The following is a 57480-nucleotide window of genomic DNA, read 5'->3' as shown; positions in this document are numbered from 1 at the left end:
CGCCAAGGGGAGGAGCATCAGAACGCCTTCCGTTTCAAGCAGCTGGAACGAATGCTGCGAAGCGAGCAGGCCGTCTCGGAGCAGGAGGCGGAGGAGTTGCTCCGTCTCCATCCGGAGCTGCGGATCGCGACGGACTGGGAATCGCTCGAGCTGTGGATCGTGTCCGCCGACGTTCCGTTGCCGGCCATTCCGGAAGCAGGGCAAGCGCTCGTGGAAGCCGGCAGGCTGCTGAAGGAAGCTCTTGCCTGCGTCATTCTGGACGCGGAGGAAGGCTGGCTGCTCATCTTCCGCTCCGGGCAGACCGGGGCGATACGGACGATGCGGCTCGCAATGGAGCGGGCGGAGCAAGTGCTCGGCTTCCGTTTATTCGCCGCGGCAGGCTTGCCGGCGAGGGACATTCTCCGTCTAAGGGAATCGCTCCGTACCGCGGAGCAGGCGGCCGCCTACCGCTATCTGCTCGGGGAATCCGGGATGATTCGCTACGAGGACGTGAAGGAACGCCGGGGCATGCGGACGGTCTGCTCGCTCGAGGAGGAAGAAGCGCTGACGGCCGTGCTCCGTTCCGGGGACAAGGCGAAGCTGGACCGCTGGATCGCGGACATGCTCGGTGCCATTCGCCGGGATCCGGATGCAACGCCTCCTACGATGACCGCTTACTTGCATTCGTGCATGGTGGCCAGCCTTCGGTGGCTGGAACGAGCGGCCGCGTCCGTGGGACGGACGACGCAAGGGCTGCCGAAGCCGGAGAGCTTCGAGATGAACGAGCTTGCGCTTCGCCCCGGCGAGGTGCTCGGCCGCATGCTCTCTGCCGTCATGAGCGAATACGAGCTGCTGTCCGGAGGGCGCAATGCCGCGATCGAGACGGCGGTCGCCTATATCCGCGAGCATCTGGACCAGACCTTGAGCCTCGCGCAGCTTGCGGCGCAAGCGCATATGAATCCGAACTATTTCAGCGAATTATTTAAGAAGGAAACTGGGAAAAACTATATCGAGTTCGTGACCGAGGCTCGTATGGAATGGGCGGTCCGGTTGCTTCGGGAGACGCCTGCCAAGGTCAGCGAAATCGCCAAACGGGTCGGGTACGAGGATATCAAGCATTTCAACAAATTGTTCAAAAGGCATACGGGAGAGACGCCTTCGTCCTTCCGCGACAAATAAAGCAAAGGTGAATTATCGCCCCCTATGACCTGTATTCTCCCCCCTACGCCGCTCCCGTGCCCGTCGCCTATACTGAGACTACAAAACCGAGGGGGGATTTATCCATGAAGAAGAGACTTACGCTAGTCATCACGCTTATTGCTCTCATTTCCCTGCTTACCGCCGCTTGTTCAAGCGGTAACCAAACCAATGAATCTCATGAAGGCGGTTCCAACGAGAAAGTGAAGCTGACGATCTGGCATAACTTCGCGGGCGACGACCTGCGGGCCAAAGCCGTCAGAGGCCTCATCGACGAATATAAAAAAGCGAACCCGAACGTCGAGCTCGACGCGCAGGCCATTCCGGTCGACGGCTACCGTCAGCGCCTGAGCACGGTGGCGGCGGGCAACGAAATGCCGGACGTCTTCTTCGTCTACGCGGGCAGCCAGTCGCAGGAGTTCTACGACGCGGGTCTGCTGCAGCCGATTACGCCGCTCGCGGAAGAGTATCCGGAGTGGAAAGGAAACTTCATGGACGGCGCGTTCGACCGTTTCGAGTTCGAGGAAGGGCAAATCTACTCGGCTCCGATCGGCTTGTCCGCCACGTCGTTCCTTTATTACAACAAAGACCTGTTCGAGAAGCACGGCGTGAAGGTGCCGACGACTTGGACGGAGCTGATGGCAGCGGTCAAAACGTTCAACGATAACGGCATTACGCCGATCGCGCTTGGGAACAAAGCGCCATGGGTGGCGCAATCCACGATTCTCGGTTCCTTGGCCGACCGCGTGACGGGCACGGACTGGTTCCTGAAAGCGGTGAAGGGAGAGGCTTCCTTCACGGATCCGGTATTCGTCGACGCGCTGGGCAAATTCAAGGAGCTCGTCGATAACAAAGCATTCCAAGAAGGCGCGAACAGCATCGACAATACACAAGCCGAGCAATATTTCATCCAGGGCAACGCGGCTATGATGGTCAGCGGCGCATGGACGCTGACGAACCTGGCGGCTTCCGCGACTCCGGAGCAGGTCGCTCCGATCGAGGTAACGACCATGCCAGCCATCGAAGGCGGCGCGGGCGAAGCGGGCACGATCTCCGGCGGCGCGGGCGGCGGCTTCGCGCTCAGCAAGAAGACGGAGGGCGCGGCGAAGGATGCCGCTCTCGACCTGATCTACTCGATCAGCGGACCGGACGGCCAGAAAGCCATCGCGGAGAGCAACTCCATGGTCATGTACAAGATGGACTTGGCAAGCTCGAACGTCAGCCCTCTTTATCTGAAAGCCTTCAACGTCGCAATGGAAGCAGGCATCACGCCGGTTTATGACGCGTACCTGTCCGCCGAGGCGGGAGAGTCGATCAACAACGGACTGCAGGAGATCATGATGGGCGGCAAGCCGGAGGACGTCGCGAAGAAGCTGCAGGACGCTCAGGCGCGGTCGACCCAGAAGTAGTTCGTTAGCGAGGCAAGGGGCGTGACCGGCGAGCCGGTCCGCGCCCCGGCCATAAGAATGAAGAGGAGGCCGCCGCCATGCCAACATACCTGCGTTCCCGAAGCTTCGTCGCTCTGGCGCTGCTTCCCGCGATGCTTATTTTTATCGTATTCGCCATCGTTCCGATCATCTGGTCCGCCTATTACGGGTTTTTCGACTGGAGCGGGCTTGGCTCTTTGAAGTTCATCGGACTTGATAACTACGAAATGATGCTGCAAGACCCTATCTTCTGGCGCGCGCTGAAGAACAACCTGATTCTTGTCGCTTCGGCCATTATCGGCCAGGTGCCGATCGCGCTGCTGCTTGCTTTGCTGCTGCTCAAAAATTCCATGTTCAACCGCGTCATTAGATCCGCCGTCTTCATGCCCATGGTGCTCTCGACCGTCGTCGTCGGCCTCATCTGGGGGTACATCTATCAGCCGCAGATCGGCCTCTTGAATACGGTGCTCGAGATGCTGGGCTTGGATTCTTGGATCCGCGCATGGCTGTCCGACCCGAAGGTCAACATGTACGCGGTATCGATTCCGATTAACTGGGCGAACATCGGCCCGTATTTGGTTATCTTCATCGCAGCGCTGCAGAACATCTCCTCGGAGGTGAACGACGCGGCGAAGATCGACGGAGCCGTCGGCTTCCGCAAGCTCTTCTACGTCACGCTTCCGAACATTTGGGACACGGTCATCGTGACGATTATTTTGTGCATCTCCGGCAGCTTGAAAGCGTTCGACCACGTCATCGTCATGACGGGCGGCGGACCGGCGCAGTCGACCGAGCTGCTCGCCACGTATATGTATAACAACAGCTTCACCGTATATCGCTACGGCTACGGCTCCGCCGTATCCACCATGATCATTCTGATCAGCGCCTTGCTTATCGGCCTGAACTACATCATTACCAAGAGACGCGGCTAACCCGCGCGGGCATAAGCCTAAGCAAGGACGAAAAAGGAGTGAAATGGATGTTACCGACGACGAACACTCGTGCAGCCGCGGCCGATCCGAGACCGCAACCCTGGAAGAAGCCGCTTGGTTTACTTCTGAAGCTGGCACTGTTCTTATATGCAGCTTTTACCTTATATCCGTTGTATTGGCTCATCATCAGCGCGTTCAAATCCAATCAGGACTTCTTCAACCGGCCGTTCGGGCTGCCCGCGGGCTGGCAGTTCTCGAACATATCGAGAGCGTGGGAGCTCGGCGATATGGGCAGGGCGATGATGAATTCGACGATCGTGACGATCGCGTCGGTCGTGCTGACCGTCGTGCTCGGCACCCTGGCCGCCTATGCGCTGTCCCGGTTCGCGTTCCGGGCGAGCGGGCTGGTGAAGGGCCTGTTCCTGCTCGGTATGCTGATCCCGATTCACAGCACGCTCGTTCCGCTGTTCATCTTCATGAACAAAATCGGCATGCTCGATACGTACTGGTCGCTCATCCTGCCGTATACGGCGTTCGAGCTGTCCATCGCGATTTTCCTCAACATTGCTTACATGCAGTCCATTCCTCGCGAGGTCGAGGAAGCGGCCATGATCGACGGCAACGGCTGGTGGGGCGTCTTCGGACGCATCATCTTCCCCTTGTGCCTGCCGGTCATCGCGACGGTGACGATTCTCGCGTTCCTGCGGTTCTGGAACGACTTCTCGTTCGCCCTCGTCTTCATCAACTCGCAGGCGCTCAAGACGCTGCCGCTCAGCTTGTCGCTGTTCTCCGACGGCTTCGGCACGGATTACGCCCTGACGATGGGCGCGATGTTTATCGCGGTCATTCCGACGATCGTCATCTACCTCATCTTCCAGGAGCAGATCATGAAGGGCATGGTCGCGGGCTCGGTCAAAGGCTAATCGCCTTGGCCGGGCTTTTTTTTGTTTAAGCCGATAAAACCGGCTTAGAACTGCGATAGTGGCTATCATGGGGTGAATAAGCCGATAAAACCGGCTTACAGCCGGATGTGCAGTCACTTTAGAGTGAATAAGCCGATAAAACCGGCTTACAGCCGGATGTGCAGTCACTTTAGAGTGAATAAGCCGATAAAACCGGCTTACAGCCGGAAGTGCAGTCACTTTAGAGTGAATAAGCCGATAAAACCGGCTTACAGCCGGAAGTGCAGCCACTTTGGAGTGAATAAGCCGATAAAATCGGCTTACACCTTGGACCACGGTCTTGCGAGCCATGCCCATTATTTTGCTGCTGAGCTGTTTAAAAAGACGGGCGAATGTGTATCTTATCAAAAGGCAAAAGGCAATTAGATGCTGCGACAAGGACGGTTAGGTAGAAAGCTGAGGGATCCGCGTACAGGAAAGATGGAAGGCCGAGAGCAACGCCCGTCCGCTTGCAAACATTCTGTCAACAGCCTTGATGACGAAACATGATTTTCATTCAATTGAACTGTAAGCGCTTCCGCCTTATCATTAAGCAAGAACGACACGGCAGAGAGAAACATACAACCGGGTCGGCAACCTACAAAGGAGGTTCACAAGATGAGTCAAGTGAATCATCAGCATAACGATACCCAAGGCGGCGCGAAGGTTGCGATACAGAAATTCGGACGCTTCCTAAGCGGCATGGTCATGCCGAACATCGGCGCGTTCATCGCATGGGGTTTAATTACGGCCTTGTTCATCCCGACAGGGTGGTGGCCGAACGAAAGCTTTGCTACGCTGGTCGGTCCAATGATTACTTACCTTCTTCCGCTGTTGATCGGCTTTACGGGAGGCAACATGATTCATGGCACGCGCGGCGGCGTCGTCGGCGCGATCGCGACCGCGGGCGTTATCGTCGGCGCGGACATTCCGATGTTCTTGGGCGCCATGGTCATGGGTCCGCTCGCGGCCTGGATCATTAAGAAGTTCGACGAAGCCATTGACGGCAAAATCAAATCCGGCTTCGAGATGCTGGTCAATAACTTCTCGGCGGGCATTATCGGCGGCGCGCTTGCGCTGCTGGCGTTCAAGGGCATAGGACCGGTTATCGAGGTGTTCAGCAAAGTGCTTGCGAACGGCGTCGACTTCCTGGTTAACCATAACCTGATTCCGCTGGCGAACATTCTGATCGAGCCGGCCAAGGTCTTGTTCCTGAACAATGCGATCAACCACGGCGTACTTGGTCCAATCGCAATGGACCAAGCGGTGAAGACCGGCCAGTCGCTGATCTTCATGCTGGAGTCGAACCCGGGTCCAGGTCTAGGCATCCTGCTCGCTTACATGCTGTTCGGTCGCGGTTCGGCAAGACAATCCGCGCCGGGCGCGGTGGTCATCCACTTCCTGGGCGGGATTCACGAAATCTACTTCCCTTACATTCTGATGCGCCCTATCCTTCTGCTTGCGGTCATCGCGGGCGGCGTAGCAGGCACGTTCACGTTCTCGGTTCTGGGCGCGGGGCTAGTCGCTACCCCTTCGCCGGGCAGCATTATCGCTTACTTCGCCATGACGCCTAAGGGCGGTTACCTCTCGATGCTGGCGGGCGTTATCGTGGCCACGATCGTATCCTTCGTCGTCGCCGCCATCTTCCTGAAGAGCGGCAAGCAGACGGCCGAAGAAGACCTTGACGCGGCTCAGGCGAAAATGAAGCAGATGAAAGCCGAGTCCAAAGGCCAAGCGGCGGGCGCTGCTCCAACAACCGAGACAGCAGGCGTCAAGAAAACGAACGAAGACGTTCGCAAAATCGTCTTCTCCTGCGACGCGGGCATGGGCTCGAGCGCGATGGGCGCTTCGATTCTGCGTAAGAAGATGAAGAACGCGAACGTCGACGTCTCCGTCACGAACACGGCGATCAACGACATTCCGGGCGATGCGGACATCGTCATCACCCATAAAACGTTAACGGACAGGGCAAAATTAAAAGCACCTGGCGCCGAGCATATTTCCATCGACGATTTCCTGAAAAGCGCGGAGTACGATTTGCTGGTACAGCGCTTGGGTAAATCGTAAGAGGAAGCGGACAACGCTGACGATAACCGTCGGCGTTTGCTCCATTTCCCGGGGAGGAGGAAGACGGGCTTGATTGTCTCGAACAGGCAGAGGCGCATCCTGGAGATGCTCCTGCATCGCAGGGAAGCGACGGCAAGCGAGATCGCCGAAGAAGTGCAGATCAGCGCGAGGACGGTTCACCGCGATTTGCGGGAGATCAAAGCTTTGCTCTCGGATTACGGCCTTTCCCTGATGACCAAGTCGGGCAAAGGCATCACGATCGAAGGCGCGGACGAAGCCACCCGGCAGTTCCAGAAGATGCTGGCCCACTTCGAGACCGTCGCCTACGCCTCCGAAGAACGCAAGACGCTCATTCAGTGCAGGCTGCTGGAAGAGAATGAGCCGCTCAAGCTGTTCACGCTGGCTTACGAGCTTCACGCGGCCGTTCCGACCGTTACGCGCGATCTTGACGAGATTGGACCCCATCTTGGCAAATACGGGTTGGAATTAATCCGCCGAAGAGGCTACGGAGTCGAAATCGAGGGACATGAAGCCGGCAAAAGAGCGCTGATCGAATGGCTGGCGGAGCAGTTTTTGGACGAATCCGATTTGTTCGGCCCGGCTTCCGAAGCCGAGCACGCATGGCCGGTGACGAGGAAGCTGCTGCAGATGGTTGGGAAGGAGCATTTTCTGACCATCGAACGAATGGTTTGGGGACTGGAGGAGAAGTCGCCGAGCCGCTTGTCGGAGAGCGCTTATACCCGCCTGCTGCTTAGGCTGTCCATAGCCGTCGCCCGCATGAAGGGCGGCCACTGGTTGGGCAGCGCGGATGGAGAAGGCGAGAGAGAAAGCGTACTCCATCCTTATCTGGAGCCGTTCCTTAGCACATTTCCTTGGGAATGGCCAAACTCCGAGAGGGCTTCGGTCATAGGTCTGCTGAGCAGCGCGAGCGCGGAGGCGGAGAAGCAGCAGGAGCTGTTGCTGCATCAGCACGGAGCCGCCGCGGCGGACGCGGCTTGGAGGCTCATTAGGTCCGTAGGCATGAGAATGAACGTTCCGCTTGGCGAAGATCAATCGCTCCTCGAAGGCCTAGCTCATCATTTGGCCCCCGCGATGGAGAGAATGCGGAAGAAAGAGACGATCCGCAATCCGCTGCTGCCGCAGATCAAAAAAGATTTTGCCGAGCTATTCGACATTTTGCAAGATGCCGCGCGCGAGCAGCTCACCGGGATCGAGGTGCCGGAGGAGGAGCTTGGGTATATGGTGATGCATTTCGGCGCCTCTCTGGAACGTCTGCATGTTTCGAGGCCGGTCCGGGCTATGATCGTATGCACCAGCGGGATTGGCTCCTCCAGGCTGCTGGCCGTGCGCATCGAGAAGCAGTTCCCGCAGATCGAATTCATCGGCAACTATTCGTGGTACGAAGCGTCGCGCGTTCCGAAGGAACGCTACGAGCTTATCATATCCACCGTCGACCTCCCGATCGAGCCGGAGCGTTATGTGAAGATTAGCCCGCTGCTCACGATGGAGGAGACGGAGAAGCTGAGGGTTTTCCTCGAGCGGCTTCCCGTTAACCGAAGGACGGAGGAGGAAGGCAAGTCGAAGGACGCGAGCGGCTGGGAGCGGATGAAGCGGATCAGCGATTACACGACGGCCGTCGTCGACGTGCTGGCCCCGTTTGCCGTCCATCGGTTGAGAGGGCTCGCTGGGCAACCGGCGGGGCTCGGAGCGGTAATCGACCGCATCCTATTAACATTGAGCCTTTCTGAAGATGCGCACGCATCCGTCCAACATCGCTTAATCGAGAGAGAGAAGGCCGGGAGCCAAGCGATCGCGGGCACGAAGCTGGCCTTATTCCATACGAGAAGCGAACACATAGAGAAACCGGTTCTAAGGCTGTATAACCTGGATGAGCCGCTGTGGCTTGGCGAAGACGGGAGCGCCGAAGTTCGGCAGGTGCTTCTCATGCTGGCCCCGCAGCAGCTAAGCCGGCCCATGCTCGAAGTGCTGAGCGAGATCAGCGCCTTGCTGCTGCAGCAGGAATTTGTCGAGCTTTTGGAGCAAGGGGACAGCGAAGTCATCAAACCGTATATTTCACAGGAGCTGGAATCGTTTATACAATCCAAGTGGAGAGGAAGAGAAGAACCATGACTATACTAACCAAAGAGAAAGTGAAGCTGAACGTAACCGTAAAAGATAAATTCGAAGCGGTCCGCATGGCGGGCGAACTGCTTGTACAAGCGGGGCATGTGCCTCAAGCTTACGTGGACAAAATGGTGCAGCGGGAGCAGTTGTCCTCGACCTACCTCGGAGCGGGTTTGGCCATGCCTCACGGAACGAACGATTCGAAGCCGCTTATCCAATCGACGGGCATGTCGGTGCTTGTCGTGCCTGAAGGCGTAGACTTCGGCGGCGAAAAAGCGTATCTCGTCATCGGCCTGGCGGCCGTGGGCGACGAGCACATGGAGGTGCTTTCGAGCGTGGCGGTGCTCGTATCCGAAGACGAGGACATGGAACGTATTCTGGCATCCAAGAACGAGGAGGAGCTCATCGCCATCTTCGAAGAGGGGATGAGCTTATGATCGCCGTCCATTTCGGAGCCGGCAATATCGGGCTCGGCTTTATCGGACTGCTGCTATCGCAGTCCGGCTATTCGATGAAATTCGTCGACGTCAACGCGGACAGGGTTGCTCTGATCAACGAACGAGGCGAATACAGGGTGCGTCTCGCGAACGAGGAAGGCGAAACGCTCGTCGTGAAGGGCGCGTCCGCCATAAACGGTCGCGACATCGCGCAAGTGGCGCAGGCTATCGCCGAAGCGGACATCGTCACGACGGCCGTCGGCGTCGGCGCGCTGCCGTACCTGGCGGAGGCTATCGCGGAAGGCATCAAGCTGCGCATGACGGCGGGCGCTCCGCCAATCCCGTTTATCGCTTGCGAGAACGCGATCGGAGGCAGCACGATTCTGAAAGGACACGTCATGGAGAAGCTGGCGCCGGAGCTTCGGGACCAAGCGGCCCGCGCGGCGGCTTTCCCGGACGCCGCTGTCGACCGCATCGTGCCGATTCAGCAGAACGACGACGAGCTGCTCGTGACGGTCGAGCCTTTCTACGAGTGGATCGTCGATCGGACGGCGCTCCCGGCAGGGTTCCCCGAGCTGCAAGGCGTGCTCTTCGTCGACAAGCTCGAGCCGTATATCGAGCGGAAGCTGTTTACCGTTAATACCGGCCACGCCAGCACGGCGTACGCGGGTTATCGCCTTGGCTATGAGACGATCCAGGAAGCCATGAAGGATGAGGCTGTCGTATCCCATGTGCGGACGGTGCTGGGGGAGACGGGCGCGGTGCTTGTCCGCCAGCATGGTCTCGACCAAGCGGAGCATGACCGTTACATTGTGAAAATATTGGACCGGTTCCGCAATCCTTATCTGACTGACGAGGTCGTAAGGGTAGGCCGTTCCCCGATCCGCAAGCTGTCGCCGAACGACAGGCTCGTTCGTCCGGCGCTTCTCGCGCAAGGCATGGGCATCGAGACGCCCGGGCTGGTAAGGGCGATCGCCGAAGCGTTGGCGTTCGACAGCCAAGAAGACCAAGAGGCGATGGAGCTTCAGAACGCCCTTCGCGAGCAAGGACTGTTGGCCGTCATTACAAAGTATACCGGCATCGAAGCGGATCATCCGCTGTACGCTTCCATCGTCTTGGCCTATGAACGGATTCACCAAGGACAGGAGGCTTAAGCTATGAATCCAACAACCGAATTTCAAGGCATAGCGGCATCGCCGGGCATCGCCATTGCGCGAGCCGTGCTGCTGGAACAGGAACAATATCTACCGGAGAAGGCGCTGATCGCCGATCCGTCCCGGGAGCAGGAGCGTTTCCGAGCGGCCGTGGCGGAAGCGCGGGTCCAGATCGACCGCATTCGCATCTCGACCGAGGAGAAGCTGGGCGCGGAGAAAGCCGAAATATTCGAGGGGCATCTGATGCTGCTTGAAGATCCCGAGCTGATCGACGCTGTTATCGAATCGATTGGCTCGGATTCCGTGAACGCGGAGTTCGCGCTTTACGAAATATCGCAAGGCTTCATCGACATGCTCAGCGAGCTGGACGACGAGACGCTGCGGGAGCGAGCGGCGGATATTCGCGATATCCGCGGCCGCATCCTGAACATCCTGCGCGGCGTGGCCGGAGGCGACTTAACGCAGCTTCAGGACGAGTGCATTATCATTGCGCGCGATCTGACGCCTTCGGATACGGCGCAGCTTAACTTGAATGCCGTCCGCGGCTTCGTGACCGAGATAGGCAGCCGCACCTCGCACAGCGCGATTATGGCCCGTTCGCTGGACGTGCCCGCGATCGTCGGCGCCGGCGAAGGTATTTCGTCGATCAAGGCGGGAGATCTTGTCGTCATGGACGCATCCGAAGGGAAGATTTGGGTGAACCCAAGCGACGAGGAGCTGGAGAAGTTCCGCGCGGCCAAAGCCGCTTACGACAAGCGCAAGGCGGAGCTTGCCGCCTGGGTAGGCAAACCGTCCGTCTCGAAGGACGGCCATCGCGTGGAGCTGGCGGCCAATATCGGCAAGCTGGAGGACGTGCAGAAAGCGCTCGACAACGGCGCGGAGGGCATTGGCTTGTTCCGCACGGAGTTTTTGTACATGGGGCGAGAGAATCTTCCTACCGAGGAAGAGCAGTTCCAGAGTTACAAGTACGTGCTGGAGAAGATGGAGGGCAAGCCGGTCGTCATCCGGACGCTGGATATCGGGGGCGACAAGGAGCTGCCATACATGGACTTGCCGAAGGAGAGCAATCCGTTCCTCGGTCAACGCGCGCTACGTCTTTGTTTGGAGCGTGACGAACTGTTCCGTACGCAGCTGCGGGCGCTTCTTCGTGCAAGCCGCTTCGGCAATCTGAAGATCATGTTCCCGATGATCGCGGTGCGTGAAGAGCTGCTAGAGGCGAAGCGGATTCTCGAAGAGGAGAAGCAAAGCCTGATGCAAGCTGGAATCGAAGTGTCGGATTCGATCGAGGTCGGAATGATGATCGAAGTGCCGTCCGCGGCGATAGCCGCCGATTTGTTCGCGCCGGACGTCGATTTCTTCAGCATCGGGACGAATGACCTGATTCAATATACGATGGCGGCCGACCGGATGAATGAGACGGTCTCGTATCTGTACCAGCCTGCGCATCCTTCCATTCTGCGCCTAATCGGCATGGTGATCGACGCGGCGCGGAGGGAAGGCAAGTGGGTCGGCCTCTGCGGCGAGATGGCGGGCGATCTGGCATCGGTGCCGCTGCTGCTGGGCCTCGGACTTCACGAGTTCAGCATGAGCGCGGGCTCCATTCTGCAGACGAGAGAGCTGATCGGCAGCTTGAGCCATTCCGAATGGCAGGAGCATGCCAAGCACGCGCTTACGCTGCGCGGGCAGGATGAAGTGCAGGCGTACGTACAAACGCAACGACAAGGAGGGCAATAATCGATGTTATCCAATACTTTTACCGTACTCAACCCGACGGGACTGCATGTGCGCCCGATTAAGACGATCGTCCAGGCGGCGAGCGAATTCCCTTGCAAAATCACGGTGCTCGCGAACGGCAAGAAGGCGAACGGCAAAAGCTCGCTCAGCATGCTGACGCTGGGCATCAAGATGAACGACGAAGTGACGCTGGAAACCGACGGCGAGCGCGAGGAAGAAGCGATGCAGGCGATCGGCGCTCTGCTCGTGCAAATTCACGAATAATCGCGGCCGCGAAAAAAGACTCGCATGCCCCTGTCGGATAGCCGGCAGGCATGCGAGTCTTTTTGTTGGGGTGCAGAGAGGCCTGTCGAGTTTGCCGGAGGCATCGGGCTCCCCGGGCCTGGTCCCGCCTCCCGACTACCGGCCCGGACCCGGGTCCGCAGACTTGCTACCAGCAACAATAACGGCATTTTTACCGCTAATCCTTGCACCGAATTCGTGATTCGGGAAAATAGCGGCGAAAAGGGAGTTATTGTTCCTCGATCCCGCCACTGCAGCTAGACTCAGCCGAAAATAACGGTATAATCGCCGCTATTTCCATTCAAGCCATACGTCGGGTGAAAATAACGGTAATAGGTCTGTTATTTTCAACGATCGCTCATTTCGAGCTGCCCGTGCTGCTCGTTCAACCGTGAATTTCACGAATCGCGCCATCCCCGCCCACACGTTCTCGCGCGAAGAGCTCTCCGCTGTCCCGATCAGCCTTCCGCGTCCGCCGCGACGCGGAAGCCCGCGTTGCCCGTCGAGCTGTCCGGCGTATTGGAGCTTCTGGCGGCGACACGGTACCGGTTGCAGTACGAACGGTGGCACAGATAGGAGCCGCCGCGCATCGACCGACTGCCGGTCTCTTCGGTAAAGATCGGGTTCTCCCGCACGGTCGCGCGATGATAGGACGGGCTGAACCAATCCGCGCACCATTCCCATACGTTGCCCGACATGTTGTACAGCCCGTAGCCGTTCGGCTCGAAGGCATCTACGGGGGCTGTACCGATATAGCCGTCGGAGGCGTTATTTTTGACCGGGAATTTGCCCTGCCAAATATTACATTGATGCTTCCCGTCCGGCTTCAGCAGATCGCCCCACGGATACGTCTTGCCCGCGAGTCCGCCTCTGGCGGCGAATTCCCATTCCGCTTCCGTCGGGAGGCGAACGCCCGCCCAGTCGCAGAAGGCCTGGGCATCATGCCATGACACGTGCACGACGGGATGATCCATCCGTCCATCCAAGGTGCTGTCCGGCCCTTCGGGGGCGGCCCAATAGGCCCCTCGCACGGCCAGCCACCAAGGCGCGCCTTGCGGAACGGAGGAGACGGCAGCTTTGACTTCCTCCGAAGCGAGAAGATGGAATACGTAGGACCAGCCGAACGTCTCGGCTTCGGTCTTGTAGCCGGTGGCTTGCACGAATGCCTGAAACTGCGCGTTGGTGACGCAATAGGGAGCGATGCGGAATGGCTTCACGGTTACTTGCCGAACGGGGCCCTCCCCGTCCGCAGGGAAGCCCTCCGACGTATTCGTTCCCATCGCGAAAGTGCCGCCGCCTAGCGTGACGAGGCTCAGATCGATTTCGGCAACGGCGGCCGGTATGTCGACTGACCTGAAGGGGAGCGGAGCTTCGCTCGCAAGGCCGATTTGCGTTTGTGATGCGGAGCAGCAAGCTTTTTTCGGTTCCATAACTACATTCCTTTCGCTAGATAGGGGTGTTTTTTTGCGTGAGTTTCGATTGGCCCATCTTGTGCTCGCAGTCGCTGCCCGTTAAGCGAGAAACGCGGCCCCGCAGATTGCGGAGAATAGCAGGATAAAAAGGGGATGCATCCGATAACGCACCAGCATAATCCAGCAAACGCCGACGATGAAGATCCCGACGAGCAGCTGGCCGCTCATCCGGGTATTCTCCAAAGAGCCAAGGCCCAGCCTGTACACCGCGAACAGGATCAGCGCGGTTACGATAGGCTGGAGGCCGTAAAATACGCGGTCGATGAAAGCTTTCTTGCGGAGCCGGAAGATCACGATGAGCAGCAAGGCGGTTACGAGCACGGAAGGCAGCACGAGCCCGACGAGAGCGGCGATCGCGCCTCCTATTCCATTGGTCTGATAGCCAATGATCGAGCTGAGATTAACAGCGACAGGACCAGGCGACATGCCCGCGACGCCGACCGCGTCGAGGAACGCGTCATGAGACATCCATTGCCGCTTCGCCGCTTCTTGCTCAATTAACGGGATAAGCGCATATCCGCCTCCGAAGGATAGGAAGCCCAGCTTCAGGAAAAATAAGAACATGGACCACAAAAGCAAACGCTCCTTTCCGATGGCCAGACAGCATTAAATGAAATACATGTAAGAGGGATCTTCCCGCACGGCGGACGCATTCGTTGTCTCCTCTGGCACATTTTTTTTGAAAATAGTGAAAATCAACCCCGCGGCAATACCCGCCGCGATGCCATACACGGGCGAAAGCCCGATGAACAAGCCGATTAGCGCGGCCAGCAGCAGGAATAGCGTCGTTTTGTCCTTAATCGCTTTCTTACCGATCCGCAGGGCAGAGAACAGAATAAGCGTAATGACGCCCCATGTAATGCCGGCGAGCACGGCTTCCGTCTTCGGCGCGTCTGCGATCTTCGAGTAGAAGGCGAACAGCGCGATGACGATGAAGAAAGACGGCAATATCGAACCGCAGCAGGCGGCGACGGCGCCCTGCCAGCCGTTCAGGCGATATCCTACCAATAGAGCGGCGTTCACGCCGACGCCTCCCGGCGCGGCGGAGGCAAGGGATAACGTATCTACCAATGTCTCGGATTTCATCCATTGCCGCTTGTCGACGATCTCCCTCTCGAGAGCCGGGAAGATTGCGTAGCCCCCGCCGAACGAGATGGGCGACAGCTTGAGGAACGTCCAGAACAGCAGAAGAAGGGTGGGCGCGGTGTCTTGTTTCATAAGCCGGAATCCCCTTTCTTTTCTCTTATTCTTCTATCATATAGCAACTCGATTTCTTTTGTCCGAAACAGTTTTTGATGGTTTGCATCATATTCGCTTATACCCTTTTATCCAAGTTGACTTAGGTGATTAAGGTGATTAATATGCTTTAACGCGTCGTCCGGTTGTTGCGGTATTGTGAAAAAATAGTCTTGAAACTGCCTTGCAAAGTGTGTACCATTACAAAATATTAAGTTACAGTTCAAAAGGCTTGCTTTTCAGCACCGAGAAGGTTGAAAGAAGCTAGGAATTGAGGAGCGGAGCGTAGTGGAGCTACGTGAGCACCGGAAATTCCGGCTGAATTCAAGATTCGATGTCGATTGTGCTTCATGAAAATGCTTCGTGATCAAAAGTAAGTTTTTTGAACTTCCTTTAAAAGAATAGACTCATATAATTTTGGGGAGATGGCCCATAAGTTTCTACCGGACGACCGATGATTCGTCCGACTATGAGTGAGCGTGAGCGCGGCTAGCCGGCATGTCCGGACGAGCGTGCTCGCCGTGCATGTGCGACGGAATCTAATTCCAGAAGGACAGGCTTCACTTGAGAGAAATTTGGGCTCAGGGGAAGGCTGTCTTTTTTAATTTTACGGACAAGACAACGAGAGGATGACAACTTCAGATGAAGCAGCTGGAAGAACGAATTAGAGAAGAAGGAGCGATCCTGTCGGATAAGGTGCTGAAGGTCGATTCGTTCCTGAACCATCAGGTCGACACGGAGCTGGCGCTTGCTACGGGTAAGGAGTTCGCACGAGTCTTCGCGGGCGAGCGTATTACGAAGGTGCTGACGATCGAAGCGAGCGGCATTCAGTTCGCGATGGCTGCGGGAATCGCGCTTGGCGTGCCGTTCGTGTACGCGAAGAAGAAAAAGGCGATTACGCAGTCGGACAAGGTATACACGGCGCCGGTCCATTCGTTCACGCGGGGGGAGACGTACCAGGTGAGCGTCGATCAGCGTTTTCTCGGTCCCGAGGACCGCATTCTGATCGTGGATGACTTCCTGGCGACGGGGGCGGCGCTTGTGGGCCTCGTCGATATCGTGCGGGAATCCGGAGCGGAGCTTGTCGGCGTCGGCGCCGTGATCGAGAAGAGCTTCCAGGAAGGGCGGGGCTTGCTCGAAGCGAAGGGCGTGCGCATTCATTCGCTGGCGCGCATCGTATCGATGAAGCCGGGCGAGGTTCATTTTGCAAGTGAAGAGATATACAGCACCCAGAATTAACACAACAGACAGAGGAGAGAGACAACCAGCATGAGCGAGCTTAGCAAACGCAGAGTCGTAACTTTAGGTTTCCAGCATGTCCTCGCGATGTACGCGGGGGCCGTCGTCGTGCCGCTGATCGTGGGCGGGGCGCTTCAATTAAACGCAACTCAAATGGCTTATCTGATCGCCGCCGATCTGTTCACGTGCGGGATCGCGACGATCCTGCAGGTATGGGGCGGCCGTGATTTCGGCAGCAAGCTGCCCGTCGTCCTTGGTTGTACGTTCACGGCGGTCGGCCCGATTATCGCGATCGGATTGTCGTCGAATTTGGCCACCGTCTACGGAGCTATTATTATAAGCGGGTTGTTCGTCGTGCTGGCGGCGCCCCTCTATGGCAAAATATTGCGTTTCTTCCCCACCATCGTCACCGGTACGGTCGTCACCATTATCGGTTTGTCGCTGATTCCCGTCGCGATGAACAACGTCGCGGGCGGTCAAGGCGCCCCTGACTTCGGAGCGCCGCGAAACCTGCTGCTCGCGCTGATCACGCTCGTCGTCATTCTGGTCGTGAACCGCTTCGCGCGCGGCTTCCTTCGCGCCATCTCGGTCCTGGTCGGCCTGCTGGCCGGTACGGTCGTCGGTTATTTTATGGGCATCGTCAATTTCTCCGCCGTAGGAGATGCCGACCTCTTCAGCATCGCGCAGCCGTTCTACTTCGGCACGCCGCAGATCAGCATAACGGCGATCGTGACGATGATCCTCGTCAACATCGTCAGCATGGTCGAGTCGACCGGCGTCTACTTCGCGGTAGGCAAGGCGACGGACCAGAAGGTCGAGCAGAAGCAGATCGTGAACGGCCTTCGTTCGGAGGGCGTGGCGATTACGCTCGGCGGCATTTTTAACGCGTTCCCTTATACGGCGTTCTCGCAGAATGTCGGCCTCATCACGCTGACCAAGGTGAAATCCCGCGACGTCATCTTCGCGGCCGGCGGCATCATGGTGATTCTCGGGTTGCTGCCGAAGCTGGCGGCGATTACGACCGTCATCCCGAACGCGGTGCTTGGCGGCGCGATGATCGTCATGTTCGGTTCCGTAGCGGTGTCGGGTATCAACATCCTCTCCGAGGTGGACCTGCGCAAGGAGCGCAATCTGCTCATCGTCGCGTGCAGCGTCGCCGTCGGGCTCGGCTCGGCAACGGTGCCGCAAATGTTCGACCAGCTGCCCGACTTCGCGAAGATGCTGCTGCAGAGCGGCATCGTCACGGGCTCGCTGACCGCGATCCTGCTGAACATTCTGCTGCGGGACAAGACGCAGGAGACTGCGGCAGCAACGACGGCGCACGCGGAAGCGGCCGCCGGCTCGGAGACGGGCGAACGTCACGCTGCGGCGCATTTGTAATTAAATCGATTAGGATCCGCCTAGCGGCAGCTTTGCACACGGCTTTTAGAGCCGATGTCCATAGCTGCCGCTTATTTTATAGTTGCAGAAGTCTGGGAAGAACAAGCTGTAGTTTCGCTGATGCGCGAACTTAAAGGGTTTCAGTTCGGAGGGAATAAGCGTGCCAGAAGCGTCTATTGTTGCTCGGAGCAGCAGTCCCGAGGAATAAGCGTGCCAGAAACGTCTATTGTTGCTCGGGGCAACAGTTCGGAGCATAACGGTTTTTTTTATGCGGGTGAGAAATTCCCTCTCAACACTGACACACAGCTGTCAGATTTGATGTTCTACACTTAGCGCATGAAGAACATAACTCGTCATTGAGAGGAAGATGGAAATGAGCGAAAACAAAGCAAAATCGACCTGGGTGGTGGCAGGCCTACTGCTGGCGATCCTGATGGCGTCGATGGACAATACGATCGTGGCGACCGCCATGGGGACGATCGTCGGCGAGCTGGGCGGGCTCGATCAGTTCGTTTGGGTGACGTCGGCTTACATGGTTGCGGAGATGGCGGGCATGCCGATCTTCGGCAAGCTGTCGGATATGTACGGGCGCAAGCGGTTTTTCTTATTCGGGATTATCGTGTTCATGATCGGCTCCGCATTATGCGGAACGGCGAGCTCGATTGTCGAGCTCAGCCTGTACCGGGCAATTCAAGGCATCGGCGCGGGCGCGCTCGTGCCGATTACGTTCACGGTGTTGCTTGATGCGGTTTCGCCGGAGAATCGGGGCAAGCTGATGGGGCTCTTCGGCGCGGTATTCGGCATGTCTAGCGTATTCGGTCCGCTGCTCGGAGCGTTCATTACGGATTATGTGAGCTGGCAATGGATCTTCTATATTAATCTGCCGATCGGCATCGTATCTCTTCTGCTCGTGGCCAGAGGCTACAAGGAGTCGGCGAGCCGCGCGAAGCAGCGGATCGACTGGTTAGGCGCGGCCACTCTCGTGGGAGCGATCGTCTGTCTCATGTTCGCGCTGGAGCTTGGAGGCAAGCTGTACGCTTGGGATTCCTGGCAGATCGTGAGCCTTCTGGCTAGCTTCGCGGTGTTGTTCTTCTTGTTCTTGTTCGCCGAGAAGCGGGCGGAGGAGCCGATCGTCTCCTTCGGCATGTTCAAAGACCGTCTGTTCGCTTCGAGCACGCTGATCGCGGTGCTGAGCGGGGCGGCCTTCATCGCGGCGTCGGTGTACCTCCCTATTTTCATCCAGGGCGTGCTGGGCGGCTCCGCGACGAATTCCGGGCTGATGCTGCTTCCGATGATGGTAGGGACGGTCGTGACGGCGACGCTCGGCGGCTTCGTGATGGCGAAGCTGTCGTACCGGACGATTCTTGTTTCGACGTTGGTGCTGCTAGTAGCGGGATTAGGGCTCCTGACGACCATTACCGCGGATTCGTCCCGGTTGATCGTGACGCTCTACATGATCATCGTCGGTCTTGGCATCGGGGCTTCATTCTCGGTGCTGACGAACGCGGCGATTCACGGCATTGCCCCTTCGCAGCGCGGCGCGGCGACCTCGACGCTGAACTTCCTGCGTTCGTTCGGCATGATGCTGGGCATTACGGTATTCGGCATTCTGCAGAGCCATGCGATGACGCGCAAGCTGACGGAGACGTTCCAGAGCGGAGCGGGCGAGATGCCACAGGGCGTGGATCTGAAGGATCCGTACGTGCTGATGGAGCCGGCGCTCAGGTCGGAGCTGCCTGAAGGCGTGCTGAAGCCGATGCTGACGGGCGTAGCTTCGTCCATCACCGAGGTGTTCATGTGGGGACTCATCCCTGCCCTCCTCGCGGTCTTGGCGGCCTGCGTCATGGGGCGGGAGAAGCATGATCCGAAGGCGGAGATGGAGGCATACGGGCATTAATTAGTAGTCGTATAGGGGTTTGACGGCAGACTGCAGACGAAGCGCATATAGCGCGGCTGCAGTCTTTTTTTGCGAAATTTTTTCAAAAAAGTCTTCATAAAATTCCCATGGTTTGCATTATCATGATGTATAAGAGACGAGAATATGATACGATAAAGTCAATCTACTAGAAGAGGTGATTTTTGCGTGATCGGACGCAGCGGTAATCCTACCTTGAGAGACAACACTTTTGAACGGACAGGCCATTTCTCCGGCGGCGAGAGAATGACGATCGAAGGCACGGTGAACAAGGCGTTCATCATGCTGGCGATTCTGCTCGGCGGCGCATTCGTTTCATGGGGCATGTATATGAAAGCCGACGCGAACGTGACGGGCTTCATGATCGGCGGCGCGATCGCGGGTCTGATCCTGGCCCTGATCATCAGCTTCAAGCCGACGACTTCTCCTTTCCTCGTACCTATCTACGCGGCATGCGAAGGATTATTCCTGGGAGCTTTGTCCGCGAGATATGAATCGCTTTACCAAGGCATCACGCTTCAAGCGGCGCTTCTGACGATGTGCGTGTTCATCGCGCTTCTGGTCGCTTACCGTTTCCGCCTGATTCAAGCGACGAAGAACTTCCGTCTCGGCGTATTCGCGGCTACGGCCGGCATCATGCTGATGTACTTGGCAAGCTTCGTTCTGAGCTTCTTCGGAATCGGGATTCCTTACCTGCATGACAACAGCTTGATCGGCATCGGCATTTCGCTTGTAATCGTCGTCATCGCGGCGCTCAACCTCGTGCTCGATTTCGATTTCATCGAATCCGGCGCGGAGCACGGCGCTCCGAAGTACATGGAGTGGTACGGCGCTTTCGGCTTGATGGTAACGCTCGTATGGCTGTATATCGAGATGCTTCGCCTGCTCTCCAAGCTGGCAAGCCGCGATTAATAAATAAACAAGAAAGAGCACGGGATTCGCTCCCGCGCTCTTTTTTTTGTTCTCGTGTAAGCTGGACTACTCCAACTCCAGCAGCCGCTTCACGGCTTGATCCGTTTCCTTCAGGCGGTCGGTCATCTCGCCGTTCTTCACCAGCAGCGTCTCGACCGTCGCGGACAGCTCCTCGAGCGTTGCCATCGACTGCTCGCTGACGGCGGCGAAGCTTTGCGTCTCCTTTTCGATCTCGTTCGAGGAGCTGCGAATCGTCTGCATCATCTGGTCGATGCTCGTCACCGTGCCGGAGAGCTGCTCGACGGAGGAGCTGATGCTGGAGAAGGCGTCTCGCGTCTCTCTCGTCAGCTCGGTGCTCTCGTTCATGCGGGAAGCGATGTCGCCCATCAGGCCGGAGGTAGCGCCCGCTTGCTTCTCCATAGCGGAGAGGTTGCCCGAGATTCGTTCAGCCGCGTTGCCGGACAGCTCCGCGAGCTTGCGGATTTCTCCGGCGACGACGGCGAATCCGCGGCCGCTCTCGCCGGCTCTTGCCGCCTCGATGCTGGCGTTCAACGACAGAAGATTGGTCTGCGCCGCGATTTCCTGAATGGAGGTGGTGAATTCCGCAGCCTCCTTGATCGTCTCGTTCAGCTTGCGGATATCAGTGGCCATCATCTCGATGTTGCTTTGGAACACCGTAATGGAATCGTACAGACGGGTCACCTTGTCGCGGCCAAGCGTGGAGCTGTCGTTCGCGCTGGCGGATTCCTGGAGCAGCACCTCGAGCGATTGCATGAGGCGTCCGATCATTTCGTTCGTTTCCTGCACGGCTTCCGTAATCTGCGTCGTGGAGTCGACCTGGTCTCCCGCGCCGATCGCAATTTCGCGGAACGCGAGATTCATCTGCTCGAACGACTGGCCGTTCTCGTCGCCCGCTTTGCTGATCACCGACATATTCTCGGAGATAAGAGTCACTTCATGGATGAGCTTCTGCTGCTGCTCTTGCACCTGGCTATTGGCTGTTACGGTTTCGCCCGCGCTTTTCTCGATATCGGTGAACAGGTACTGCGAGCTGCGCAGCATGAAGAACAGCATGGTGACAATAATGATGTAGTAGATTAGAATCGTCTCGAATCCTTCTCCCGGAATCGTCACTTTCCCCTTCAATCCGAACAGAAGGAGATACATTTGGACCGCGGTAAACACAACGCCTACAATAAAAGGCTTCAGGCGCATGTAAACGACGGAGAGCGCCAGCAAATAATAAATGCCGAATACGTGATTGAAGTCCGGCGTTTGGAGCATGGTAGTCAACGTTGCGGTAAACGTGAGAGTGATGGCGATGTAAGGCTGATAGCCGATCAGCAAGCGGCGATAATGCAGAAATCCCGCCACTGCGACCGTGACGATCTCGAGCGCGACCAGAACGTAATCCTGGATTCTCAGCTGTCCGCCAGACAAACCGAGTACGGTAAAGATCGCGAGAAGGTTAATAACGGCGATCGCTTTGAACACTAGACCGTTCTTACGATGAAGATCTTGCGACATGAATTGGTTAATCGCGTTCATAGGTATCCTCCTAATAGTATATGTATCTTATTTCGACACGATTCGCAGAAAACTCTAGAGGGCTAAAGAGGCGAGGCGAAATATTTTAAAAGGTTTGTGTAGAATTACATAGGTTACCTAACTAGTTGATAGGGCGCTTAAGTAGGAAAGTTGCCAAAAACGGCAGCATCCTGTACAACAAAAGAAAGAAGATGGGGCATACCGCTCCGATCGGAGGCCGTGTGGATGATGAAGACGATCGAAGAGCTCGCCAGGTATTGCAAGGAGCATAGAGGAGCCAAGGAGGACTATCCTTTCGGTCCCGAGCCGCTGGTGATGAAGGTGGATAACAAAATGTTCGCGCTTATCTCGGGAACGGGAGGCGTGACCAGCATTTCGCTGAAATGCGAGCCGCATATGGCGGAGCTGCTTCGGCTGGAGCATGTGGCGGTGAAGCCGGGCTATCACCTGAATAAAAAGCATTGGAACACGGTGACGGTCGACGGATCGGTCCCGGATGCCGAGCTGCAGGCGATGATTGACCATTCCTACGAGCTGGTCGTCGGGACCTTGACCAAGGCGCAACGGGCCAGGCTGGCGGAGCTGGAAGGAGAAGTGAAGGCGGAGGCGGAGCTTCGGGAGACGGGCAAATGACGAATCTGCAAATAGGGACGCTGGTGCTGAATACGGAGCTGCTCGTTTATTTGCTGGCGGGCTTCACAGGCGTATTGGCCGTCAGAAGCGGCAGCGGGAATACGAATGATCGGGAGCGTGACGTGTCCTCGGCATGGAGCGCCGTGCTGATCTGGCTCGCGGCGTGGAAAGGCAGCCTGCTGCTGGTCGATACGAAATCGGTCATATCGAATCCAATGTCCCTTTTGTTTTTCGACGGGGGGATGTTCGGATTCTGGCTGGCCTCGGCAGCGGCATTGGGCTGGAGCGGCTATCGGTTCGTTAGGCTCCATGGCTGGAAAGGGGGCATTCGGCGCGTTGTTCTTCTAGCATCGGGGTGGACGGCGTTCTGTTTGTTAGCCATTCTCGTATGGGACGCAAGCGCTCTCGCCTATTGGCGGGTGCTGGGCTGGCTGCTAGCTTGCGTTGTATGGTGGATGGCTCGCGGAGGCAAGGAGTTTTGGCGGAATTGGTCATGGAAGCGGGGATCTGCTCAGGCGGCGGCCATGCTGCTTATTGCGGGACTTGTAAGCGCGCTGCTGTACGATCAAGCGAGGACGGGGCTGCTCGCAGAGCTTCGTGGAGGGGACGGCGAGCCGACGGCTGCTGCCGCCTCTGAGGGGGCAAGCGCAGGCAAGAAGGCGCCCGTGTTCGAGCTGGAGAGTCTGGCTGGCGACCGAGCGGCGTTGGCGGATTCCGCGGGAAGCGTTACGCTGCTCAATTTCTGGACGACCTGGTGCAAGGTCTGCAAGACGGAGATGCCGCATGTGCAGAAGCTATACGAGTTTTACGAGGGAGAGGGCCGCTCGGTGAAGCTGCTCTCCGTGAACGTAACGAGCCAAGAGAGCGGCGTGGAAACGGTGCGGCGCTACATGGAAAAGTATGGCTACAGCTTTCCACTCGCGCTCGACGAATCGGGCAGCGTTGCCGACCGCTATCGGGTGAACGCCTTCCCGACGACCTTCGTCATTGACGGCGACGGCGTCATCCGCGAGCGTTTCCTCGGCGCGATCAGCTACGCCGACATGAAGAAGCGCGTGGATCGCGTGCTGGCGGCAGGCTCGGCGTAACCGCCGAAGGGCGGCGAGGGGCGGGATAGCGACGCTGCAGGTGGTTATTGATCTGCGGAAGGCGTTGTGGAGCCCGATAGCGACACGCTGGATGGTTATCGGCGTGCGAGAGGCCGCATGGAGCGCGATAGCGATACGTCGAATGGTTACTGGCGTGCGGAGGTTGGGGTGAGGCGCGATAGCGACACGTCAGGTGGTTATTGGTCGGCGAAAGGTGGCGTGGAGCGCGATAGCGATACGTCGAATGGTTACTGGCGTGCGGAGGTTGGGGTGAGGCGCGATAGCGATACGTCGGATGGTTACTGGCGTGCAGAAGGTTGCATGAAACGCAATGGCGACACGCCACATGGTTAGGGGCTGACGGAGCCTTCCAGTCGCCAGCCCCGGCCGCAAAAAAACGGACGTCCTCTAAAGGACGTCCGTTCCTCTTTTACTCCACGCCCAGCGAGGAGCGGGCCATCGCCTCATACTCCGGCAGGCCGGATTTGACCGCGAACGCCGCGATCATCGCGGGATAGAAGGCCTCCCATTCCGCGATGTGCTCCGCCATGCGCGGCCAGACGCGGCCGCCGGCGCGCTCGTACCGCGCGATAAAGTCGCGCAGGCCGTCCTCGCCCCACAGCATCCGCAGGATGATAAAGTCCTTGGCCGGATCGCTTACCGCGCCTTCCGTCCAATCGAGCAGGCCGGTCACTTCGCCGTCCGGCTGCACGAGGATGTGGCCGGGATGCATGTCGCCGTGCGTCATGCAGGCATGCCGCGGCCAATAGCTTTCGTCCGCCAGCCAGCGCTGCCACCGCTCCCAGAGCGGAGCGGATACGCCGAACGCCTCGCGGGCCGCCTCCATCATCTTCAGCGCCTCGCCGCGAAGCTCTCCGGCCGGGGTAACGCGAACGCCGGCAGCGCGCGCTTCTCGGTCGTCGACGCTATGCAGGGACACCAACGCTTGCGCGAGAGTCTCGTAGAAACGCTCCGGCAGCGCGTCCTTCTGCAAGTACCACTCGTAATCCATGATCTCCATGTTGATGGTGGCGAGAGGGGTTCCGCCAAGCAGCGGATATCCGATGATCGACTCGTCGTACAGCTGCCAATCCGGTACCTCGAAGAGAATGCGCGGCTGCAGGAAACGCAGTACATCGCGCTCGTACGAGGTGGCCGCGGCCACATCCGGTCGTCTAGGCGAGCGAAGCACCCATGGCACTCCAGCCGTCGTCTTGGCGAAGACGGCGAGGAAGTCGAGGCCGGATTCGTTGATTTTGATCGATGCGGGATCTATGGCGAGTCCGTGCTGTTTTGCTCGTTCGAGCAAAGGCTGAATAAGTTCGTTTGTTTTGTTTTCCATTTAAGGCACCCCATTTTAATAAAATGACTTGCGGGTGGGGTCAATCCGCTGCTAACGCAACCGAACGGAAGCGATACCTCGAAACAGCATACGTAAGCCTCCCTATCCTAGTTGAATGCGGCTAATCGTGCCGTAATCCCACTATAGCAACCGAACTCTGGCTTTGACAACGGAAAACACGGCTTTAACTGTTTTTTCCTAAACGGCCGATAGTCGCCGTAAAGCCTCCCGCCCCTTGTATTCCCCGGCTGTTTTTGGGACAATAGGAAGCAGATTGCGGGCCGGCCGGATGCGCTGGGCGGCGCTTTGAATATAGGCAGTTCGGAAAGAGGAACAAGCATGAACCATACATCCATTTACGGATTAACATTAGATCAATTAACGGCATGGCTGGCAGAGCGGGGGCATCGCAAGGGCCGGGCGCATCAGGTATGGGAGTACCTGTACCGGAAGCGGGTGACCTCCTTCTCGGAGATGGCCGACGTGCACGAGACGTGCAGGGCGCTGCTCGAGGAGCATTTCGTCTTCGAGACGATGACCGAGCATGTGAAGCAGGAATCGAAGGACGGCACGGTCAAATTTCTGTTCAAGCTGTACGACGGTAACCTGATCGAGACGGTGCTGATGCGGCACAAGTTCGGGCTGTCCGTCTGCGTGACGACGCAAGTCGGCTGCAACATCGGCTGCAGCTTCTGCGCCAGCGGGCTGATCGCGAAGAGTCGCGATTTGTCCGCCGGAGAGATTGTGGAGCAGATCATGCGCGTGCAGCTGCATCTGGACGCGGCGGGCGAGAGCGAGCGGGTCAGCCATATCGTCGTAATGGGCATCGGCGAGCCGTTTGACAATTTCGTTAATATGAGCGATTTCATCCGGGTCGTCAAGGACCACAAGGGTCTGGCGATCGGCGCGCGCCACATCACCGTCTCGACGAGCGGCCTGGCGGGCAAAATCAAGGAGTTCGCCGATAGCGACCTTGGCGTCAATCTTGCGGTGTCGCTGCATGCGCCGAACAACGAGCTGCGCACGCGCATCATGAAGATCAACAAGGCGATCCCGATCGAGAAGCTGATGGACGCCATCGATTATTACCTCGAGACGACGAGAAGACGGATGACGATCGAATACATTTTGCTGAAAGATGTGAACGACGGATTGGAGCAGGCGCTGGAGCTGGCCGAGCTGATGCGCTCGCGGAGCAAGCTGGTCAACGTCAATCTCATTCCGTACAACCCGGTCGACGAGCATAGCCAATACAAGCGCAGCGAGCAGGATTCGATCAGGGGCTTCTACGACGTGCTGAAAAAGCAAGGGATCAGCGTCAGCGTCAGGCTGGAGCACGGCACGGACATCGACGCGGCCTGCGGCCAATTGCGGAGCAAGCAGATGCGCGCGGCGAATGAATAATTTTTAAGCAGTTGCCTGGTCTTATGGGAGAGTTGGTATCCCTAGGCCAGGTTTTTTTGTTTACAAAATTAATAAGTACACATATAATATGTATACATAGTAAATGAGGAGGAGAGCATTCATGTCGCCAAACAAACCTTCGCATACTCTCGGTTATTGGCTGCACCATACCGCGGCGCTTCATCGCAGGGTTTTTACCGCGGACACGAAAAAATACGGCCTGACGACGGAACAGTTCGGGCTTCTCATTCAGCTAAGCGCCAATGGGGGGATCAGCCAGAAGAAGCTGGCCGAGCTCATGCACAAAGATCAGGCGACGACCGGCAAAATCGTCGAAAAGCTGGAAAGCAAAGGGTTCCTGGTTCGGAAGCCGGATCCGGCGGATCGGCGCGCTTTCTCGCTCCATATGACCGGTGAAGGCATGGATGCGATAAGCAGGCTTACCCCCTTGGAGAGCGCGCTCGAGGAACAGGCTTGGGCTGGCATTTCGGAGGAAGAGTTCGACATTTTCCAGCGTGTCATGCACAGGCTGAACGACAATTTAAATCAAATGAATAAGGATGGATCGCATTGAAACCAGTTACAGCATTGTTAAAAACTCTACAAACCCGGATCGGCATCGTATTCGCCATTTTTGTGCCTTTTGCTTTCCTCATTATTTGGATGACGGGCTATAACGGCGCGACCGATCGCATCGACCGGCTTCATGTCGGACTTGTCGGAGGAGAGACGAATGAAAGCCAAACGGCCGTCGATTTCTTCCAGAATAACGCCCCGTTCCAGACGGCGCTGGCCGCTTCGCAGGACGAAGCGCTTGCCGATATGGATGAAGGGCTTCTAGATATGGTGGTCATCGTGCCAACCGATCTCGAATCGGCCGCTGCAAGCGGGGGCGCGAAGCTGATTTATTATGTGAACGATCGCAGCTCCGAGCTCGTGAAAGGCGTTATGGAAAGCATGGCGAATCAACTCACGGCGCAACTGAACGGCGTAGTCGTACCGGACGTTCAGAGTCTTCCGATTCAAGCGGAGGTCATCAAGACGAACGAAATTTCGAATTTTGCCCTGTCCATGCTGCCGATGATTCTCGGATTTATCCCGTATATCGCCATGATGACGATGAACATCCAATTTAACGTCGCCTCCAATATGCTGAAGCGCCAATTCGGCAAGTGGGAGCTGTTCTTCGCGCGTCAGCTGGTGCTTGCAAGCGTCGCTATCGTCGTGCCGCTTCTGCTGTCGGCGGCCGTTAAGCTGTTTCTGGACGTCCATGCCTCGTTCTGGGAGTTGTGGGGCTTTGAAATGCTTGTATTCACGGCGTGCATTTGCGTGACGCAGCTGGCTTTTGCGCTATTCGGCAACGCAGGGCCGCTCTTCAACGTATTCCTCATTCCGTTCCAGCTCATGACGGCCGGCAACATTATCGCCGCGTCGATGCTGACGCCGTTCTACCGTCACTTCGGTTCGTTCCTGCCCGCATCGAACGGAATTCAGGGAGCGATGCATCTCGTCTATGGCGGAGGTTCGGCCGGAGGCTACGCCGCAACCCTTGCCCTGATCGCCGTTGTTGCATGGGGGCTGACCGTGCTGCGATTGGCGGTGCCTAGCCGGGCCGCAGCCGCTCCGAAAGCGCAGACGGCCGCTTAAGCTTCAGCAATACAACCGCAAATGAGGTCGATGATGGCGCTAACTGCCATCATCGGCCTTTTTTCTATTAGTCGCCCAACCTTAACCCTTTCTACAGCTTAACTTAAGGTTTTCTTTAAAACCCCTTATGGTTTGATTGTTATAGTTGGGAAAGTGAAGCGAGGAACTTAGAAGGGTGTGTGGGAGCATGATCGAGCTGGCTGGCGTCAGTCATCAGTTTAGAATAGGCAAACGCGGGAAGGAACGGGTCGTGCCCGTCCTGCATGACATTAACCTGAAGGTGGAGAAGGGCGAGATCGTAGCGGTCGTGGGGAGATCGGGGTCCGGCAAGTCGACGCTGCTGAACCTCATGTCCGGCTATATCCGCCCTTCGTCGGGCGAGATCCGGGTCGGCGGGCAGAACGTCACGAAGCTGGACGAAGGAGAATGGGCGAACTTCCGGCTGGCCAATTACGGCTTCATCTTCCAAAGCTTTCAGCTCATCGGCAGCATGACCGCCTACGAGAACGTGGAGCTGCCTCTGGTGCTCAAGGGGATCGGAAGCGGAGAGCGCCGCGCGAAAGTGATGAAGCTGCTCGAGCAGGTCGGCATCGCCGAATTCGCGAATCATTACCCGAGCGAGCTGTCCGGCGGGCAGCAGCAGCGGGTATCGGTGGCCCGGTCGCTGATCCTGGAGCCGCCGATCGTGCTTGCGGACGAGCCGTCGGGAAGCCTGGACAGCGAGAACGAGAAGACGCTTCTGACGATGATTCGGCAGCTCAATCACGAGCTGGGCATCACGTTCGTCATCATTACGCACGACGAGCAGGTCGCGTCCATCGCGCACCGCGCGATCCGGCTGCAGGACGGAAGAATAGGAGGGCTCGCCTAATGAAATTCCAAGATCAGATCCGGTTCGTCCGGCAAAATATGAAAAAGAACAAAACCCGCCTGTTCATGACGGTGCTGGCGACGGCGATGGGCTGCACGTTCCTGATCGTGCTGGCCTCCGTGGGCTTCGGCCTGCAGCAGAGCATGGTCGACAATATCGTCGGCGACCGGCTCGTGACGGCGGTCGATCTGTACGGCAAAAACCCGGACCAGCACAAGGACACGAACATCTACGATGAAGATATCCAGATGTTCCGGGAGCTGGCGGATGTGAAGGCCGTTACTTATCGGAATAATATTTATCAATGGCTGAATCCGAAGGTCGAAGGCGAAGAGGTAGGGAGCGATAAGACGACCCAGGTCGACTTCGAAGCGGAGACCAAGGCCGGCTTCGATCTGAGCGCGGGCAGAATGCCGGAGGCGGACAATGAAATCGTCATCGGCTACCACATCCGGGAGCAGATGGACGAACAAGGCATGCCGACCGGCTATGAGGACGCTTCGGAGTGGTTGAACAAAACGATGACGCTGGAGGTCACCTACTATGCCGCAGGTAAGAAGCTGACGGAGCCGATGGAGGCGGTCATCGTGGGCGTGACAGAGATTCCGACGAAGGAATGGAATCGGGACAAAACGATCTACATGGGCGTCGGCATGCTGGAGAAAATTGAAGGAATCACCGGAACGCGGAACGGGGAGCTGCCTTACTTCGAGGTAGAGAACCCGACGGCCGAGAAGATCGACGCCGCGCTCGCGAATTTGCCGAAGCCGAGCGAGCAGCGGAGCTACCAGGACGTGCAGGTGGTCGCAAGCCATGCGGAGAAGGTCAAAGGTCTCGTCGAGACGCTGCGGGACAAAGGCTTCTACACGCATTCCATCGTCGACGAGCTGAAGCAGGTGAACCTTATGTTCGCCATCATGAAGATCGGGCTCATCTTCGTCGGCACGATCGCGGTGCTCATCGCTTCCATCGGCATTTTCAACACGATGACGATGGCGGTGACCGAACGGGCGCAGGATATCGGCATTATGAAGGCGATCGGCGCGCATCCGTCCGTTATCCGCAAGCTGTTCCTGCTCGAGAGCGCCATGATCGGTCTCATGGGCGCGATATTCGGCACGGTCGTCGCTTACGGAGTGTCTCTCGCGGTGAACGCGGGACTGCCCGTCGTCATCAAGCAGTTCATGGAAGAAGAGGTGCCGGCAGACTTCCTGTTCTCCGTCATTCCGCCGTATCTGACGGCTCTGGCCTGCGGCATTTCGCTTGGCGTGGCGATGCTGTCCGGCTACCGTCCGGCGCTTCGGGCAACGCGCATCGATGTGCTGAGCGCGCTTCGAAGGGACGTGTAAGAGCAGCTAAGGGCTCGGTCGCATTGTAAAAAAAGGGTTTCGTTGTCGATTGGGACAACGAAACCCTTTTTCATTTGGGTCCATGCCGCATCCGCCGCCGTGCCAGGCATTCGATTGGACAAGCTATCCAAAATCAGAGTTGACCGGAGTGGTCAATGAGGCGTACAATCGCATTGACCACACTGGTCAATGCGATCCGGCGTCCCTTGCCGTTCCGGCCCATGCAGGAGGAACGCCCGATTCGCGGAGCGAATGCTTTCGAAGCGGTTTTGCTCCACTACGTTCCACAAAACTAAGCGAATGCTTTCGAAGCGGTTTTGTTCCACTTCGTTTCACAAAACTATAGGAGGGCAACAACAAGTGTTTGACAAGTTTTTGAGCATAGAGCAAGAGAAACGGGAGCGCGTCATCAACGCGGCGCTAAAGGAGTTCGCTCATAAGAAATATCCGGCTGCGTCCACGAACGAAATCGCCAAACAAGCGGGCATTTCGAAAGGTCTGCTGTTTCATTACTTTTCGAGCAAGAAGGATCTGTATTTATACTTGTACGATCATGCGGTGGTATTCCTTCGCGATGAAGTTGCGGCCAAGGTTGACGCGGAAGAACGGGATCTCTTCGCGAAGCTGCGCCAGTTATCGGTTTTGAAGATGGGAATTTATAGCGTCCACCCGGATTTATTCGATTTCCTGAAGACGGCGTTCTTCGAAGAGTCGCCGGACGTCAAGTCTGAGCTTGCGGAGCGGAACAAACAGATTGTCGCAAGCGAGTATTATCGGTTGTTCGCGGATATCGATATGACCAAGTTCAGGGCGGGCATCGACCCGGCAAGAGCGTTGAACGTCATCCTTTGGTCGATGGAAGGGTTCGGTGAGCAGGAGCGGGAGAAGCACAAGAGGAACGGCGGAGAGTTCGACGTCGACCAGCTGCTGGAGGAGTTCGACCGCTATATGGAGCTATTCAAGCTTAGCTTTTATAAGCAGTAAGCGGAGGAGGGATTCGGATGAACGTTATTGAACTGAATGGTCTGACGAAGACGTATGGCGGAGCCCGCGGCATCGCGGATTTAAGCTTTACGGTCGAGCAGGGCGAAATATTCGGCTTTATCGGACCCAACGGAGCGGGGAAATCGACGACGATTCGGACGATGCTGGGGCTTATCCATCCGACAAGCGGCAGCGCGAAGATTTTCGGCAAGGACTGCTTGCGGTATGGGCCCGAGCTCCGGAGGGAGATCGGCTATCTGCCTTCCGAGGTATTCTATTACGACAACATGAAAGTGAAGGATCTGCTGAACTATTCCGCAAGCTTCTATAACAAGGACTCAAGGAAGCGCATGCTGGCTCTGGCGGAGAGGATGGAGCTGGATCTGAACAAAAAAATCGATGACCTGTCGCTCGGCAACAAGAAGAAGGTCGGCATCGTGCAGGGGCTGCTCCACGAGCCGAAGCTCATTATTCTCGACGAGCCGACAAGCGGGCTGGACCCGCTCATGCAGCAGCGGTTCTTCGAGCTGCTGGAGGAGGAGAACAAGAAAGGCGCCACGATTCTGTTCTCGTCCCACATCCTGAGCGAAGTGCAGCGGCTGTGCGACCGAGTGGCCATTATCAAGGAGGGGCGGCTTATCGCGCTCGAGAAAATAAGCGATCTCAAGGGCCGCACATATAAGAAGTTTAAGCTGCAGATGAAGGCAGGCTCGGACGCGACGCCATTCGCCATTCCCGGCGTAACGGAATGGAAAACCGCTCCGAACGGAGAGGTCAGCTTTCTGTACCAAGGGGATATTAACGATATTTTGCGTAGGATTGCAAGCCTGGAGCTGCTGAATCTGTGGGTGGAGGAGCCCGATCTCGAGGAGATTTTCATGCATTATTACGTGTCGCGGGAAGGTGCCGGCGTATGAACATGTTCGCGCATGAGCTCAGAATGAATCGGAAGTCCGCCCTGCTGTGGGCGGTTGCGCTAGCAGGAGTCGCATGCTTGTTCATGGCCATGTATCCGACGTTCGCGGAGGAGTCGGAATCGTTCAAGGAAGTGCTGCGGTCGATGCCGGAGGAGATGCTGGCGGCGTTCGGCTTGCAGATCGATGCCATCGCTTCGCTGCTTGGTTTCTACTCGTACGTATTCCTTTATATATCCTTGTGCGGGGCGATCCAAGCCTTCCATCTCGGAGCGTCGATGATATCGGCGGAGACGAGGGCGAAGACGGCCGATTTCCTGCTGACTAAGCCGGTGACGAGAGGGGCGGTGCTCCGGTCGAAGCTGCTTTCGGCGCTCACCATACTCGTCGCGACGAACGCGGTCTATTTCGGCGTATCCGCCGCTATGGCTTCCTTCGTGAAGCGGGAGACGTTCAGCCTGAGCGCGTTCGCGCTGATTAACGTTTCGCTGCTGCTGACTCAGCTTATATTCCTCATGCTCGGCTTCGCGCTGGCGCTGCTGCTCCCTCGGCTGAAGACCGTTCTGCCCCTATCGCTCGGCGTCGTCTTCGCGTTGTTCATGCTGTCGGCAATCGGAGCCTCCACAGGGGACGGCAAGCTTCGCTATTTGACGCCGTTCCAATATTTCGACAGAGCGTATATCGTGCGGCACGAGAGCTACGAGCCGGAGTTCCTGGCCGCGGGGGCCGCGGTCATCGCGGTCTGCGCGTTGTTCGGCGCGATCCGCTACTTGAAGCGCGACGTCCATGTCGGTTAAGGAGGCGTACGAAGCGATGAATATTTTTTGGAGAGAAATGAAGGCAAGCCGGAAGTCGCTGCTGCTCTGGATCGTCGGCATCGCGGCGATGGTGGGAAGCGGCATGGGCAAGTTCTCCGGCATGAAGGAATCAGGAGACGCGATGAGCGGCCTTATGGCCGATATGCCGAAGGCGCTGCAGGCGGTGTTCGGCATGAACGGTCTCGATATTTCGACGGTTACGGGCTATTACGGCATGCTGTATCTCTATCTTCTTATCATGGCGGCCGTACATGCATCCATGCTCGGGGCGAACGTGCTGGCCAAGGAAGAACGGGATAAGACGGCGGAATTTCTGCTCGTCAAGCCAGTGTCGAGAATGCGGCTGCTGCTCGAGAAGCTGCTGGCTATCGCTCTGCAGATCGGTCTGTTCACGGCCGCAATGACGGTCTGTTCGATCGGCTTCGTCGCGCAGTATGCAGACGACGCATCGCGCGTAACGGAAGACATTCTCCGGTTCATGGCAGGCATGCTGTTCGTTCAGTCGGTGTTCGCTAGCGTCGGGCTCGCGATTGCCGCCTCCATTCGGAATGCGAAGCGAGCCGTCGCTTCCTCCGCGTGCGTCATGCTGCTTACCTTCCTGTTGTCGGTGATTATCGATATAAGCGGCAAGCTGGGGTTCGCGAGCTTCTTGACGCCGTTTCAATATTTTGCGGCGAGGGACATCCTGGAGGACGGATTGTCGCCTGCCTATGCGGCATTGTCGGTCACGCTGGCCTTAACGGCGCTGGTCGTGGCATTCAGGAGCTATGGCCGGAGGGATATGCAGATCTAGATCATAATTGGAAATTTTATGAGGCCGCATCAGCGGCCTTTTTAATTTATTCAAGGTATTTTTGGCTGACTGTAAACTCTTTGTCATTTGGAACGAATAACTTTTATTGGAAATTGACATCTTATGAGGAAGATATTCGCGCGGCCTATGGGTCGTGTTGCTGCCTCATGCCAAGACCCCAGCCGACAGAGAGGAAGTTGAAGCATCATGCATGTTGAAACGATGGAAGAGACAGGCGGAAAGACGAAGGCCGGCCATCAGGTCAGGCTTACGTCGGCCGAAGTATCCAATCTATGGACCCAGTATATGAGCGACAGCGCGTCGGCTTGCTTCACAAGGCATTTCCTGGAGCATGCCAAAGACCAAGAGGTGCGGGCCATACTCGAGTTCGCGCTGGCGCTGTCCCGTACCCATATGGCGAAGAGCCGTCAGTTTCTGGCGCAAGAGGGCTATCCTTCGCCGGTTGGCTTTTCGGAAGATGCGGACATCATCAACTTGAACGCTCCGGCATTATTTTCCGATATGTTTCTTCTGGAATATTTCTACGTCATGACGATCATCGGCTTGACCGGCTACGCGGGCGCGATCAGTACGTCCATTCGGTCGGATCAGCGGAGCTACTTCGCGGCGTGCAATATGGAGGCGATGACGCTCTTCAATCGAATCGTGGATCTGATGCTCGAGAAGGGGGTGGCAACGAGGCCCCCGAACCTGAATGTGCCGGATCAAGTGGAGATGGCGAGCGGAAGCGGATATATGAAGGGCTGGTTCGGAAACCGCAGAGCGCTTAACGCGGTTGAAATCAGCAGCCTGTTCTATAACATGGAGAAGCTGGAAGTGAAGGTCGTGGTGGAGATGGCGTTCGGGCAAGTCGCGCAGTCGAAGGATGTCCGGAAGATCCTGCTCGAAGGCGCCAAGATATGCAGGGAGCAATTCAAGCTTATCGGACTGATCTTGGCTGAGGACAACCTCCCTTCGCCTCGCTCGTGGGAATCGGAACTATCCAGCTCTACGATTTCTCCTTTTTCGGATAAGCTGATGCTGTACCATGTTGTCATGCTGGTATCCGCCTCCGCCAGTTATTACGGAGCAGGACTGTCCGTCTCGCAGAGAAAGGACCTGGCGGCGCTCTATGCTAAATTGATTACCGAAATAGGCTTTTATGCCGAGGATGGATCGAGGCTTCTCATGAAGAATGGTTGGTTCGAACAAGCGCCCGGCGCCGATGATCGCAAAGCGCTGGCCAAGCAGAAGTAGGTGAACATGGGATAGGATGAGAAAGTGCAGCCGCGCAGAGGCGATCCTCTGGAGTATTGCTTTTCCCGGATTCGGCCAGCTCTTGAATGGCCGGTATATTAAGGGCTTATTGCTTGTTGCATTAGAATTTGTAATTAACGATCGGTCCAGCTTGAATTTGCTTATTAAGCATAGCTTTCAAGGCGACATCGCGAAGGCAATAGCGGAGACCGATTACCAGTGGCTGATGTTCTATCCCTGTATATATATGTTCGCGATATGGGACGCCTATAAAGATGCGGGCGGGGGGCAGACGCCTTACGCCGTTGTTCCCGTCGTATTCGGCGCCTACTTCGGAACGATCGGGGTTATTTACTCCGAGCATTTGGCTGGGGCCATGTATCTGGGACTAGGCGGCGCGTTCGTCGGGCTGGCGGTCGGACAGCTAATCAAGCGGATCCTGACCAAACGAAGCTTATCTTCGCCTGACAAATCGTAAGGGAAAAGCCCTTTCTCTAGAACAAGAGAAAGGGCTTTCGCCATGGAATGCACGTTCTGCCGCGGGACGGCGCGACGCAGCTAATCCCGGATCAAAGGGAGCGCAAGGCAGTGGAGGCCGCCGCCGAGCTTGTAAATCTCGTTCACCTCTACGGGGATAGCGGTTACGCCTTGACTCTCTAGCAGCTTGATCGTGCGTTCGCCGTCGCTTGACATGAGCACTCGTCCTGGGGCGACGGTCAATGCGTTGATGGTGAGCGGGGGATCCCGGGGGTCCACATGAATAAGCTCGATGCCGCGCAGGTGAAGCTCGATGAGGAACCAGTACGGCAGCAGGGCCGTATGGACCAGGGCCAGCTTGCGGTCCAGCATGAGGAACGCTTCGTCCAAATGAATGATGCTGGATGGGAGGTCGACGACAAGGAGCTGAATATCGCGAAGCGCTAACAGATGGCGAACCTGCTCGATGCCTTCCGTGTTCGTACGTTCGGTGCGGCCTATGATCGCCGTCGACGGATCCAGCATCATGAAGTTGCCGCCTTCCGCGAAGCCGCTGCCTTGAATCATGCCGATTATCGGCACGTTGTGCTTGCTGATCGTTTGCATAGCCAGAGGCGTCTCCCCGTACCGCAGCGCTAGCGCCAGACGAGTCAGGATGACGCCTCCGGGAATGGCCATTCCGAGGTCCCTGCAGTACAGGCGTTCCGGCCAAAAATCGGATCTCCCCTCGAGCGGAATGATCGTGATGCCTTCATCCTTCAATACCCGCTGCAGGGCGTCGAATTGAGACAGCAGCACGTTCAAATCGGGAGTGGCCGGAGGCTTGATCGCCTCCGGCGTCGTTCCCTTCATATGCGTCTGTTCGGCGGCGATCGTTCGGGGTTTAATATCGCGGCCTTTCTCATGCAGCTGCAGAACCTCTTGGCCGGGACGATGCATCATGACCATTCGAATTTTGCCGAATTCATCGGAGACGCCGGGGGCATCGCCCCAAATGTCCCGCAGCAGCCTTTTCTCATGAAAGGGCAGGGTTACGTGTTCTCTGCTTAAGTAACGTTCCATATCGGGCTTCATCCGAGCATCCTTTCTCCGTGTTCTCTTTCCCCATTGTAACCAAACGGGCGGAAGGTCAACCTCGGAGATGCCGGGTCTCGGATGATTGTACGGCTGCCGGCTGCTGTTCATCGGTCGATGCACCCGCGCGGAAGGCGCGGGTCCTTCGGCTAGCCGAAGCGATGTGCAGGAAGTGCGGAAGAGACGAATGCGAGCCACTCGAGGAGGCGCAGGTCCTGGCCGCGGGCGGCGATGAAGGAGAGTCCAATCGGCATGCGGCCCTCGCCCTGCAGAGGAAGCGTGACCTGCGGCAGGCCGGAAAGCCCGGCGACGCAGCTGAGCTGCAGCGTCTGCGAGCGCCGCCGTTCGACGGCTTCCCCGCTGCCGTTCAGCGGAGGGGCGATCGAAGGGACGGTAGGAGCGATGATCAGCGTCGACTCGTCCATCAGCTCGGCCATGCGGCGGGAAGCTTTCCTCCGAACGAGGGAGGCGGCGGTTCGTTTGTCCTCGCCGATCGTGCCGATCCACCGGAACCGCTCGGCAATGCCGGGACCGAAGCTCGGGCGGACGGATTCGAGCCAGCCGCCATGCTGCTCCCAAATCTCCGAGCCCTGCAGGATGCGGAAGGCGTTCATCCAGACCGAGAAGCCCTCCGGCGCGATCTCGACGTCCTGAACGGTTGGAATAAGCTCGCGCAAAGCCGGTAAGCAAGAGGACAAGGCATCGCTTGTACAGGCATCCGACAGCGCCCACATGTCCCGCGCGAGGAGAAGCCGTCCGAAGCCGTGCCGGGTGACGACGGGCTGAGCATGCTCCTGCTCCGTCGCGGCCTCGGTCTGCGGCAGCAGCGCTCGGCCTACGCGCAGCATCGTCTCCGGGTCGCGCGCCATCCAGCCGACCGTATCGAAGCTGGGCGCGAGGGGGATGAGTCCTTCGACGCTGACCGCGCCATGAGACGGGCGTATGCCGTAGACGCCGCAATAGGAAGCGGGCACGCGCACGGAGCCGCCCGTGTCCGTGCCGACGGCGAAGTCGGCGAGGCCTGCCGCCGCCGCTACGGCGGAGCCGCTAGAAGAGCCGCCGGGTATGCGTCCCGGAGCGTTCGGATTCCGAGGCGTGCCGTAATGGACGTTCTCTCCGTTGATGCTGTACATCAGCTCGTCCGTGATGGTCGTTCCTTCCATGCGGGCGCCGTTCTCCAGCAGCCGCCCTATGACGGCCGCATGCTTGGAGGCCGGTCCGTGCGTGCGCAGCCAGTCCGGATTGCCGGCCCCCGCCGTCTCTCCGGCGATGTGGAACACGTCTTTGACCGCGAAGGTTAATCCGCTAAGAGGACCCGCCGCGGTCGGCTCCAGTCGCAGGCTTTCGTTCGCATAGGCGTTCCAATTGTTCTTCATGAAGGACCTCCTCCTCTCGAGTTTCGATTTACCAGCCGATCGCTCCGCCGTCGCTGCGCGGATCGGCGCCCCCTAGCAGGAATCCGCGCTCATCACGGCGTATCGCGCAGGCATGCCCCATAATGCCGTCGAAGTCCGCGACCCGGCGGACAGCGTGGCCGGCTTCGCCAAGCCTCCGCGCGACGTCTTCCGCAACGCGCCCCTCGAGCTTCAATTCCTGTGTCGGCTCGCCCCAAGTGCGGCCCCATACCCAGCGGGGCTCGTTAATCGCCTGCTGCGGATTCATGCGATAGTCGACCATGCGCGTGAAGAGGGCCGTCTGCGTCTGCGGCTGGCCTTCGCCTCCCTGCGTGCCGTACAGAATGGACGGCTTGCCATCCACGCACGACATGGCGGGCATGAGCGTGTGGAAGGTTCGTTTGAACGGCTGCAGCCGGTTGACGTGACCGGGATCCAGCGAGAAGAAGGAGCCGCGGTTCTGAAGCAGAACGCCGGTATCGCCCGCTACGACGCCCGAGCCGAATTCGAAATACAGGCTCTGGATGAACGAAACGGCGTTGCCGTCCCGGTCTACGACGGCCGCATAAGCCGTGTCGGCGCCAAGCGGTTTCGATGTCAGCTCGGCCGCGCGGTCGAGGCGGATGGAGCCCGCCAGCTCGGCGGCGTAGCTCTTGCTCAGCAGCCGATTGAGCGGAATGTCCGCGAAGCCGGGATCCGTCAGATAGGCGTTGCGGTCGCGGAAGCTTAGCTTCAGCGCCTCCACGCATAGCTGGTAGTACTCGTACGAGCCGTGCTCCACCGCGGAGAAGTCGAAGCTCTCGAGCATCTGCAGCGCCATGATGCCGGAGAAGCCCTGCGAATTCGGCGGCATCTGGTACAGCGTATGGCCCCGGTAGGAGCCGGATATCGGCTGCACCCAATCTCCCTGGTGGTCGACCAGATCGTCGATCGTCAGCAGGCCGCCGTTCTTCAGCAGGAAGGACGCGATTTCCTTCGCCGTCTCTCCTTTGTAGAATTCATCCCGTCCATGCTCCGCAATCCGCTTCAGCGTACGCGCCATGGCGGTCTGCTTGAATCGGTCGCCGGGAAAGGCCGGCTTGCCGCCGGGCAAATAAATGGCGGCCGTCTCCGGCGACGCGCCCAGTACGGCCGCATGCTGCGAGGCGTTCGCGAACTGGTCCTGCGTCATGGGGAAGCCATGCTCGGCATAATGGATGGCGGGCTCCAGGAGCTCGCCCCAGCCGAGCCTGCCGTACCGGCTGTGAACCGCATGCCAGCCGTCTACCATGCCGGGAACGGTCACGATGCTGCGAATGCCGCGCCGCGGTATTGCTTGCAGATCCGAATAGGCCTGCAAGCTCGCCGCGTAGCCCGAACGGCCGCTGGCGTTATAGCCGCGAACGGCGCCGTCGCCCTGATGATAGGTTAACCAGAAGGAGTCGCCGCCCATGCTCGTCATATGCGGATAAACGACGGCCAGGCAAGCGCTGACGGCTACGGCCGCATCGAAGGCGTTGCCGCCTCTCTCCAGAATGCGGGCTCCCGCCGCGGTAGCCAGCTTATGCGGACTGACGACCATCGTAGCGGTGCCGATTGCCGGTTGATTCAAGGGGATCACTCCTCTGCGATTTGTGGAAGGATATATAACATGATACTTTTCTCTAAAAATACCACCTTCCTAGCGGCTCTGCAATAAAAAAGTAAGTAAAACTGCAATTAGTAATTGAAAACGCATGAATTCATGTATATGATATGACATATCGTAATCATATGCTTCTTATTACTGTCGGTATGACGGCGAGAGAAGAGTTGGAACGGAGGAGCGGAACATGAAAGAAATCATAGACAACGAAATGAAGCCGATCGATATTGATGAGATTGACCGGAAGATCATCAAAGAGCTGAATCTCAACGGAAGGATTTCTTACACGGACTTGGCCAAAGAAATCGGATTGTCGCGGGTAGCCGTTCAAGCGAGAGTGAACGCTTTGATGGACGCGGGTGTCATCGAAAGGTTTACGGCGGTTATAAACCCCGAGAGAATCGGGATCGCCGTGTCGGCTTTCTTCAACGTCGAGGTGGAGCCGAAGCATCTGCATGCGGTGGCGGACCGGCTGGCGGAAGAGCCTTACGTGACGAGCCTGTATCATATGACGGGTCCGAGCAAGCTGCATATGCATGGCCTATTCCGCGACAATGCGGAGATGGAAGCTTTTATGCGGGAGAAGCTGTACGTGCTGCCCGGAATAACGGGCGTGGACTGCCAGCTGCTCATTAACCGGTACAAAAGCCGGATGGGAATGAGGTTGTAGACGATGAGTGAGGCGAAGACGGGCAACGCGTATCTTCAGCTGTCGTGGGCGATGATGAAGACGGGGGTGCTGGGCTACGGCGGCGGCCCATCCGTTATTCCGCTAATCCGGTATGAGGCGGTAACCCATTATAAGTGGCTGGGCGACGAGGAATTCGGCGAAATATTGGCGCTGGCCAACGCGCTGCCGGGACCGATCGCGACCAAGATGGCCGCGTATCTCGGTTATCGCAAGAAAGGCGCGCTCGGGGCGGCGGTGTCCGTGCTCGCGCATATCGTGCCTTCGGGAATCGCGATGATCGCGCTGCTGTCGGCGGTCCAGTGGCTGAGCGGCTCCGCGATCGTGCAAGGCATGATCGGCGCGGTTATTCCGGTCATTGCGGTCATGCTTGGCGTCATGGCGTACGAATTCGGCGAAAAAGCGGTAAAAGGTCTCGGCTTGTATTTGGGCATCGGCTTTTTTGCGCTAGCGTTCGGTCTGCTTCAGCTCGTGCAGTTGCATCCGGCTATCGTCATCGTTATTTTTCTGGCGTACGGGGCCTTTCATATAAGGGCCTCCTCAGCTTGGAAGAAGAGGCGGGAAGGCCGGCGGCAGCGCGAACAGGACGAGAAGCTCTCGCGGGAGGAGGGATAGCGCATGGAATGGATGGAATGGCTGTGGCTGCTCATCGGCTTCTTCATCGCGAACGTGCTGGGCTACGGCGGAGGGCCGGCTTCGATCCCTCTAATGTACAGGGAAATCGTAACGAACCACGCTTGGGCAACGCCCGAGGAGTTCTCCAATATACTTGCGCTCGGCAACGCCCTGCCTGGCCCGATCGCGACCAAGATCGCTGCGTTCGTCGGTTATGACGTCGGCGGCTGGTTCGGCTCGCTTGTCGCGCTTGCCGCAACGGTTGTTCCATCAGCCGTGGCACTGATCATCCTGCTGAACATTCTTCAGAAGCATCGGCAGTCGCCTATCGTCAAAGGCATGACGCTGCTCGTCCAGCCGGTCATCGCGATCATGATGCTCGTGCTTACTTGGCAGATGGGGGAGAGTGCCATTGAATCGATCGGCTGGCTCCAGTCGCTGATCATCGCGGCAGTCGCGTTCTGGCTGATGCAGCTGCGCAAGGTGCATCCCGCCATCGTCATCGTCGGGGCCTTCGCTTACGGCGGGATCGTGATTCCGCATTTGCCCGCTTGAGGCGGATGCCGGGATGTGTTGCGTTCGGTGATGCGGCAGACTTTAAAGCTCTCCATATCGTCGCATCCTATGGTAGAATGTTGACACTTACGTCGTGAGGATTCACATGAGGCGGAGTAGGGGGAGTGTCAACATGTATAGAGTCGATGTCGCTTATGCGCTGCTAACGAACGAAGAGCAGACGAAGGTGCTGATGGTCCGCAACATTCATACGTTCAGCTGGTCGCTGCCCGGCGGCGCGGTCGAAGTCGGCGAAGCCTGGGAGGCGGCGGCCGTGCGAGAGGCGAAGGAAGAAGCGGGCATCGAGGTGGAGCTTCTCGGCATTTGCGCGGTGAACGAATGTTTCTTTGAGGATCGGGGAGAGCATGTCGTCTTCGCCACGTTCCGGGCAAAGGCGGCGGGCGACGGAGAAATTTTCATCAGCCGCCCGCACGAGATCGCGGAAGTGCAGTGGGTCGAGCTCGATGAGGCGGACCTGCGAATGCCTTATTACAGAGGCGGCATCCGGCGGCTGATCGAAGCGGAGCCCATCCCCTATACGTTCCAGGGGAAGCAGACGATCAAGACCTACAATGAATAAGAACCGGGCTTAAGTTCGCTTCACGTTTTTTCGAAATCGGGAAATCAACATTGTCATTGCGGAGAGTGTCGTCACGGTCACTGCCGAGATCGTGCTTGCCGCGAACAAGTCGTCGCCGAACTCTTGCCATTTCATCGGTAATGTCAACGGCATGCCGTCTTCGTCTGCCCTCGGCTGGAAGTAGAGAAAATGGTCAACGGTGAGATCAATCATTCCTAACACCCCGCACATTATAAATCCGATGAGCACCGAGCTGCCTAGAAAGACGAGAATGCTGCCTCGATTTTTATTGACTATCCAAGAAGTCAGAAATGCTGAGACCATGATCGAATACAGTTCCAGCTCTTCTACATATAAAGATTTAGTTGCAAGCAGCAGGAGCAAGCTCGCCGTAACGGTAATAGCTAAACCTTTCCTCATGGGGACACCGCCTTTCTGTGGAGTAACGGACTCGCGGACGTTAAAGTTGCTTTCAATCGAAAGACGCGAGTTAGGAGAGGAAGGTTGCGAAGCTGGGGCGGCGAAATCGTATTTCGGACATGGAGTGGACGAAACCCCGGAAAGAAGGTGTATGGCACATGGACTCCCCCAATTTGATCGCCGTTATATCCGATATTCACAGCAACTCCTATGCGCTGGAGGCCGTGCTGCGCGACATCGATGCCCGGGGCGTCGGTCGGATCGTCAATTTGGGGGATACCTTGTTCGGACCCATTGAGCCGATTCGGACAGCCGAGCTATTGATGGCGAGAGAGGACGTCGTCCATATCCGCGGCAACTGCGATAGGTATTTGCTCGAAGATCGTTCGGAATCTCCGACGTTTCGCTCCGTGAAACCGTTGTTGACGGGCGAGATCGAGGGATGGCTCCGATCGTTCCGACAGACTTGGGCCTATGAAGATCTTCTCTTCTGTCACGGCGCGCCGGCTTCGGACGAAACCTATTTGCTTGAAGAAGTCGGGCCGGGCGGCGTCAACGAAAAAAATCCGGATACCCTCATGGCCGACCTCGCCGACATTTCGCAATCCATCGTATTTTGCGGGCATACGCATGTGCAGAAATCCGTCTGGCTTCCGAACGGCAAGCTGATCGTGAACGCGGGAAGCGTCGGACTGCCGGCTTACGAAGAAGACGAGCCTTTCTATCATGCGATGGAATCCAAGACTCCTCATGCCAAGTATGTTGTCGCTGCTCGAACGGGGGGATCGTGGCGGATCGAGCATATTCAGGTTCCGTATGATTATGAGCTTGCCGCCGCTCAGGCGGACCGGAACGGCAGGCCGGATTACAGTTATCCTTTGCGGAGCGGACGGGTGAAAAGGTGAAGAAGCTCACTAAGGGATCTTCGAATTCATGCAGCGCTGAGGCGGTCGCTTATCGGGGAGTATGGCCAAACGTGACAAGTAGCAGGCGGATCTTGGACCAAAAGCAAAGTCAAAGCACTGCCGCCGTTATGCCTCATGGCTAGCTCTGGATGAATCGCCGATACCGCTCCCCGTCGTAGCCGGATGCTTCGGCGAGCAGTTCCTCCAGCGTCATCCCGCGATCATGCAGTTCGTCCATCGTGAGGTCGGCTCGAATACGGCCTCCGTGCATGACGACAGCCCGGTCGATGACATGCTCGATCTCGTCGACAAGATGCGTCGCGATGAGGAAGGTTTCATCCTCCTTCAGGCTCGTCACCATCAGCTTCAGGAAGTCGCGTCTTGCGAATACGTCTTTGCCTTGGAACGGTTCATCCATGAGGATGAGCTTCGCGCCTTTGGAGAAGCCTGCGCATATTTCCAGCTTGGAGCGCTGGCCCCGGGAAAGCTTGCGGAACTTGATGCGGTCGTCCAGCTCGAAGAAGTCGAGAAGCTGCCGATAGCGGACGCGGTCGAACCGGGGGTAGAAATCCGCGAGAAAGCCGGTGAAATCGGCAGCGCTCATGTCGGCGGGGATGCTGCCCTCTTCCGTCATGAAGGCGGTCTCCGCGTATTGCTCGCGGATCGGCCTGCCGTTCCACGATACCGTGCCCTGCTCCAGCTCCGTCAAACCCATGATGGTTTTGAGCAGGGTTGTTTTGCCGGCGCCGTTCGCGCCTAGCAAGCCGACGATCGCGCCCGTCTGTACGGTTAAGCTCTCTATGGATAGAGAGGCGTTATTGTACGATTTGAACAAACCTTCCAGCTCTAGCATCGCTTGGCCAACCTCCTTCTACTCCGATGATACAATGTGTAATTCCCCGACTTGACGGTAGCGGTACGGCTCGTATTGGAACTGGGACGGATTCGTCAAGTGCTGCTCCTGGACGACATCGTCGTTCACGTCGGTCTTGAGCTCTCCGCGATAAATCAATTGTCCGGCTTCATACGCTTCGATGAGAATGGAGCGCATCTTCAAGTCATCATAGAGGATGGTCATGTCCGGCGGCTGCGAGCGCAGCGTCAAGATGGCATACAGCTTACCGCCCCGGAAGCTGAACCCGCTGTACTCGCCGCTGGGCTCTGCCTTCCACGCGGGCTGGGAAAGCGCCTGTTCATATACGGGAGTGACTCCGTCCCGGAAGGACAAGCTGAAAATTCGGAGAGGGGTATCCTCCGTTGTCGACTTCGTGCTCGTAAGCTTGAGGGTGAGGATGCCCGTATCGTCGTCGGCAAACGCTTCGTAGTTTTCCTGAAACGTCTCGGCCTCCGGCTGCTTGCCTTGACCCGGCGTGGTGTTCACGAAAGCGTCGAGAGCAGCCTCGCCGAGCATCTCGCCGCTATCCGGGTTATAGCTCCTGACGGCGATTCGTCCGTCTACGAGCGCAATAAGCGCCAGCTTGCCGTCCACGGCCTCCAGTCCAAGAATCTCAAGGCCTTTCAGCTCCTTCCGCGAGTTCCCTTCCAGGTCGAGCTTCGCAATCAGTCTCGACTCGGGTTCCTCCCGATCCGCTCCTTGCATCGTGCTTCGTTCGGAGAAGCGTACGATTTCGTAAATCCCGCTTGTCCCCGTATAGTCCCTGGTTGTTGGAGGCGCATAGAAGACGCGGTCCCCGATGAAAGCAAGTCCTTTCTCCTGATAGTTCGTATAGGTGTAGCCGTCTCCGGTCCCGTGATAGACAAGCGAGGTATCGACCAGCGCCATTCCGCCGAAGTCGCCTCGAATGCCGTTCATATTGTCGTAATACTGGATCTCGTAATCCGTATCCGACGAGAAGGACGGATAAATCTCGTAGAAGCGATCTCCGACGGGCAGCGGCATGCCGGGTGCATAGTAAGTGTTCAGATAGCGCGGCTCATCGTACACCGTGGTTTGCTTCATCAAGCGGCTGTCTTCCAATCGGAACTGCATCTCGTGGTATCCGTCGCGTACCATGCCTTCGACCGCGATGCCGTCAAGCGCGGAGCGCTCGCCTTGCAGGTCGGCGAGCTCGACCAGACCGTTGTTTCGGGCGCCGTTCATGGCGAAGAGCGTCATGACCAGAATCGCGGAGCTAAGCAGGGCGAGCAATGGGGCGGCGTGTTTTCTGAAATTGCGCATGGGCTTGTGTTCTCTCCTTTCTCCTAACCGATGGCGCCGCGTTTGACGAGCCGTATCCCATGCCACGCGAACCATGCCGAGAATAACAGCAGAATGATGCTGTTCGCTTGCAAGCTGAATTCGTCGAAAGCGGAAGCGGGCAAGTTCATTCGGTAAGCCAGCGCGCGGATGACCGCATAGGCGGCACCGGCCAGCACGGCGAAGCCCCAATACCGCCGGCTTCGCTCGCAGACCGCTCCGTAACAAATGCCGGTCGCAAGCGCGGTTCCAATACTTAGCGTGGATAGAAGCGCCTGCGCGTTCAAGGGAAACGCTATGCTCAGGAAGCTCGAGCGGATAACGGCGAGGAACATCCCGTTATGGGGAACGACGAGCCCGTTCGTCGCGTTCTGAATCTTGCCATCCACCATCCCGAAGCCGATCCAGACGCTGAGCGAGAGTGCCGCCCACAGCATCAGCAAGGCGATGACGAGCGTCAGCAGCTTCCCGAAGTAGATGGCCTCTCTGCGGACGGGCAGCGCGAGAAGCGTATAGATGCTTTTGCTTCCCGAATAGTGGGAATAGAACGATTTCAAGAACAACCCCAGCATGGCCGCCAAATAAACAAGGAACACGATCATGCAGCCGGACTCCTCCAAGATCGTCTCGTAGCGCTGGTATCTCGCGAAGTCGCGATTCATATGGATCGACAAAAACATCAGCGGGGAGATGACGGTGCCGAGCGATAGCAGCAGGACGCCCCGCAGTATCGTTCCGAGCTCGTAGTTTAGCAGGCGATAAAAACTCCTCATTCGCAATCCTCCCAATCGTTCATAATCAAGTGAATGTATTATATGACTAATACATGGTGGTCAAATAAAAACGCAGCTAAGGCTGCTCCCAATGCTCGCTCACCAGATCGATGACCTTCTTGAACGACAAGTTAATTTCCTTCGCGGACGAAATGAACGAAAGGACGAGGCCGCGGGTCAGCTCTTCTTCGATTCTCGCCATCAACTCGGCATCCGCATGAATGACGCTGCCTTGGTTGCCGCTCGTATGGACGAATCCTTCTTCTTCCATGAGCTTAAAAGCTTTCTGAACCGTGTTCGGGTTCACGCTTAGCTGAGCCGCTATATCCCGCCGGGAAGGCAGTCGGTCGCCGGGGGACACGCGTCCGAGGAGCAGCTGGCGTTTGACATAGCCGGCAATCTGCATGTATACCGGCTCCTTGCCGTCTAGCGTCAGCTCGTTGAAGTGAATCACATTACGTCACCGTCCCCTTCTTACTGTGTATTATATGCATAATACATGAAACATGTAAAGGGAATGGCTCCTTAATGGGGTAAGGCATCGATCCTCCGGGATAAAGAAGATGCCAGAAAAGGGGCGACAGCCAGCCCAGAGCATGCTCATATGTTACTTGATGCCCGTGTTATATATTATCACGTCGAATGGCTCCGGAAAGATGGCGAATGCTATCGGTTGGTTATCCTGCTCAAAACGACCGCATTTTTTTGGCTATGCCGCACAATGACAATGCAGGTAAGAGCGATTATGATGGAGGCAGACAATAACGAATGTCAGAGAAGTTAACATCCGAGAAGGACGGAGGGAGAGCGGATGAAGCTGGAAGTGCGGAGCGTCGGCAAAGGCTTTGGCGAGCGGACGATTCTGAAGAACGTCGATTTGACGGTGCGGGATCGGGAATTTATTTGCATCCTGGGCCACAGCGGCTGCGGCAAGTCGACGCTGCTGAACATGATCGCCGGTTATCTGCTGCCGGATACCGGGACGATCGCGGTGGACGGAGAGGCGATTCGCGGACCTTCCAAGGCGAGGGGCATGGTATTCCAGGAGCACGCGCTGTTCCCTTGGATGACGGTGCTGGACAATGTCTCGTTCGGCCCCGAAGTGCAGAAGATGCCGAAGGCGAAGGCCAAGGAGACGGCGATGGAATTTCTGAAGCTGGTCGGTCTGGAGACATACGCTTCGCACTATCCGGCGGAGCTGTCTGGCGGCATGAAGCAGCGCGTCGGCATCGCGAGGGCGCTGGCGAGTAAGCCGGATATCCTGCTTATGGATGAACCGTTCGGCGCGCTCGACGTGCTGACGCGGGAGATGATGCGGATGGAGCTGCAGAAGATCTGCAGTCAGCTCAAGCCGACGATCCTGTTCGTCACGCACAGCATCAGCGAAGCGGTCTATCTCGCGGATCGGGTCGTCGTGATGAAGCACGGCGCGATCGCGGACATATTCGAGGTAGGCATCAAGCATCCGCGGACGCCGTCCTCCCCGGGCTTCGGCGACATGATGAGCCGCATCGAGAGGGTGCTGATGGATGAAGAGCATTCGGAGATCGCGGAAGCAAAGGTGGGAACGTGATGGATGGCGCAAAAACGGCGTTAACGGGGAAAGCAGGCAAGCTGAGGAACGGGCTCGCGGAGGAGCCGAAGCCAGCGGCGGGCAGAACGTTCTCGCTGCAAAAGTGGACGTTCGTGCCGGGTATTCTGTTCTTCATCCTCTGGGAGGCTTTCTCCCGGATCAACGAGTCGGTGAAGCTGTTCAACCCGAATTTCTTGCCGGCGCCGACGGCGCTGCTGCAGGAGGCGTGGGAGCTGGCCCGCACGGGAATCATCGCTGAGAGCATCCTCTCCAGCACGATCCGCATTCTGCTCGGATTCGTCATTGGAAGCGCCGCTGCACTGGCTCTCGGCGTCATCATGAGCAAATACAAATCGGTGGAGTTCTGGTTCTCCCCGGTGCTGAACCTGGTCGGTCCGATACCGGCGCTGGCGCTCCTGCCCTTGTTCATCATCTGGTTCGGCATCGGCGAGTTTCCGAAGGTGCTGCTGATCGCGTGGACGACGTTCATCCCGGTGCTGGTATACACGCTGGACGGCTTCAAGTCGGTGCCGTCGACGCTAATCCGCTCCGCGATGAGTCTCGGCGCCTCCGAACGGCAAATATTCGCCAGGGTGATGCTTCCGTCGGCGCTTCCGAACTTCCTTGTCGGCGCGCAGGTCAGCCTGGGGCTCTCGTTCTCGGCGCTGATCGTCTCCGAGATGATGGGGGCGAAGTCGGGACTCGGTTACATCATCGTGGACGCGCGGAATTATTTTAAAATCAGCAATATGTTCATCGCGATCATTCTGATCGGCCTCGAATACAGCTTGTTCTCGTATTTGCTCAAGCTGGTCGAGCGCAAAGTCATGGCTTGGCGCAAGGGCGGCATCCGGGACGCGGTGGAGAAATAACAAATAGAGATTGTTGGAGGGGAAGTACGGATGAGGAGAAACAGACATGCGGTAAAGCTTGGAACGGCGGTATTGGCGCTGATGTTGATGGTGACGGCTTGCGGCGGGAACGAAAATAAACCGGCGAGCAGCTCGGGAACGGAGCTGGAGACGACGGAGCTGACGCTGGTCGGCGTGCGCGACGCGCAGATTTCCTCCCAGCAGATCATTGCCGATAAGCTCGGCTACTTCAAGGAGGAAGGGCTGAACGTCACGAGCCAGCTCATCGAGAGCGGCCCGGACATCGGACCTATGGTCGCGGGGGGCAGCGCGCCGGTCAGCATTCAGACCAACTTCATGGACATCATTCTGAAGTCGACGGACGTGCCGGTGAAGATCATCGCGCCTCTCGCGCAGATCGCGGGAACGCAGGCGGTGGTCGGCTCGAGCAAGCTGGAGCTGTCGAACGCGAAGGATCTCGAGGGCAAGACGATCGGTATTCCGAGCGGCGCGGACGTCATGATCGCGATCAACAACATGGCCGCCGAGCTCGGCGTGGACGCGAGCAAAATAAAATACGTCAACCTTGCGCCGAGCGACGCCGTCGTGGCGCTGGAGAAGGGAGATATCGACGCGATGGCGGCATGGGAGCCGTTCATTACGAAAGCCATTCAAGGCGGCGGCAAGTTCCTGTTCAGCGGCACCAAGAGCGAATTGCCGGAGAAGCAGGGCGACGTCGAGTGGATGAGCGTGCATACGACGATCCAGGTGTCCGATGATTTTCTCGAGAAGAACCCGAACACGCTCAAGGCGATTCTGCGCAGCTTGAAGAAGGCGACGGACTACATCAACGACAACCGCGAGGAAGCGATCAAAATACTGGCGCCGGAGCTTCACTTGTCCGAGGCCGAGCTGACGGAAATCATGAGCCGCAACGTGTACAGCATGGAGGTTAGCGACGCCTATGTGAACGGCAGCAACGGTCCGGCGGTCGGCGAGTACCTCATGTCGGTAGGCAACATCAAGTCGGTTCCGGAGCCATCCTCTTATCACGATCTCAGCCTGCTGGAAGCGGTCGACGCGGCATTAATCAAGACGGAGCTGAAATAGGCTAATAGAAGAATGGGGCCGCCTTCTGACCGGGCGGCCTTGTTAGCCACTAGGGAAAGGCGGGCGGTTGCCATGAATCCGAATGAAGAGTTCGACATTGTGATCCGGGGCGGCACGGTCGTGTTAAGGGACGTCGTCGGGGTAATGGATATCGGCATCCAGGATGGACGAATCGTCCAAATCGGGGACTTGACCGACGTGCCGGACTCGATAGAGTTCGACGCTTCGGGACTGACCGTCATGGCGGGCATGATCGACGCGCATGTCCATCTGAACGAGCCGGGCCTCGGCGATTGGGAAGGCTTCCGCACGGGGACGGCCGCGCTTGCCGCGGGAGGCGTCACGACGTACATCGACATGCCGCTTAACGGTCTGCCGCCGACCGTGACGGTCGCGGCAATGGAGCAGAAGCTTGCCGCGGCGAGGGGAAGCTCTTACGTGGACTTCGCGTTATGGGGCGGGCTCGTCCCGGGCAAGCTGGAGCATCTCTCGCCGCTGCGCGAGGCGGGCGTCGCCGGGTACAAAGCCTTTATGTCGACTGCCGGCGGACCGGGCGAAGACGCGTTCCGCGAAGTAGACGATTACACGCTGCTGGAGGGCATGAAGCGAATCGCGGCGGAGGGCAAGGTGCTTGCGCTCCATGCGGAGAGCGAGCCGATCATCTCGAAGCTGTCGGAGGAGATGCGCAAGGCCGGGCGTTCGTCGGCAGCCGACTATACGGCGTCGAGGCCGATCATTGCCGAGCTGGAGGCGGTGAACCGGGCTTTATTTTATGCGGAACAGACGGGCTGCTCGCTTCATTTCGTCCATATAAGCAGCGAGGCGGCCGTTATGGCGATCGAAAGCGCGAAGCGGCGCGGTCTTGACGTTACGCTGGAGACTTGCCCGCATTATCTCAAGCTGACGGACGAGTCGCTGGCGGCGAAGGGGGCCGCGGCCAAGTGCGCGCCTCCGCTCCGCGGCGCGGAAGAGCAGGAGAAGCTGTGGCGGGCGGTATCGGAAGGATATGTCGACATGATCGCCTCCGATCATTCGCCTTGTCCGGAAGAGATGAAGGCCGCGGATAATATGTTCGAGGCCTGGGGCGGCATCGCAGGCGCGCAGAGCTCCATGGAGCTGATGATCGGCGAAGGCCACGTGAAACGCGGCATTCCGCTTACGCAGCTAACGCGCATGCTTAGCCGCGAGCCGGCTCGGCGGTTCGGTCTGTCGGACCGCAAGGGCGAGATCCGGATCGGCGCGGACGCCGACCTGGCGCTGCTCGACTTGAACGCCAGCTACGTGCTGGAGCGGGAAGGGCTGTATCAGAAGCACAAGCATAGCCCGTATATCGGGGAGACGATGCTTTGCGCCGTCATGGCGACGGTCTCGAGAGGGCGTGTCGTGTATAACCGGCACACGGGAATCGAAGGAGAGCCGGAAGGAAATTGGCTGCGCTGCAAGTAAGCAAGCAAGGCATAAGGGAGTTGGCAAAGATGGGACTGGACGCGCCGCTCGCGGAGCAAGGGAAGGAAAAGCTGCTGCAGCATTTGGAGACGACCGTCATGAGTCTGTTGGACGTGCTCGCCGCCTGCTCTTCAAGCGACGGCTCCGGCGTGACGCGGCTGCTCTTCTCGGAGGAGTGGCTGGAGGCCCAGCTTGCGCTGAAGGACATCATGGCGGAGAGCGGGCTTGTCCCCTCGTTCGACGAGGCGGGCAATTTATTCGGAAAATTACAGGGCAGTGAGGCGGATCTGCCCTCTATCATAACGGGCTCCCATATCGATACGGTCGTGGACGGGGGCCGCTACGACGGGGCTTACGGCATCGCGGCCGCTCTCGCCGCGGTGCGGTATTTGCGGGAGACGTACGGGGTTCCCGTCCGCAGCATCGAGGTCGTGTCCCTCAGCGAAGAGGAGGGAAGCCGTTTCCCGATGGCGTACTGGGGCTCCGGCAGCATCGCGGGGGAACGCGGTTTTGCGGACATCGACGATTTGGAGGACGTGAACGGCGTCTCCTTCCGGGACGCGATGCGGGCATGCGGCTTCGGTGAAGGAAGCGCCCGGGCCGCCCGCAGGGATGGCGCCGACCTGGCGGCTTTCGTCGAGCTGCACATCGAGCAGGGCGCCGTGCTGGAGCGGGAAGGCATGGCGGTCGGCGTCGTCGATGCGATCGTCGGGCAGCGCCGGTTCGTCGTAACGCTGACCGGGGAAGCCAATCACGCGGGCACGACTCCGATGCCTATGCGCAAGGACGCGCTTGAAGGCGCGTGCGCGATGATCACGATGCTGCGGGAGGAGGCGGTCCGGCAAGGGGGGCCGTTGGTCGCTACGGCCGGCCGCATGCTGGTCTCGCCGAACGTGCCGAACGTCGTGCCAGGGAAGGTTGAATTCACCGTCGACGTGAGACACTCGAATCCGGAGCGCCTTGAAGCGTTCTGCGGCTGGTTCGCGGATGCTTTCCGTGAGGCCGCGGAAAGCAGGGGGCTGGAGCTTGCCTGCTCGGAGTGGTTCCGGGAGGAACCGGCTCCAATGAACGAGGAGCTTAAGGAGCTGCTGGACGGCGCGTGCGCGGAGCTCGGCATATCCTCGCGCCGGATGGCGAGCGGGGCGGGGCACGACGCGCAGATGTTCAGCCGCGTCTGTCCGTCGGCGATGCTGTTCGTGCCGAGCCGCGGCGGCATCTCGCATTCGCCGGAGGAGTACACGTCTCCGCGAGAGCTGGCGATCGGCGCACTCGTGCTGGCGAAGCTGTTGTATAAATTGGGTTACGAGGGGGAGCGAGTGTGAAGAGAAGCTATACGGATTTGGCGCCGTCGCCGCGGACGATCATGACGCCGGGACCGGTAGAGGTCGATCCCCGCGTTCTGCGCGCGATGTCGTATCCCGTTCTCGGGCAATTCGACCCCGAGTTCACAGGCCTTATGAACGAGACGATGGAGATGCTGCGCGAAGTGTTCATGACGGGCAATCAGTGGGCCTATCCCGTGGACGGCACGTCCCGTTCCGGAATCGAGGCGGTGCTCGTCAGCTTGATCGAGCCGGGCGACAAGGTGCTTGTGCCGATCTACGGGCGCTTCGGCCATCTGCTCGTCGAGATCGCTCGGCGGTGCGGCGCGGAGGTGGTGACGATCGAGAAGGAGTGGGGGACGGTGTTTGCCGCCGAGGAGATCGTATCGGCGATTCGGGCGCATCAGCCTCGGCTCGTGGCGGTCGTGCACGGGGAGACGTCGACGGGCAGGCTGCAGCCGCTCGAAGGAATCGGGGACGCCTGCCGCGAGATCGACGCCCTGCTCGTCGTGGATGCGGTCGCGACGATCGGCGGCGTCAAGGTGGCGACGGACGAATGGGGCATCGATGCCGTTATCGGCGGCACGCAGAAATGCCTGTCCGTTCCGTCAGGCCTTGCGCCTGTTACGTACAACGGCCGCGCGGAGGCGAAGCTGCTGAAGCGCAAGCGCATCGAACGGGGATTATTAACGGGCGACGAGGCTTACGATCCTGCGCATCGGCCGATTCTGAGCAATTATTTGGACCTTAGCCAGCTGCAGGATTATTGGAGTCCGGCCCGCTTGAACCACCATACGGAGGCGACGACGATGCTGTACGCCCTTCGCGAAGGGCTGCGGCTCGTACTGCAGGAGGGGCTGGAGGCGAGGTTTGCCCGCCATCGTCGGCAGGAAGCGGCGCTTGTGGCGGGCCTCGAGGCGATGGGGCTTGCGCTGTATGGGGATCCTTCGTGCAAAATGCCGGTCGTAACCTGCATCGAAATTCCTGAGGGCGTTGACGGAGAGTCAGTCCGTTCCATGCTGCTCGACGAATTCGGCATTGAGATTGCCAGCTCCTTCGGTCCGCTCAAGGGCCGTATTTGGCGCATCGGCACAATGGGCTACAGCTGCAGCAAGCGCAACGTGCTGCTGACGCTCGGAGCGCTCGAAGCGGTGCTCCTGAGGCATAGGTGCAAGCTGCCGGCCCCGGGCGCTGCGGTGCAGGCGGCGCTCGACGCGTATCGAACGGATTGAGAGGCTGGCCGATAGGGTGCGGATATGGGGTACCAAGAGGATGACGGATGGAGCGCCGTCATCCTTTTTTTTGTCGTGAGAAGCTTGGCGCCGAGTTGAACTTGCATAAGAAATTTTTACATAAAAATGAGCGAGTAAAGGGTGACGCTGGGGATTTGTGCAAATAATCATACAGGACCGATTGGGCGGCGTGTTAACGGATATGTCAATTATTAATGATAGATTCAATCATTATAGTTGGTGTAAACTACATATACGTGAATAATTCAATCATTTTGGGTTTTGGGGGTGCTATGGGCATGAAGTTGACATTTCAAGGCCAATTGACCGAGCTGCAGACGGGGATCGACCTGCTTCTCCGGGACCTTGGCGTAGCATGCGGCGAAGACGGCCTGATTGTTCGAGTGGAACCGTCCGGAGGAGAGCTTGAAGTCGGCGTGAAGGGCGGAGAAGGATATATCCGGTACGGCGCGAAGCATCAATTTTTCCGCGGGCTGGGCTTGCTTGTTCAGAAGGGCCGGGATGGCGCAGAGTTCGAGCTTCGGGAGAAGCAGCAATTCGATACGATCGGCCCGATGTTCGACCTGTCCCGCAACGGCGTGCTGACGGTGGGAGCCTTTCAATTTTTGCTGAGAAAGATGGCTCTGATGGGACTCAATACCGTCATGCTCTATATGGAGGATACGTACGAAATCGAAGGCGAGCCGTATTTCGGATATATGCGCGGCCGTTATTCGCAAGCGGAGCTTAAGGAGATCGACGATTATGCCGACCAGTTCGGCATCGAGGCTTTCCCGAGCATTCAGACGCTCGCGCATCTCGAGGAGTTCCTGAAGTGGGAGCCGGTGAAGGAGTACAAGGATACGAAGGGCGCGCTGCTTGTCGGCTCCGAGAAGACGGATCGGCTTGTGGAGCGCATGATCCGAAGCGTCAGCGCGCCGTTCCGGAGCAAGAAGATCCATATCGGCATGGACGAAGCGGAGGAGCTGGGCCGCGGCAAATATCTCGACCATAACGGACACGTCAGCCGCTTCGACATCATGACGGGCCATCTTGAGAAGGTGCTTAGTGTTACGCGCAGCATGGGGCTGAAGCCGATGATGTGGAGCGACATGTTCCTGAAGCTGGCGTCTGCGAACGGCGAGGACTATTACGGCCATGAAACGCAAATTCCGGAGGAGATGGCCCGCCGCATTCCGAAGGACGTCGACATGGTGTATTGGGATTACAACCACGTGGACAGCAAGGACTACGAGACGCTGATCGCGAAGCACCGTCCGCTTGGCAACAACCTCGTGTTCGCGGGTGCGGTTTGGGTATTCAACACGTTCGGCGTCAACTACGGCTTGTCGCTTCCTGCAACGGAGACGGCGCTTACGGTGTGCAAGAAGGAAGGCATCCGCGAGGTGTACGCCACGATGTGGGGCGACGACGGCATGGAGAGCAATCCGTACATCGCGTTCCTCGGCCTGCAGCTGTACGCCGAGCATGCGTATACGGAGGGCTCGCCGTCCGAGGCGGACGTTGCGGAGCGCGTCAAGTTCTGCACGGGCATCGACGCGGATGCGTATATGCAGCTGCGCTACCTCGACGAGACGCCGGGCGCGGAGCCGAACAATCAGAAGCAGAGCAACCCGTCCAAGTTCCTGCTGTATCAGGACGTGCTGCTAGGTCTGTTCGACAAGCAAATCGAGGGGCTCGCGATGAACGAGCACTACGCCGAGCTCGAACAAGCTTTTGCGCAGCGCCGCAATCCGGAAGCCGAGCTCGACTATCTGTTCGACGTGCCGCAGAAGTTGGCTCGCGTCCTGAAGGTGAAAAGCGAGATCGGCATCGCCCTGAAGCGGGCATACGACGCCGGAGACAAGGATACGCTGAAGCGGATCGCCAAGGACACGCTGCCGCTTATCGCGCAGTCGGTCAAGGATTTGCGGGCGGCGCACCGCAAGCAGTGGCTCACCATGTTCAAGGTGTTCGGCTGGGAGGTCATCGACATCCGCTATGGCGGCGTAATCAACCGCCTCGATACAGCGGGCATGCGTCTGATGGATTATGTCGAAGGCCGGATCGACCGCATCGATGAGCTCGAGCAGGAGCGTCTCGTGTACAGTACGACGAACCGTTTCAACCAGAAGGGCGCAGGCTGGTGCAGTTACTACTACCGCATGGCCTCGCCGAACGTATTTTTCCATGTGCTGAATCCGTTCTAAGTATCGCGGAGGTTGAAAGGACCGCATCGTTCCATCCATGGATGGAGCGGTGGCGGTCCTTTGTTTGGTTACTCGCCTAAAGCGGCTATGTTTTGGCTTGCGATGCGACGCACCGAATAACACCCAAAGTACCTTTATTTTGAGCCGGATACGCACATAGGGGGCAAATAACACCCAAAGTACCCTTAAATGCAGCCAGTTTCTGCGTATCGCGGATTTCGGCCAGAAATAAAGGTACTATCGCCGTTAAAACAGGAGAGGGTACGGTTTGGGGGGGAATTACAGGTACAATGTCCGTTATTCCACATGGCACCGGATGTACATCGCCGTGCGCTTCTTTAAATTCGAATTCCTATAGCGTGATTACTCAGCTTGCTGCTGCTCCTGCTGCACCTCGCCTGCGGGGCCTCTGCCTCCGCCCAAACCGCCACCCAAACCGCCACCCAAACCGCCAAGCCGGAGCAGGGTAGCTTGTTCCGTGCCGTCGGCGAGCCAAATCGTCAGCACGTCGCCTTCTTTCAGGTCGGCAATGCCGATATCCGTCAGAACGAGGCCCGTTTCGCCGAATGACGAGCTCTGAATAACGGTCGCGTCGGTGACCGTCACATCAACCGTCTCCTCCGTAAACATGCTCATGCCGTTAGGACGCCCGCCGCCTTCTTGTTCGGCTTCCTCTACAGGCAAGGCACCGTCGTTCGGAGGGGCAGGAGGAGCGCCGTCTCCGCCTGCCGCTTGACCGTTGGCGGCTGCTTGTCCGTCGCCGTTTGCGCCCGGGCCGCCGCCCTCTCCGCGCATGCCGCCCGGTCCACCCATCGCCCCAGGCTCGAATGCTGACTTATACACCGTTACGACGCTTCCGTTTACGCTTTTCACTTGGCCGATGAGACTGGCAACGTTGCCGTCCTCGTCTGTCATGCCGAATCCGCCCCCGCCCATTCCCCGCGGAGCGCCTTCGCCGGCTGCTTGTGGCTGCGCTCCGCCCGTCTGGGCATCGGCTGCTGGATTGCCTGCATTCTGGGTATCCGCCGCATTCGAGCAGCCTGACAGCAAGGCGAACGCGAGCGTCCAGGCAGCCCAGATGATACGTTTATTCATTCCGTTTTCTCCTCCTCGAAACTTAACGTACAGGCAATGTAGCACAATCTTATGAACGTAGCATGAACGGCCTGCGTGTCGGCGTCCCGCCTTGTAGCGCTTACGGTCGTGCCGGCTTACGGGATTGTTGCAAATGTCAGGCTGTTGGGAAACCCCCGATTTTTATGAAGCGTGGTTCCGTAATGAACAAATCACTGGAGGAAAAACCGGTGGTTCCACTCACCCCGCTTGCCTAGCGAGGTGCATGGCTATTTTCTTTATGT

52 protein-coding genes, 1 pseudogene and 1 riboswitch (1 of these 54 only partly in view) are annotated in these 57480 nt (G+C 58.0%); of the genes and pseudogenes, 39 read left to right on the top strand and 14 right to left on the bottom strand.

What is annotated here, in order from left to right:
• From NQZ67_RS27605 to NQZ67_RS27560, 10 genes are all read left to right on the top strand, one after another.
• Positions 1-1158 carry the 3' portion of a response regulator transcription factor gene (locus NQZ67_RS27605; RefSeq protein ID WP_257452331.1) on the top strand. 387 nt of this gene lie to the left of the window's left edge, so the window shows 1158 of its 1545 coding nt (coding positions 388-1545); the start codon falls outside the window, past its left edge; its stop codon occupies positions 1156-1158.
• Positions 1159-1262: 104 nt separating this feature from the next.
• The gene (locus NQZ67_RS27600) at positions 1263-2585 is read left to right on the top strand and encodes an extracellular solute-binding protein (RefSeq protein WP_257452329.1); all 1323 of its coding nucleotides are present in this window, start codon (positions 1263-1265) and stop codon (positions 2583-2585) included.
• Between the two features lie 77 nt (positions 2586-2662).
• Positions 2663-3535 (top strand): carbohydrate ABC transporter permease, encoded by an 873-nt coding sequence (locus NQZ67_RS27595; protein WP_257452326.1) that lies wholly within the window; start codon positions 2663-2665, stop codon positions 3533-3535.
• A 47-nt stretch (positions 3536-3582) separates the two neighbouring features.
• Positions 3583-4458, top strand: coding sequence for a carbohydrate ABC transporter permease (locus NQZ67_RS27590; RefSeq protein ID WP_257452324.1), 876 nt, complete (start codon positions 3583-3585; stop codon positions 4456-4458).
• 636 nt (positions 4459-5094) lie between these two features.
• Positions 5095-6543 carry a PTS mannitol transporter subunit IIBC gene (locus NQZ67_RS27585; RefSeq protein ID WP_257452322.1) on the top strand — a complete coding sequence of 483 codons (1449 nt, stop codon included), beginning with the start codon at positions 5095-5097 and terminating at the stop codon, positions 6541-6543.
• Between the two features lie 69 nt (positions 6544-6612).
• Positions 6613-8673, top strand: coding sequence for a BglG family transcription antiterminator (locus tag NQZ67_RS27580; protein ID WP_257452319.1), 2061 nt, complete (start codon positions 6613-6615; stop codon positions 8671-8673).
• Positions 8670-9104, top strand: a complete 435-nt coding sequence (locus NQZ67_RS27575; RefSeq protein WP_257452316.1) for a PTS mannitol transporter subunit IIA — start codon at positions 8670-8672, stop codon at positions 9102-9104. Before NQZ67_RS27580 ends, NQZ67_RS27575 begins: the two co-directional genes overlap by 4 nt.
• Positions 9101-10258 (top strand): mannitol-1-phosphate 5-dehydrogenase, encoded by a 1158-nt coding sequence (locus tag NQZ67_RS27570; RefSeq protein ID WP_257452314.1) that lies wholly within the window; start codon positions 9101-9103, stop codon positions 10256-10258. The genes NQZ67_RS27575 and NQZ67_RS27570 overlap by 4 nt, the downstream gene beginning before the upstream one ends.
• A 3-nt stretch (positions 10259-10261) precedes the next feature.
• On the top strand, positions 10262-11992 hold the full coding sequence (gene ptsP / locus NQZ67_RS27565) for a phosphoenolpyruvate--protein phosphotransferase (protein WP_257452312.1): 1731 nt from the start codon (positions 10262-10264) through the stop codon (positions 11990-11992).
• A 3-nt stretch (positions 11993-11995) separates the two neighbouring features.
• Entirely contained in the window at positions 11996-12256 is a 261-nt protein-coding gene (locus NQZ67_RS27560) for an HPr family phosphocarrier protein (RefSeq protein ID WP_257452310.1), read from the top strand.
• 476 nt (positions 12257-12732) lie between these two features.
• On the opposite strand, the pseudogene NQZ67_RS27555 reads toward NQZ67_RS27560, so the two are convergent.
• The 3 genes and pseudogenes from NQZ67_RS27555 to NQZ67_RS27545 form a co-directional block, all read right to left on the bottom strand.
• Positions 12733-13581: pseudogene (locus tag NQZ67_RS27555) on the bottom strand (formylglycine-generating enzyme family protein); the annotation flags it as partial.
• A gap of 204 nt (positions 13582-13785) precedes the next feature.
• Entirely contained in the window at positions 13786-14310 is a 525-nt protein-coding gene (locus tag NQZ67_RS27550; RefSeq protein WP_257452342.1) for a chromate transporter, read from the bottom strand.
• 42 nt (positions 14311-14352) lie between these two features.
• Positions 14353-14964, bottom strand: coding sequence for a chromate transporter (locus NQZ67_RS27545; protein ID WP_257452305.1), 612 nt, complete (start codon positions 14962-14964; stop codon positions 14353-14355).
• 405 nt (positions 14965-15369) lie between these two features.
• Positions 15370-15472: riboswitch (purine riboswitch) on the top strand.
• Positions 15473-15624: 152 nt separating this feature from the next.
• Between NQZ67_RS27545 and NQZ67_RS27540 the strand changes: the two genes are divergently transcribed.
• The 4 genes from NQZ67_RS27540 (at position 15625) to NQZ67_RS27525 (ending at position 20428) form a co-directional block, all read left to right on the top strand.
• Positions 15625-16221: a xanthine phosphoribosyltransferase gene (locus tag NQZ67_RS27540; RefSeq protein ID WP_257452302.1), complete on the top strand. Its 597-nt coding sequence runs from the start codon at positions 15625-15627 to the stop codon at positions 16219-16221.
• A 30-nt stretch (positions 16222-16251) separates the two neighbouring features.
• Complete coding sequence (locus tag NQZ67_RS27535) at positions 16252-17601, top strand: nucleobase:cation symporter-2 family protein (protein ID WP_257452299.1); 1350 nt, start codon at positions 16252-16254, stop codon at positions 17599-17601.
• A 373-nt stretch (positions 17602-17974) separates the two neighbouring features.
• On the top strand, positions 17975-19498 hold the full coding sequence (locus NQZ67_RS27530) for an MDR family MFS transporter (protein WP_257452296.1): 1524 nt from the start codon (positions 17975-17977) through the stop codon (positions 19496-19498).
• A gap of 186 nt (positions 19499-19684) precedes the next feature.
• Positions 19685-20428, top strand: coding sequence for a Bax inhibitor-1/YccA family protein (locus NQZ67_RS27525; protein WP_257452294.1), 744 nt, complete (start codon positions 19685-19687; stop codon positions 20426-20428).
• A 66-nt stretch (positions 20429-20494) separates the two neighbouring features.
• On the opposite strand, the gene NQZ67_RS27520 is transcribed toward NQZ67_RS27525, so the two are convergent.
• Positions 20495-21976: a methyl-accepting chemotaxis protein gene (locus NQZ67_RS27520; protein WP_257452293.1), complete on the bottom strand. Its 1482-nt coding sequence runs from the start codon at positions 21974-21976 to the stop codon at positions 20495-20497.
• Positions 21977-22201: 225 nt separating this feature from the next.
• On the opposite strand from NQZ67_RS27520, the gene NQZ67_RS27515 reads away from it, so the two are divergent.
• Both NQZ67_RS27515 and NQZ67_RS27510 read left to right on the top strand, forming a co-directional pair.
• Positions 22202-22609, top strand: coding sequence for an MmcQ/YjbR family DNA-binding protein (locus tag NQZ67_RS27515; protein WP_257452291.1), 408 nt, complete (start codon positions 22202-22204; stop codon positions 22607-22609).
• Complete coding sequence (locus NQZ67_RS27510; protein WP_257452289.1) at positions 22606-23697, top strand: TlpA family protein disulfide reductase; 1092 nt, start codon at positions 22606-22608, stop codon at positions 23695-23697. Before NQZ67_RS27515 ends, NQZ67_RS27510 begins: the two co-directional genes overlap by 4 nt.
• Before the next feature lie 430 nt (positions 23698-24127).
• Here the strand turns inward: NQZ67_RS27510 and NQZ67_RS27505 are convergent, their stop codons facing one another.
• Positions 24128-25039: a macrolide 2'-phosphotransferase gene (locus NQZ67_RS27505; RefSeq protein ID WP_257452286.1), complete on the bottom strand. Its 912-nt coding sequence runs from the start codon at positions 25037-25039 to the stop codon at positions 24128-24130.
• Positions 25040-25378: 339 nt separating this feature from the next.
• On the opposite strand from NQZ67_RS27505, the gene rlmN reads away from it, so the two are divergent.
• From rlmN to NQZ67_RS27450, 11 genes are all read left to right on the top strand, one after another.
• Entirely contained in the window at positions 25379-26443 is a 1065-nt protein-coding gene (rlmN, locus tag NQZ67_RS27500; protein ID WP_257452283.1) for a dual-specificity RNA methyltransferase RlmN, read from the top strand.
• Between the two features lie 121 nt (positions 26444-26564).
• Positions 26565-27017 carry a MarR family winged helix-turn-helix transcriptional regulator gene (locus NQZ67_RS27495; protein ID WP_257452281.1) on the top strand — a complete coding sequence of 151 codons (453 nt, stop codon included), beginning with the start codon at positions 26565-26567 and terminating at the stop codon, positions 27015-27017.
• On the top strand, positions 27014-28090 hold the full coding sequence (locus NQZ67_RS27490; protein WP_257452278.1) for a YhgE/Pip domain-containing protein: 1077 nt from the start codon (positions 27014-27016) through the stop codon (positions 28088-28090). Before NQZ67_RS27495 ends, NQZ67_RS27490 begins: the two co-directional genes overlap by 4 nt.
• A gap of 187 nt (positions 28091-28277) precedes the next feature.
• Positions 28278-28961, top strand: a complete 684-nt coding sequence (locus NQZ67_RS27485; RefSeq protein ID WP_257452276.1) for an ABC transporter ATP-binding protein — start codon at positions 28278-28280, stop codon at positions 28959-28961.
• Complete coding sequence (locus tag NQZ67_RS27480; protein ID WP_257452274.1) at positions 28961-30310, top strand: ABC transporter permease; 1350 nt, start codon at positions 28961-28963, stop codon at positions 30308-30310. The genes NQZ67_RS27485 and NQZ67_RS27480 overlap by 1 nt, the downstream gene beginning before the upstream one ends.
• Positions 30311-30670: 360 nt before the next feature.
• Entirely contained in the window at positions 30671-31294 is a 624-nt protein-coding gene (locus NQZ67_RS27475; RefSeq protein ID WP_257452273.1) for a TetR/AcrR family transcriptional regulator, read from the top strand.
• Between the two features lie 17 nt (positions 31295-31311).
• Complete coding sequence (locus NQZ67_RS27470) at positions 31312-32211, top strand: ABC transporter ATP-binding protein (protein ID WP_257452271.1); 900 nt, start codon at positions 31312-31314, stop codon at positions 32209-32211.
• Positions 32208-33005: an ABC transporter permease subunit gene (locus NQZ67_RS27465; protein WP_257452268.1), complete on the top strand. Its 798-nt coding sequence runs from the start codon at positions 32208-32210 to the stop codon at positions 33003-33005. The genes NQZ67_RS27470 and NQZ67_RS27465 overlap by 4 nt, the downstream gene beginning before the upstream one ends.
• 16 nt (positions 33006-33021) lie before the next feature.
• A complete protein-coding gene (locus NQZ67_RS27460; RefSeq protein ID WP_257452266.1) occupies positions 33022-33819 on the top strand; it encodes an ABC transporter permease subunit in 798 nt (265 codons plus the stop codon).
• Positions 33820-34026: 207 nt separating this feature from the next.
• Positions 34027-35076 (top strand): DUF3231 family protein, encoded by a 1050-nt coding sequence (locus NQZ67_RS27455; RefSeq protein ID WP_257452264.1) that lies wholly within the window; start codon positions 34027-34029, stop codon positions 35074-35076.
• A 16-nt stretch (positions 35077-35092) separates the two neighbouring features.
• The gene (locus tag NQZ67_RS27450; RefSeq protein WP_257452263.1) at positions 35093-35554 is read left to right on the top strand and encodes a hypothetical protein; all 462 of its coding nucleotides are present in this window, start codon (positions 35093-35095) and stop codon (positions 35552-35554) included.
• Between the two features lie 80 nt (positions 35555-35634).
• On the opposite strand, the gene NQZ67_RS27445 is transcribed toward NQZ67_RS27450, so the two are convergent.
• From NQZ67_RS27445 to ggt, 3 genes are all read right to left on the bottom strand, one after another.
• Positions 35635-36627, bottom strand: coding sequence for a dimethylarginine dimethylaminohydrolase family protein (locus NQZ67_RS27445; RefSeq protein ID WP_257452262.1), 993 nt, complete (start codon positions 36625-36627; stop codon positions 35635-35637).
• A 149-nt stretch (positions 36628-36776) separates the two neighbouring features.
• Positions 36777-38003 carry an amidase gene (locus tag NQZ67_RS27440; protein WP_257452261.1) on the bottom strand — a complete coding sequence of 409 codons (1227 nt, stop codon included), beginning with the start codon at positions 38001-38003 and terminating at the stop codon, positions 36777-36779.
• A 28-nt stretch (positions 38004-38031) separates the two neighbouring features.
• Positions 38032-39582 carry a gamma-glutamyltransferase gene (ggt, locus tag NQZ67_RS27435; protein ID WP_257452340.1) on the bottom strand — a complete coding sequence of 517 codons (1551 nt, stop codon included), beginning with the start codon at positions 39580-39582 and terminating at the stop codon, positions 38032-38034.
• 250 nt (positions 39583-39832) lie between these two features.
• On the opposite strand from ggt, the gene chrS reads away from it, so the two are divergent.
• The 4 genes from chrS (at position 39833) to NQZ67_RS27415 (ending at position 42083) form a co-directional block, all read left to right on the top strand.
• Positions 39833-40315, top strand: coding sequence for a chromate efflux transcriptional regulator ChrS (chrS, locus tag NQZ67_RS27430; protein ID WP_257452260.1), 483 nt, complete (start codon positions 39833-39835; stop codon positions 40313-40315).
• 3 nt (positions 40316-40318) lie between these two features.
• On the top strand, positions 40319-40948 hold the full coding sequence (gene chrB, locus NQZ67_RS27425) for a chromate efflux transporter ChrB (protein ID WP_257452259.1): 630 nt from the start codon (positions 40319-40321) through the stop codon (positions 40946-40948).
• A gap of 12 nt (positions 40949-40960) precedes the next feature.
• A complete protein-coding gene (gene chrA, locus NQZ67_RS27420; RefSeq protein ID WP_257452339.1) occupies positions 40961-41503 on the top strand; it encodes a chromate efflux transporter ChrA in 543 nt (180 codons plus the stop codon).
• A gap of 133 nt (positions 41504-41636) precedes the next feature.
• Complete coding sequence (locus NQZ67_RS27415) at positions 41637-42083, top strand: NUDIX hydrolase (RefSeq protein ID WP_257452257.1); 447 nt, start codon at positions 41637-41639, stop codon at positions 42081-42083.
• Between the two features lie 9 nt (positions 42084-42092).
• Here the strand turns inward: NQZ67_RS27415 and NQZ67_RS27410 are convergent, their stop codons facing one another.
• Positions 42093-42503 carry a hypothetical protein gene (locus tag NQZ67_RS27410; protein WP_257452255.1) on the bottom strand — a complete coding sequence of 137 codons (411 nt, stop codon included), beginning with the start codon at positions 42501-42503 and terminating at the stop codon, positions 42093-42095.
• A gap of 158 nt (positions 42504-42661) precedes the next feature.
• Here NQZ67_RS27410 and NQZ67_RS27405 point away from each other — a divergent pair, with 158 nt between their 5' ends.
• A complete protein-coding gene (locus NQZ67_RS27405; RefSeq protein ID WP_257452254.1) occupies positions 42662-43408 on the top strand; it encodes a metallophosphoesterase family protein in 747 nt (248 codons plus the stop codon).
• A gap of 139 nt (positions 43409-43547) precedes the next feature.
• Here NQZ67_RS27405 and NQZ67_RS27400 read toward each other — a convergent pair whose 3' ends face one another.
• The 4 genes from NQZ67_RS27400 to NQZ67_RS27385 form a co-directional block, all read right to left on the bottom strand.
• Positions 43548-44261, bottom strand: coding sequence for an ABC transporter ATP-binding protein (locus NQZ67_RS27400; protein WP_257452251.1), 714 nt, complete (start codon positions 44259-44261; stop codon positions 43548-43550).
• An 18-nt stretch (positions 44262-44279) separates the two neighbouring features.
• A complete protein-coding gene (locus NQZ67_RS27395; RefSeq protein ID WP_257452248.1) occupies positions 44280-45587 on the bottom strand; it encodes a hypothetical protein in 1308 nt (435 codons plus the stop codon).
• Positions 45588-45610: 23 nt separating this feature from the next.
• Entirely contained in the window at positions 45611-46378 is a 768-nt protein-coding gene (locus NQZ67_RS27390; protein WP_257452244.1) for a hypothetical protein, read from the bottom strand.
• 76 nt (positions 46379-46454) lie between these two features.
• Positions 46455-46832: a GntR family transcriptional regulator gene (locus tag NQZ67_RS27385; RefSeq protein ID WP_257452242.1), complete on the bottom strand. Its 378-nt coding sequence runs from the start codon at positions 46830-46832 to the stop codon at positions 46455-46457.
• 357 nt (positions 46833-47189) lie between these two features.
• On the opposite strand from NQZ67_RS27385, the gene NQZ67_RS27380 reads away from it, so the two are divergent.
• From NQZ67_RS27380 to NQZ67_RS27350, 7 genes are all read left to right on the top strand, one after another.
• Positions 47190-47951: an ABC transporter ATP-binding protein gene (locus tag NQZ67_RS27380; RefSeq protein WP_257452240.1), complete on the top strand. Its 762-nt coding sequence runs from the start codon at positions 47190-47192 to the stop codon at positions 47949-47951.
• Positions 47951-48823 (top strand): ABC transporter permease, encoded by an 873-nt coding sequence (locus NQZ67_RS27375; protein WP_257452237.1) that lies wholly within the window; start codon positions 47951-47953, stop codon positions 48821-48823. Before NQZ67_RS27380 ends, NQZ67_RS27375 begins: the two co-directional genes overlap by 1 nt.
• A gap of 30 nt (positions 48824-48853) precedes the next feature.
• Entirely contained in the window at positions 48854-49912 is a 1059-nt protein-coding gene (locus tag NQZ67_RS27370) for an ABC transporter substrate-binding protein (RefSeq protein WP_257452235.1), read from the top strand.
• A gap of 72 nt (positions 49913-49984) precedes the next feature.
• Positions 49985-51358: an allantoinase gene (locus tag NQZ67_RS27365; protein ID WP_257452233.1), complete on the top strand. Its 1374-nt coding sequence runs from the start codon at positions 49985-49987 to the stop codon at positions 51356-51358.
• A complete protein-coding gene (locus tag NQZ67_RS27360; protein WP_257452232.1) occupies positions 51340-52680 on the top strand; it encodes a M20 family metallo-hydrolase in 1341 nt (446 codons plus the stop codon). The genes NQZ67_RS27365 and NQZ67_RS27360 overlap by 19 nt, the downstream gene beginning before the upstream one ends.
• 41 nt (positions 52681-52721) lie before the next feature.
• Entirely contained in the window at positions 52722-53912 is a 1191-nt protein-coding gene (locus NQZ67_RS27355) for a pyridoxal-phosphate-dependent aminotransferase family protein (RefSeq protein ID WP_257452338.1), read from the top strand.
• A gap of 299 nt (positions 53913-54211) precedes the next feature.
• Complete coding sequence (locus NQZ67_RS27350; RefSeq protein ID WP_257452231.1) at positions 54212-56122, top strand: beta-N-acetylhexosaminidase; 1911 nt, start codon at positions 54212-54214, stop codon at positions 56120-56122.
• Positions 56123-56485: 363 nt separating this feature from the next.
• On the opposite strand, the gene NQZ67_RS27345 is transcribed toward NQZ67_RS27350, so the two are convergent.
• Positions 56486-57217: a hypothetical protein gene (locus NQZ67_RS27345; RefSeq protein WP_257452230.1), complete on the bottom strand. Its 732-nt coding sequence runs from the start codon at positions 57215-57217 to the stop codon at positions 56486-56488.
• Between the last annotated feature and the right edge of the window lie 263 nt (positions 57218-57480).

The sequence above is a fragment of the Paenibacillus soyae genome (assembly GCF_024623455.1).
In the GTDB taxonomy this organism is placed as follows: domain Bacteria; phylum Bacillota; class Bacilli; order Paenibacillales; family Paenibacillaceae; genus Pristimantibacillus; species Pristimantibacillus soyae.
Note: the sequence above shows the minus strand (reverse complement) of the source record. Positions and strands in the feature narration are given on the sequence as shown.

Bases quoted from the DNA above. Each gene is read 5' to 3' on its own strand.
- NQZ67_RS27530 (WP_257452296.1), top strand. From the start codon at position 17,975: ATGAGCGAAAACAAAGCAAAATCGACCTGGGTGGTGGCAGGCCTACTG.
- ptsP (WP_257452312.1), top strand. From the start codon at position 10,262: ATGAATCCAACAACCGAATTTCAAGGCATAGCGGCATCGCCGGGCATC.
- chrB (WP_257452259.1), top strand. From the start codon at position 40,319: ATGAGTGAGGCGAAGACGGGCAACGCGTATCTTCAGCTGTCGTGGGCG.
- NQZ67_RS27520 (WP_257452293.1), bottom strand. From the start codon at position 21,976: ATGAACGCGATTAACCAATTCATGTCGCAAGATCTTCATCGTAAGAAC.
- NQZ67_RS27405 (WP_257452254.1), top strand. From the start codon at position 42,662: ATGGACTCCCCCAATTTGATCGCCGTTATATCCGATATTCACAGCAAC.
- NQZ67_RS27375 (WP_257452237.1), top strand. From the start codon at position 47,951: ATGGATGGCGCAAAAACGGCGTTAACGGGGAAAGCAGGCAAGCTGAGG.
- NQZ67_RS27365 (WP_257452233.1), top strand. From the start codon at position 49,985: ATGAATCCGAATGAAGAGTTCGACATTGTGATCCGGGGCGGCACGGTC.
- NQZ67_RS27455 (WP_257452264.1), top strand. From the start codon at position 34,027: ATGCATGTTGAAACGATGGAAGAGACAGGCGGAAAGACGAAGGCCGGC.
- NQZ67_RS27415 (WP_257452257.1), top strand. From the start codon at position 41,637: ATGTATAGAGTCGATGTCGCTTATGCGCTGCTAACGAACGAAGAGCAG.
- ggt (WP_257452340.1), bottom strand. From the start codon at position 39,582: ATGGTCGTCAGTCCGCATAAGCTGGCTACCGCGGCGGGAGCCCGCATT.
- NQZ67_RS27465 (WP_257452268.1), top strand. From the start codon at position 32,208: ATGAACATGTTCGCGCATGAGCTCAGAATGAATCGGAAGTCCGCCCTG.
- NQZ67_RS27350 (WP_257452231.1), top strand. From the start codon at position 54,212: ATGAAGTTGACATTTCAAGGCCAATTGACCGAGCTGCAGACGGGGATC.
- NQZ67_RS27535 (WP_257452299.1), top strand. From the start codon at position 16,252: ATGAGCGAGCTTAGCAAACGCAGAGTCGTAACTTTAGGTTTCCAGCAT.
- NQZ67_RS27470 (WP_257452271.1), top strand. From the start codon at position 31,312: ATGAACGTTATTGAACTGAATGGTCTGACGAAGACGTATGGCGGAGCC.
- NQZ67_RS27480 (WP_257452274.1), top strand. From the start codon at position 28,961: ATGAAATTCCAAGATCAGATCCGGTTCGTCCGGCAAAATATGAAAAAG.
- NQZ67_RS27545 (WP_257452305.1), bottom strand. From the start codon at position 14,964: ATGAAACAAGACACCGCGCCCACCCTTCTTCTGCTGTTCTGGACGTTC.
- NQZ67_RS27450 (WP_257452263.1), top strand. From the start codon at position 35,093: ATGAGAAAGTGCAGCCGCGCAGAGGCGATCCTCTGGAGTATTGCTTTT.
- chrA (WP_257452339.1), top strand. From the start codon at position 40,961: ATGGAATGGCTGTGGCTGCTCATCGGCTTCTTCATCGCGAACGTGCTG.
- NQZ67_RS27510 (WP_257452289.1), top strand. From the start codon at position 22,606: ATGACGAATCTGCAAATAGGGACGCTGGTGCTGAATACGGAGCTGCTC.
- NQZ67_RS27495 (WP_257452281.1), top strand. From the start codon at position 26,565: ATGTCGCCAAACAAACCTTCGCATACTCTCGGTTATTGGCTGCACCAT.
- NQZ67_RS27410 (WP_257452255.1), bottom strand. From the start codon at position 42,503: ATGAGGAAAGGTTTAGCTATTACCGTTACGGCGAGCTTGCTCCTGCTG.
- NQZ67_RS27540 (WP_257452302.1), top strand. From the start codon at position 15,625: ATGAAGCAGCTGGAAGAACGAATTAGAGAAGAAGGAGCGATCCTGTCG.
- NQZ67_RS27355 (WP_257452338.1), top strand. From the start codon at position 52,722: ATGACGCCGGGACCGGTAGAGGTCGATCCCCGCGTTCTGCGCGCGATG.
- NQZ67_RS27575 (WP_257452316.1), top strand. From the start codon at position 8,670: ATGACTATACTAACCAAAGAGAAAGTGAAGCTGAACGTAACCGTAAAA.
- NQZ67_RS27515 (WP_257452291.1), top strand. From the start codon at position 22,202: ATGATGAAGACGATCGAAGAGCTCGCCAGGTATTGCAAGGAGCATAGA.
- NQZ67_RS27390 (WP_257452244.1), bottom strand. From the start codon at position 46,378: ATGAGGAGTTTTTATCGCCTGCTAAACTACGAGCTCGGAACGATACTG.
- NQZ67_RS27560 (WP_257452310.1), top strand. From the start codon at position 11,996: ATGTTATCCAATACTTTTACCGTACTCAACCCGACGGGACTGCATGTG.
- NQZ67_RS27370 (WP_257452235.1), top strand. From the start codon at position 48,854: ATGAGGAGAAACAGACATGCGGTAAAGCTTGGAACGGCGGTATTGGCG.
- NQZ67_RS27380 (WP_257452240.1), top strand. From the start codon at position 47,190: ATGAAGCTGGAAGTGCGGAGCGTCGGCAAAGGCTTTGGCGAGCGGACG.
- NQZ67_RS27440 (WP_257452261.1), bottom strand. From the start codon at position 38,003: ATGAAGAACAATTGGAACGCCTATGCGAACGAAAGCCTGCGACTGGAG.
- NQZ67_RS27460 (WP_257452266.1), top strand. From the start codon at position 33,022: ATGAATATTTTTTGGAGAGAAATGAAGGCAAGCCGGAAGTCGCTGCTG.
- NQZ67_RS27485 (WP_257452276.1), top strand. From the start codon at position 28,278: ATGATCGAGCTGGCTGGCGTCAGTCATCAGTTTAGAATAGGCAAACGC.
- NQZ67_RS27570 (WP_257452314.1), top strand. From the start codon at position 9,101: ATGATCGCCGTCCATTTCGGAGCCGGCAATATCGGGCTCGGCTTTATC.
- NQZ67_RS27600 (WP_257452329.1), top strand. From the start codon at position 1,263: ATGAAGAAGAGACTTACGCTAGTCATCACGCTTATTGCTCTCATTTCC.
- NQZ67_RS27445 (WP_257452262.1), bottom strand. From the start codon at position 36,627: ATGAAGCCCGATATGGAACGTTACTTAAGCAGAGAACACGTAACCCTG.
- NQZ67_RS27550 (WP_257452342.1), bottom strand. From the start codon at position 14,310: ATGTTCTTATTTTTCCTGAAGCTGGGCTTCCTATCCTTCGGAGGCGGA.
- NQZ67_RS27400 (WP_257452251.1), bottom strand. From the start codon at position 44,261: ATGCTAGAGCTGGAAGGTTTGTTCAAATCGTACAATAACGCCTCTCTA.
- NQZ67_RS27585 (WP_257452322.1), top strand. From the start codon at position 5,095: ATGAGTCAAGTGAATCATCAGCATAACGATACCCAAGGCGGCGCGAAG.
- NQZ67_RS27590 (WP_257452324.1), top strand. From the start codon at position 3,583: ATGTTACCGACGACGAACACTCGTGCAGCCGCGGCCGATCCGAGACCG.
- NQZ67_RS27395 (WP_257452248.1), bottom strand. From the start codon at position 45,587: ATGCGCAATTTCAGAAAACACGCCGCCCCATTGCTCGCCCTGCTTAGC.
- rlmN (WP_257452283.1), top strand. From the start codon at position 25,379: ATGAACCATACATCCATTTACGGATTAACATTAGATCAATTAACGGCA.
- NQZ67_RS27505 (WP_257452286.1), bottom strand. From the start codon at position 25,039: ATGGAAAACAAAACAAACGAACTTATTCAGCCTTTGCTCGAACGAGCA.
- chrS (WP_257452260.1), top strand. From the start codon at position 39,833: ATGAAAGAAATCATAGACAACGAAATGAAGCCGATCGATATTGATGAG.
- NQZ67_RS27595 (WP_257452326.1), top strand. From the start codon at position 2,663: ATGCCAACATACCTGCGTTCCCGAAGCTTCGTCGCTCTGGCGCTGCTT.
- NQZ67_RS27345 (WP_257452230.1), bottom strand. From the start codon at position 57,217: ATGAATAAACGTATCATCTGGGCTGCCTGGACGCTCGCGTTCGCCTTG.